The following is a 57671-nucleotide window of genomic DNA, read 5'->3' as shown; positions in this document are numbered from 1 at the left end:
TTTCATTATTGATACAGCCAAAAGGAAGTATCCGATCGAATTCCCCTATAAGCAACATATCCGCCAGGAGATCAGGCTCCAGGTCCCTGATGGTTTCAAGGTTCAGGCTTTGCCCCAGGCGCTATCTGTCGACCGTGAACAGTATGGTTATAAGCTTTCCTACGCCATGGAAGGAAAGGAGCTGGTATACAGGAAAGAGATCCTGTTCAAGCAAGCGAGGTTGAACAGGCCTGCATTCACACAATGGAATGAGGATAACAAGAAACTCAGTAATTATTACCTCGAACAAATCACCCTCGTTAAACAATAATCCTATATGCTTTCATTAAGAATTAATGGCCTGATGGCTATGGCATTCCTTTTTGCCTGCCAGTTGGTAAAAGGTCAGTCGACTACGGATAAGGAAGATTATCAGGTTCAGTTGGCAGCTGTTAAAAAGGAGGTCTGGGCCTGGAAGAATCCTGCCTTTGATGTAAGGAAAATTCCCGTTGAATACAATAAATATTCAACGGTGATCATTGCCCAGCATATAGAAATGGAATCCACTGCCAACAAAAGTTTGAAGTTATTCGGAGCTGGTGGCGGCTTGATTAAATCGACATACTTCGTAAGGACCGATCGTGCCTTGATCAAGATAAATGATAAGGCAGCCCTTGAGAACTATTCTGAGATCGGCTATGAGGAAATACTTAGGAGAAATTCCCCCAATCAGGTGTTCAAGAATTTCAGCAATACCTACCTTGGTGTAAGATTGATCAAGCCGGATGGAAGTATACAAGAGGTAAACAATGCTGAATCTGTATTGACTAAGGATGAGTATACAGTAAGGGAAGCAAAGCTTGCAGTCTCGGGTTTGGAAATTGGGGATATCATTGATTACTTCATCCGTACTGTAGAGGTTGCAGAGGGTGAAATTGAAAATAAGGAGATACTTTTCGATATGGCAGAAGAAAGCCCTATCCTTTCTTATTCCATGCATGGTTTGATCAGTAAAAAGTATGCACTGGAATACCGATCCATGAATGGTGCGCCTGAAATGAAGGTGACAGATACCGGTGACAATTTTGAATTGTCATTCAGTAAGAAGGATATTCCTGCCTATCCCATCGCATTATGGATGTCTCCAATGCGTCAAATACCTATTGTTCGTTTGAACATGGTTTTTGGTTATAAGGGAATGGACGCAAATAAATTGAACGCTCGTCGTCCCGGGGAGATCTATAAGAATATTCCACAGGAAGAGCTGGTGGAGGATGTAAAAGTCTTTGTCAATATGGTAAGAAGTGAGTATAAGGTAACACCATTTACTTTCCTTACGCAGCGCATTGATAAGAAACTGGCAGAATTAAAGAGAGCAAAAGTTGAGATGACACCTGAAGAAACTGCCTGTGTTATTTACTATTATTTAAGATGGTGGGCTTATTATGAAACAAGCGGTAAAAGTAATTTGCTTGTAGGTATTGAACGCAACAAAAAGAGGATGCGGGATGAGTATAGAATGAAATATATCTGTTATCTCTATGAACTATTTAAGGACTATGGAATAAAATCTGATTATGTTTTGGCTACCAGTAAATATGGTCCGGAGAATAGCAAGGCATTGCTAATGTCTGATTTTGAACTCCTGATTCGAACCTCTGAGGGTAAGCCTGTCTATTTTTCATTTGATGGTCGCTTTACGCCAGGTAATTATTTTCCATACTACCTTGAAGGTCAGCAAGCCCCAGCATTTTACCTTGCCAAAAGAAGTAGGAATAACGAGGATGTCTCCTACTTCATTCCATACAGTAATGCTGAATCCAACCAGCAAAAAGAACTACTGAATGTCAGGCTTGATAACTCCAATCCCCAGCGTTTGCTGATCGATCGTTCCACGACAGAAACCGGCTATATGAAAATTGGAGACCAATTGAATTTGCTGCTGTTCGAGGAGTATTATGAAGCGGAGCGGATTGAAATTGGTGAAAAGATGAGCCTGACAGAGAAGTTTGCCGATAAGAAACGGACCAAGTCCCTGGCAACTGAATATGACCAGGCATTCGCTGATGCAAGAAAAGAAAGGCTGAAAGAATTCGAATCCGCCATTAAGGAGCATTTTGATGTAAATCCACTAGAGTTAAAGGGCCAGAAGGTGAGTAAAATGGGAATCAGGCATAATAATCCTGATCTTGAATATAGTGCAAGTTTTGCCATTGATGGTTGGGTAAAAAAGGCAGGGAATAACTATATAATGGATATTGGTAAGCTTTTGGGTACACAACTAAAGCTCGAAGAGAAGTTTCGGAATCGCACGGAAGATATTTATATGCCTTATGCCCGTAGCTTTAACTGGGAGGTACGGTTCAAGATTCCTGATGGCTATACAGTAGAAGGGATAGATAAATTATCTGTGAATCTGGATAATGAAAGTGCCAGGTTGAATAGTAAAGCAAGTATTCAAGGTAGTGACCTGGTGTTCGTAGTAGAGAAAGCTTATAAAAAGGGGTATGAGCCGGCTTCAGCATGGCCAAGGCTGCTTGCCATGATCGATGCTGCCCAGGACCTCTACAATGTAAAGGTCTTGTTAAAGAAGAAGGCCTGATGGGTTTTCCCCTCTAAAAGCCCCTGTACGCCGCGTACAGGGGCTTTTGTTTGTTCATCATTTTTCTGTCCCTGATTTTATAATCCTGTTTACCTTCATGTTTTAATTGAATACAATGAGAAGTAATCACGAGATAGACTATCGTATTTACGGGGAAGAGATGCAATATGTGGAAGTGGAGCTCGACCCCAATGAAACAGCTGTGGCAGAAGCCGGCAGTTTCATGATGATGGATGACGGCGTTCAGATGGCCACTATTTTTGGCGACGGTTCGCAACAACAGCAATCCGGCCTCTTTGGCAAATTGTTGTCTGCAGGTAAGCGCATACTCACGGGTGAAAGCCTGTTCATGACCGCCTTTACCAATGTTGGGCAGGGAAAAAAGAAAGTAAGTTTCGCTTCCCCCTATCCTGGTAAGATCATCCCGCTTGACCTCATGCAAATGGGTGGAAGGATCATCTGCCAGAAGGATGCCTTCCTTTGTGCCGCGAAAGGGGTGAGTGTTGGCATTGCCTTGCAGCGCAAGCTGGGTACTGGTATTTTCGGTGGTGAAGGTTTTATCATGCAGAAACTGGAAGGTGACGGCATGGCCTTTGTACATGCCGGAGGCCATGTTTTTGAGCGGGAACTCCAGCCCGGTGAAATGTTGAAACTGGATACCGGTTGCGTGGTCGCCTATACCCAGACCATCGATTTCGATATCCAGTTTGTGGGAGGTGTCCGCAATACCATCTTCGGTGGTGAGGGCTTGTTCTTTGCTACCCTTCGCGGTCCTGGCAAGGTCTGGATCCAGACCCTCCCCATCAGCAGGCTGGCGAGTCGCATCATGCAGTATGGAACCACTACCCGTAAGGAAGAGGGCAGTATTTTGGGTGGCCTTGGCAATATGCTGGATGGTGACGGATGGTAGTAGTTTTCGGTCATACGTTTACAGTATAGTAACCAAATTTTATATCGGGAGTCCGGAATCGGCTCCCGATTTTCATTTAATCCAATACTTTTTGACCTTAACCTCTACAGGGTCTCCTGGAAGGGACCCTGATGAATAGTAGGAAGGCGTAAAAGAGATGTGGAAATGTGGGCACCCTCTCCGCAACGCTGCGAGGGTACATGTGGAAATGTGATATTCCACCAACCAGTGATTTCTAACCCCAGCAGGGTCTCCCGCAGGGGACCCTGATGAATAGTGGAAGAGAAATTCATCGGGAGTCGTTTGCGACAACGCCCGCTGGCTTGATGAGATGTACTATCCTCCGTCGCCCCCGTTGTGTCTTATGACCAACGGGTAGTTGGAAGATGAGCTTAGCTGGTGGATGGATAGATATTTCGCCTTTTATACATCGGGGTCCCCTGCGGGAGACCCCGCTGGGGATAAAGATGTGCGAATACGGTATTCTCTAACCCCATCAGGGTCTCCCGTAGGGGACCCTGATGAATAGTAGGATAAATGTTCATCGGGGTCTACTTCGACCGCGCCCGCTGAGGTACTTCTTAAGTAATAGGATGTGCGAATACATTATTCTCTTCGGGATACTTGCTGAGGTGAAAGGAGATCATCGGGATGGAAACCTCTGGCGCAGTCAAAACAATGTGGTATGTAAAAACTTTAAAAGCATACTCTCAACTCCCGCTCCCTTTTTTATTGATGGCTACCGATGGTAGAATCCTTCCTGGCCCGTTGTAATGCCATCGGGTTATATATATCATCAATCACCGACAATTTATCCCTGACGGTATTGAACGCATTGAAAGGGATGAAATGATTGCCTTCCTCAAGGAAAAGGGTATCGATGCGCTGGGAGTGGCTCAACTGCCGCATACCATAATCTACATTCGAAGGAGGTACCCAGGTATCCTTCCTGCCATGGATAAAATAGACCGGACAGGTGACCTTCGCATAATCACGCTCCATCAACCTCAGGTCCTTTTTCAAGTACCATAGTTCAACATTGGATGGTTTGAACGCACCGGGAACCAGGAGGTTCAACGGGGTGCTGTACAGGACCGGCCGCCATTTTTCCGGTTTCTCTGCATCGGGGTCGATGGATCCTGATATGATCACCAATCCCATTACATACTGAGGATTGTCCGCTGCCAGTTTCACGATCATTGGTCCGCCCAGTGAATGACCGACCAGGTATAATGGTTTCCCTCCGGACAACTTGCGCAACAAAGGACTGATCAGTTCCGATTGCCTTGCCAGGTTTTCTGCCTGCCCAAAATCACTATAGCCGAAGCCAGGCCTGTCGATACTGATCATATGGTAACGGGATAGCAGCACCGGATCCTTTAGGTAGTCGCCAAATGCAGACCAGGAGCCTGGTGTACCATGTACAAAGAAAAGAATGGGTTTTGCGGTATCTCCCGTTTCTACAAAATGGAGATTCCTTCCTTCGACCTTTGCGGTATAGGTCCTGAGTTCCACGCCATTCTTCCTGAACTGGTTCACGGCCTTGTCATCATCGATCCTGAAGGTCATGCAGCCGGGTGCGATGATCCCCCAGGTCAGGAGGAGCATCACCAGGCCGATGGCCGAACGCGATAGGATGAGCAGTGGAATAGGCAATGGATATAAGCTTTATCTAATTTAATGGATGTTTGTTTCCCGCGAAAGCTGTTGGGATAAGCGGGAAGGCTATTCTTTTTGCTATGCGGCAGTTGACTGCATTAAAGTCTTAAATTGTACAAATAATACGATCACTATGTTTAATCGGTTCGCTCTTTTAACAATGGTTGGGCTCTCGGTTATGGCAAATGGCCTTCAGGCCCAGAAAAAGAAATCCAATCCTGCTGTACAGGCTGCAAAAACCCAGGTCAGGCAGGACCTCGATAATGACCATGGCAAATACAAGGATATTGCCATGCAGATCTGGGAATATGCTGAACTGGGGTATAAGGAGCAGAAGAGTTCTGCCCTGCTCCAGCAGACATTGAAAGATAATGGCTTCCAGGTTGAATCTGGCGTGGCCGGTATCCCCACCGCATTTGTTGCCACCTATGGATCAGGTAGTCCTGTCATTGGTGTCCTCGCAGAATTTGATGCCTTGCCCGGGCTTTCACAGGAAGCGGTTGCGGAAAAGAAGCCGGCGGCAGGCAGGACTTCCGGTCATGGTTGCGGACACCATCTTTTCGGTACGGCTTCTGTAGCTGCCGGGATTGAATTGAAGAAGATGATCGATCAATACAAGTTTACAGGGACCATCAAAGTATATGGAACCCCTGCAGAAGAAGGTGGCTCCGGGAAAGTGTATATGGTAAGGGAAGGACTATTCAAAGGCGTTGACGTGGTGCTGCACTGGCATCCCGGTGATGAGAATGCCGTCACTTATGATGGAGCCCTCGCGAACAAATCTGCCAAATTCCGCTTCTATGGCGTTTCTGCCCATGCCTCTGCTTCTCCTGAAAGGGGTCGTTCTTCCCTCGATGGGGTAGAAGCCATGGATATGATGGTGAACATGATGCGTGAACATATTCCTTCCGATGCAAGGATCCATTATGTGATCACCAGCGGTGGTAAGGCGCCCAATGTGGTTCCTGATTTTGCCGAAGTATACTATTATGTAAGGCATCCGAATCGTGATGTGGTAAAGCAACTCTTCGATCGCATTGTATTGGCAGCACAGGGTGCCGCAACAGGTACGGAAACCAGGATGGATTATGAACCCATTGGTGGTACTTATGACCTTTTGTTGAATACAGAGTTGGCGAAGGCCATGCAGGTGAACCTTGACCAGGTGGGTGGTTTCAGTTATACAGAAGAGGAGAAAGCTTTTGCAAAGAAGATCCAGCAAAGCCTGGGTTTTGCCACACCTCCCATGGAGCGTGCCGGAACGGTGAAGCCACTCACCAGGGAACCGAATGCCCCAATGGGTTCTACGGATGTTGGTGATGTGAGTTGGAATGTTCCAACGGTAGGCTTATCGGCTGCAACCTGGGTACCTGGTACTCCTGCACATAGCTGGCAGGCTGTTGCCTGTGGTGGTACCGATATCGGGGCAAAGGGAATGACCGTTGCTGCGAAAACCATGGCCATGACAGGCATCGACCTGCTGACCGATCCTGCTATTCTGCAAAAGGCAAAAGCAGAGTTCGATGCGGCAAGAGGGGCTGATTTCAAATACTATCCCTTGTTGGGCGATAGGAAGCCGGCTTTGAACTACAGGGATTAATTCCACTGGATGATAAACAGAAATCCCCCCAGCAACCTGGGGGGATTTCTGTTTATCAGGAATCTTTCTTTGGTCCTTGCTGTTGGGGTGGCCTCGGCGGACGCGGTGGCCTGTTTTGTTGCTGGGGAGGAGGACCCTGCTTCTTCTGCTGTTGCTGTGGCTGCTGTCCTTTCTGTTGTTGCTGCTGTTGCGGTGGACGGTTGCCTCCTGCCGGTCTTGGCCCACGCTGTCCTTGTTGTCCCTGCTGTCCCTGCTGCTGGCCTTCTTTAGGGGCCTGGGGCTTTTGCTGGGATGGCTGCTGGGGCTTTTGGGCTTGCTGTGGTCCCTTACCTGGTTGTTGTTTCTGTTTCTGCTGCTGCTTCCTTCTCCTGTCATTCTTTTCAAGGCTGCGCAGGCTGATCTGTCCCACCACATCCACGAATTCAGGTTCTACCTCTTTGGGTTTGGTGCTGGTTACATCAACAGCTTCCAACTCATCTGGTACAATGCCCTGGGCATTCAATGACTGGATCTTCCTGACCCTTTCGATGGTCAGCGGGTATTGTTTGTTGCTCTCCGGCAACACATACCACATCAGGTTCTTGAAAATATCCTTTTTAATGAGATGGGCAGTGCCCCTTGCTACCTGTAAAGTATCGGCACGATCAGGGAATCCCTGCAGTGCATCTAAATAGGTGTCCAGCTCATAATTGAGGCAGCATTTTAACCTGCCGCACTGGCCGCTGAGCTTGGTTTGGTTGATACTGAGGTTCTGGTACCTCGCAGCAGTAGTATTCACGCTCTTGAAATCCGTCAGCCAGGTGCTGCAACAAAGTTCCCTTCCGCAGGAACCGATGCCTCCCACCTTGGCCGCTTCCTGGCGTGCCCCGATCTGGCGCATTTCTACCTTCACCTTGAATTCGGAAGCATAGATCTTGATCAGTTCTCTGAAATCCACGCGGTCATCGGCGATATAGAAAAAAGTAGCTTTCCTTCCATCTGCCTGGATCTCGACCTCACTCACTTTCATGTTCAGGTTCAACTGGCGGGCTATGGCCCTGGAACGGATGATGGCTTCTGCTTCCCTGGCCTTGTTAACTTTCAGCAATTCCAGGTCACGCTCATTGGACTTCCGCAGGATCTTCTTCATCTCAGGGTCAAATTCATTGACACCTTTTTTCTTGAGTTGAAGCCTGACCAGTTCACCGGTTAGGCTAACCTCACCTACATCAACGCCGCTTACACCTTCTACGGTTACCTTTTCCCCTTTCTCAAAATATTGCAGGGTATTGTTCCTGTAAAAATCCTTCCTGCTTCCCTTGTTAAAAGTGACCTCAACCACCTTGCAGGAAGATTCCGGGTCTGCGAATGGAAGGTTGCGTAACCAGTCAAAAGTATTCATCCGGTTACAGCCGCCGCTCGAGCAGCCTCCATTGCTTTTACAACCATTTGGTTTCCCTGTACCACAACTACTGCATCCCATATATTCAAATAGGTATTCTGGTGAAAAAATATATATTGAATAAGGGATTATTGATCCGGCCTGGATATTGAAGCGAAAGGAAGAGGAATGCCTATGCTGAGTTGGAAGTATTGGTTATCAACCTACCAAAGAAGTACCATGGACTTCTTTATGTTGATTCCTGCCGGGCAGGTATGTAGTTGATATGTCGAAAATATAGCAAGCATCCCCACACATTTCTATTCATTTATCCCACCTGTTCATGCACACAATAACCCTTATTTTACAAATATAGGGGAAAATGGACTGGAAGGGCAGTTGGGGGCTTACCAAACGCTAACCCTGGCCTTGTCCTTAATAATATGATGGAATTTGATGCTCAGCGCATTGAAGAGCATTTTGGCGTTGGCGTTCCGTTCTATATAATAGGCTGCCTGATCCAGTTCTTCGATCAGGGCTTCGTGTTGGGGCAATTCCACCATCTTATTGAGCCTCAGGGCAAAGTCCTTTTCAAGGGGAGGTAGGTTTTGGCTGAAAGCGCTTTCCTCGCCGAGGACCCTGAGCCGGATACTGGTTTCCAGGAGGTGGTTGAAATAGCGAAGAAACTGTTTCTGCTTCTCCCTGCCCAGTTTGGCCGCCTCTTCGCACCATTTCACCACCGCGATAGGGCCTCCCCTCAGGATGGCGTTCATCCATTCCCGGACCATATTCAGCCAGTCTTCGTCTGCATGATTCAGGTGGTTCAGGGCTTCCCTGTAATTGCCTTCGCTAATGGCAGCCAATTGCCTGGCCTGCCCTGAAGAAATATTTCCCCTGGCCACCAGGGCTTCTTCAATATCCCGGTCATTAAGCATGGGGATCTTCACCAACTGGGTCCGGGAAAGAATGGTTGGCAGGATCAGCGATTCGTTCTCGGCCACCAGGATGAACAGGGTACTGGCCGGCGGCTCCTCTATCAGTTTAAGTAGCTTGTTCCCTTCATTGCCCAGGTATTCGGGACTCCACATGATCAGGACCTTGTAACCGCTTTCAAAACTCTTGAGGTTGAGCTTACGGATGATATCGTTACACTCGCTGGCGGTGATATTACCCTGCTTGTTCTCCGCTTCAATGAACTGCAGCCAGTCGAATACATTGCCATAGGGGTATTGCTTCAGGAATTCCCTCCATTCTGTGATGTAATCGGTACTGATCGGGGGGGATCCTGCTTTTTTGGTGACCACCGGATAGGAAAAATGGATATCAGGGTGAATGAGTTGGGCCGCTTTCTGGCAGGATGCGCAGGTACCGCAGCTGTCGGTCATCGGGGCAGCAACCACAGGTTCAGGGTCCCCGAAAAGGGATGGGCCGGCTGTTTCAGGAGTGGCAATTCCCCTCACTTTTTCACAGACCAGGTACTGCGCAAAAGCAATGGCCAGTGGTAGCGCCCCGCTGCCTTCCTTGCCAAGGAACAATAGGGCATGGCTCAGCCGATTGTGCTGCACCATATCGGATAACTGCTGCTTGATGGGTTGCTGTCCAATGATGTTGGAGAATTGCATGGGGCAAAAATAGGTTTTCAAAGTAACTGTTCCGATGGTACCCGGGATATAGGGAAGTAAAAAGCAAAACAGGAACCTTGTTATGGTTCCTGTTTTTTATTACGACCGGCAATGCCGGTGCTTTGATGATTTTACTTAATTCAGGTACTTGGTGATCTCCTCGCTCATGGGCTTCACCTTGCTGGGGAATACTGCAACCAGTTTACCCTTTTCATCGACCAGGAATTTGGTGAAGTTCCACTTGATAGGATCGTTAACGCCCATCTTGGCAGCTTCTTCAGTCAGGTATTTGAAGAGCGGGTGGATATCATCACCTTTAACGGAAACCTTTTCTGCCATGGGGAAGTTCACCCCATAATTCTTCTTACAGAATTCCTTGATGTCGCTGTTGCTGCCAGGTTCCTGCTGACCAAAGTTATTGGCAGGGAAGCCGATCACCACCAACTTGTTCTTGTACTTGTCGTACAATTGCTGCAGGTCGGCATACTGCGGGGTATAGCCGCATTGTGAGGCAGTATTCACGATCAGGATCTTCTTTCCCTTATAGCTTGACAGGTCGATGGGTTTGCCATCGAGGCCGTTTACCTTGAAATCATAAATGCCCATAGATGCAAAGAGGATCATGGAAAGCAAAATGGTTTTAAGCATGACGAAAATGTTTATGTTAATAATACAATAATTGGCCCGTATTGTTTTGTAAGTAAATGTTATTGTCTTTCATAAGCCCCGGCATCCGGTGCCCCGGCATTCCTTGGTTTGCCTTCCAGGTCTGTACTGATGCTGGTAGCCAATCCTTTGTCAATGGCGGGTGATCCTTCCTTCAGTTTAAAAATATACCGTTGGTTCTCCCCTCCTGTTTCTTCAAAAAGTGGATCCGCTACGGTTGTGTTAACGGTACTGATGATGGAAGGGACCGTTGTCATTTTCCAGATCGAATGGGAGAAACTGACCTGGTAGGGAAGGTTGCCTTCCTGCTGGATGGCCACTTCATTTTCAATAGTGGATCCTCCCTCGCCCCAGACAATGGAGTTGAGGAAATTGACCTGTAATGGGGCCGTGACCAAAGTGTTGTCGATCTTCGCGGCATTGCTGATCAGTACAGCAGGGTCTTTGTGCAGGATATACCTGGTACTGTAGGCTGCAATGGTGCAATGGGTGAATCGGTAATTGCCACCATAGATGATCTGGATGTTCTTCCCCGAATTGCTGACCAGGCTGTTGTTGGCTTCAATGGATGAGTTGATGGCCAGCAGTGCTGCGTCATATATATTATCCAGGATACATTGATTGATCACCAGCTTGGGTAGTCCATTTTTGCCGGGCCCTTCTGCAATGATGCCCTGGTAACCATTCCTGATCTCGGTGTAGTTGATTTGGTTATTGTTGCTGTTGGAGCGGAAATAGATGCCAGGCCAGGATCCCGGGAAATTGCTGTAAGGTTCGTCGAGCCTGTCGCTGCTGAAAATGATATGGTCTTCTTCTGCCATTGCGCCATTCGCCCTGATACTACCATCAACTATGATGGGGGCATCTGCATGAAGGTAGACCTTTGTCCCCGGTTCAATGTTTAGGGTAGCGTTGGAGTCAATATAAAGACCACCTAGAATTACGTAGGGAAGATCCTTTGTCCAGGTTTGATTGCCACTGATCCTTCGGTTGCGGAGGAACCTGGCGTTCTTTCCCCATGTATCCAGTTGGACCCAGCGTTCATTGCCATTCCAGGCTACCCTGATGCTGTCGCGCACCACGAAAGGAAGTGCTTGCTGGTTTTCTGGCACCTGGGTATTCACAAAAATGTAGATACTGTCATTGGCTTCTATTTCAATATCGGTCACCGCAGGGCCGGGCTTCCCATTGATGTTGATCCTGAAAGCTGTATTGGTGCCGCCGGCCAACCTTACTTCACTGAGTTTGAGTTTCTGGTCGTTCGTGTTGAAGATCTTGAAGCTTTGGGTGATGGACCTGACTGTAGTGAATAGTGTATCGAAATGAACGGTATCCGCAGAGATAAAAATGCCGGCATCAGGACTGGTAATGATGCTTTCCTTCGTACAACTGAAAAGGAAAGGCAAAATGATTCCCAGGATAAGGGCAACCAGTGATGAATTGCGTTGCTGCATTGACCAAAAATAGCTGAATTGCCGAAATACAGTAGCCTGGTTGCATTAAAGTAAGGTTATCGGGCAAAAGATTCCTTCATTGCCAGGTTGAAGGCAGGAGGTAAACTTTTTATTCCGGGTTAAACAACTATGGATAGAAGATTCCCCGGTAGGGCTAGGGTAGGGTATAGGCAAAGCCCAGGACGCTGATCCTGCAGTTGACTTCCTTCCTTAATTGTGCTGCCAGTGCCTCGATGGTCGCGCCGGTAGTAATGACATCATCAACCAGCAGGATGGTTTTACCTTCCAATACCGTTGGTTCACTTAGTTCAAAAGCTGATTGCATATTCTCCCATCTTTCCCCCCGGTGCTGTTTGGTTTGTGTAATGGTAGCCTTATTCCTTTTAACCAGGTTATCTGCGAATGGAAGTCCTGTTATCTCATGTATGCCTTTACAGATAAGTGTTGCCTGGTTATAGCCCCTTTTCTGTTCCCGGCTGGAATGCAGGGGCATCGGGATCATCAGTTCGGTCGAATAGGCCAATGGACTTTCCATGATCTCCCTTCCCATCCATTTGCCGATATCCAGGGCAGCATCGGGGCGGTAGCGGTATTTCACCTGGTGCATGATCTCCTGTACAAGGCTTCCCTTGGTGAAGTAAGAGCATGCTGCTGCATGCAAAAGGGGAACCCTTCCCCAGAATATCCTCGCTACCGGGTTTTCATTCTGGGATAGGAATCCCGTTCGGGGTAGCTCATGTTTACAACGGTAACATATACCCGAATGTTTGTCGTCCAGTTCATTGCCACAACCTGCACAGGTGTGTGGGAAGAAGAGACCAGCTATGGGCCTTAACCAACTTTCCATCAGATGGGATAGCATGGCCAAACTTAGGTCTTCCTTTACTGTCGGTCATACCGTGAAATAACCCGGATCAGAATAGGATGCGGTAAACATCTTCCACTTTGGCAACGGGAATGATCTCGATATTGCTGGAGAGCTTAGCCAAGCCTTTCTGGTTGTAGCGCGAGATGATCATTTTTTCCAGTCCAAGTTTTTCAGCTTCAGCTATCCGTTGTTCAATGCGGTTGACCGACCTGATCTCACCGCTTAGTCCTACCTCACCGGCAAAGGCGATAGTGGGAGGAATGGGGGTGTCATCGTAGGAACTTAGCAGCGAACAAAGAATGGCGAGGTCAATGGCAGGGTCTTCTACCTTCAAACCCCCAGCAATATTCAGGAAGACATCCTTCATGCCAAACTGGAAACCGCCGCGTTTTTCCAATACGGCCAGTAGTAACTGGAGTCGCCTGAGGTCGAACCCGCTCACCGTACGTTGCGGGGTACCATAAACAGATTGTGTAACCAGGGCCTGTGCTTCTATGAGTAAAGGCCGCATGCCTTCCAGGGTGGCTGCAATAGCGGTGCCACTTAACCTTTCTTCATTATGGGAGAGCAGGATATCACTTGGGTTCAACACACCACGCATGCCGGACTCTGTCATTTCGTATATGCCCAGTTCTGCGGTGCTGCCAAACCTGTTCTTTAAGGTCCTCAGTATACGGAACGCATAATGCCTGTCACCCTCAAATTGCAGAACAGTATCCACCATATGTTCAAGGATCTTTGGTCCCGCAATGCTGCCGTCCTTGGTGATATGGCCGATCAATATCACTGGGGTGGAGGTTTCCTTTGCAAAGCGTTGCCATTCTGCAGTACATTCCCTGATCTGTGAAACACTACCGGGTGAGGATTCAATATGGGAAGTATGGAGCGTCTGGATGGAGTCGATGATCACCAACTGCGGTTTCAGTTTTTTTACTTCCTGGAAGATCCTTTGGGTATTGGTTTCTGTGAGCAGGTAAAAGTTATCACTCTTATAAGGAAGCCTGTCGGCCCTCATCTTGATCTGTTGCTCACTTTCTTCCCCACTAACATATAAGGTGAGCGTGTTCTGGAGTTGAAGGCCACATTGCAGGAACAGGGTTGATTTGCCAATGCCTGGTTCGCCGGCAACCAATATGATGCTGCCGGGAACAATTCCGCCACCCAACACCCTGTTCAATTCAACATCGGGGGTAAGTAATCTTGTTTCAGGTTTGCTGCTCAGGTCGGTTAACCTGGTAACACCAGTAGGACCATTATCATTATCCTGTTGCCAGGGTTGAAGGGGTCTTGATTTTTCTTTCTGTTGTATCTCTTCAACGAATGTATTCCATTGTTGGCATGCGGGACATTTACCTAACCATTTTGTGCTTTCATATCCACATTGCTGACAAAAAAAACTGGTTTTCGTTTTACTCATGTGCTAAAGGTAACATCATGCATCAAAAAGAATGGAAAACAACGACACGTGATAAAACCCGAATGGAAGAAAAAAAGGAAAAAAGAAATGGGGATAAATGTGGTAGATCCTAAAAAGTAAAAAGGCCAGCATTGCTGCTGACCTTTTACTTACTAACCCATTAAATTCTTGCACTAAATTACGAATATGGGGCACATTTCAAAATAATTTTTTAGGCCTGTGAATAACTTTTGAGGCGGTCCGGGCGAGGGTATAGGCCCCCTAAAATACTATTTAAATAAATGAAAATCAATAACATATAAAAAATCGGAAAAGTTCCCGGGGAGAGGCTATCAGGAAAAATTGACAGCATAAAACGGTGATGTTCAGGGGGAGTGACAAAAAGGCTGGTTGTAGTCCGGATTCAGGTAAATTTTGGGGAAATGATCCCTTTTGGTTTCAGGTTTGTTATATTGGTATACCTAATATAGTATTATAATTATGACACCTTCAATTATGTTCGTTTCCCTGGTTTTCGTGGGGATCAGTATGTTGGTTTCTTTCCTATTGAGGAGCAAGATCAAGCGTTACAGTGAAACCCCCATGCGCTCGGGTTTGTCGGGCAGGGAAGTGGCGGAGAAAATGCTCCGGGAATGTGGTATCTACGATGTACAAGTAGTTATGGCTCAAGGGTTTTTGTCTGACCATTACAATCCATTGACGAAAACGGTAAGCCTCAGCCAGGAGATCTACGAGGGCAGGAATGTGGCAGCGGCGGCCGTTGCGGCCCATGAATGCGGCCATGCGGTTCAGCATGCTACGGCCTACCCATGGCTGACCATGAGGAGCAAGCTGGTGCCGGCCGTTCAGGTTAGTTCCGGCCTGGTACAATGGGTTTTGCTGGCTGGGATATTGTTGATCAATACTTTCCCCAAGCTTCTATTGGTAGGTATCGTCCTGTTTGCAGTGACCACCTTATTCTCCCTTATTACCCTGCCGGTGGAATTCGACGCCAGCCGCAGGGCGCTGGTATGGTTGAACCAGGCAGGGATCACCACCCAGGAGGAGCACCCCAAGGCTAAAGACGCCTTGAAATGGGCGGCCATGACCTATGTAGTAGCGGCGGTAGCCTCTATCGTTACCCTGGTGCAGTACATCCTGATCTACCAGAACCGAAGCAGGGATTAAGAAAATAAATATATGTTGGATTTTATGCAGGCCGGCTTTCAAGCCGGCTTTTTTCGTCTCCCGAATGATGGTTAAACAGTGAGTCTATGGGAATTACAAAAAAGCTTAATAATCAACATTAAATAGAAATTAAAAAGGATGAATGGCAAATTCAAGGTTTCCTGGAATTTGTAAGAAAGTGCAGGTATGTGCTGTTTTAAAGGATTTTGCTTGCGGAATAATCACCATAAAATGTAGAAAATACCGCAAAAATTTTGAAAAATTCATGCAGCGAAAATTGTGTTAATGGATTCTTAATTATATTTGAAAGGTGCCAACTAGATAATTGGCATTAATTTTTTAACCAAAACACACGACGCTCATGAGAAGACTGCTCTTCCTTGGGGCCATGCTTTTGATGGTATTTCAGTTAGCGGTGGCTCAAACAGTGGAAGTAACCGGCCGAGTGGTGGATGACAAAGGCAATCCCATTCCCGGTGTTTCCGTAACAGAGAGGTCAACCAAAAAAGGTACCTCTACTGATGCAAATGGTAATTTCAAGATCAGCGTTCAGCAAGGCGCTGTTTTAAACTTTACCAGTATTGGTTTTGACAGCAAGTCAGTTACTGCTTCAGGCAGCATCCTGAATGTAGTACTGGGAACTTCCAACACTGCTTTAAGTGAAGTAGTGGTTACTGGTACCGGTGTTGGTACCACAAAGAAAAAATTGGCTATCGCGGTAGAATCCGTTACGGCCGATAAACTTCCCCAGACTGTTAACGCGGACGTAGGTAGTGCCCTGGTAGGTAAGATCGCCGGTGCACAGATCTCTTCTGTTAACGGTAGTCCCGGTGCTCCTGTAAACATCCTGTTGCGTGGTATCAACTCCATCAATGGTGGTACCCGCCCAATGATCCTGGTGGACGGTGTGGAAGTTAATGCTACCGGTCTTGAGTCGCTCGACCTTTCTGCTTATGAGAGGATCGAAGTGGTTCAGGGTCCTGCTGCTGCTTCTATCTATGGTGCCCAGGGTGCCAACGGTGTAATCCAGTTGTTTACCAAGAAGGGTCGTTCCGGAAAGGTGAACATTGACTTCAACAGTAGTGTTGCTGTAAACCAATTGCTGAACATTGGTGGTGTGCAGAAAGCCAAGAAGCACGCTTTCCGCGTTAACGCTAATGGTGAAGTGGTTGCCGGTAACGGTACTCCTCTTTCCTGGGATGAAGAAACCGGTTCTTACCTGACCAACCCTGTCTTCAACCTGATCAACAAGGATAGTAAGTATGAGAACTTCTACAACAAGAACCTCCTGTGGTATGACCACTATGATATGTTCTTTGTAGATGGAACAACTTACAACAACTCCCTTAGCATCAATGGGTCAAAGGATAGGTTCGACTTCAACATTATTGCTTCTGACAACCGCCAGAAGACTGTCTTCAAGGACAATGGTGATTTCAGCCGTACCAACCTGACTGTAAACCTGGGTGCTGAACTGGCCAAGGGTCTGCGTCTGCGTACCACAACCCAGTTGATCTACACCAACAGTACTTTGTTGGATCCAGATGGCCGTAACATGTTCTACGCTATTAACAACGCCCGTCCTTTCGCGGATTTCACCCGTAAGGATGCAGCTGGATTCTATTCTCCTTATTATGGTGATGCGGTGGGTGTTAACCACTACAACTTTAACTACATCAGGGAGAACGCTGATGTTCGTGACCAAACCATCGACATCGTACAGAGCTTCAACCTGAACTATAAGCTGCCTAAGTTTGTGGAACTGGATGCCAAGTATGGTATCAACCGCAGTGAACTGAACAGCCGTTACCAGATCTACGACCAGCAGCACAGTGTTGGTGCTGAATTCTATGGATACCAGGCTGAGTACTATTCTCCGAGGGTTAGCTACCATGATCCTGCTTACGCGAATGCTGCTTCTGGTGAGATCAACCAGGGCCAGTATATCACTACCTTCCAGAACCTGAACACCAGTGCTACCATCAGGTTCAATTTTGAGGACGATTTCAAGATGAACTTCCCGCTGATGTCCACTACCCAGGTAGGTTGGGACTATCGTAAGCGTGATTACAACCAATACATTACTTATGGCGGTGACGCTCCTGATTTCACTCCATACAGGGCTACCAACATGGGTGTGTACAAGACCGTTAGTGACTTCGTTCAGGAGTTTGCTACCTACGGTTATTATGTGAACCAGCGTTTTGACTGGTCTGATTGGGCTGGTGCCAGCGTTGGTTTCCGTTCTGACTATTCATCTGCCTTCGGTCGCGGTTCTAAGCCCCAGACCTTCCCTCGCGGGGATGCGTACGTAAGGCTTTCCGGCCTGAACTTCTGGTCCAACAGCAAGCTGGCCAATACCTGGACCGACTTCAAGATCCGCGCTGCTTATGGTGAAGCAGGTATCCAGCCTGGTGCATACGATCGTTTCCCTGTACTTTCTACAGGTGTAATGGGTACCCAGAGCTACCTGTCAACCCCAGTATCCAACGCTAACCCCGACCTGCGCGTTGAGGTGGCCAAGGAATTGGAGATCGGTGCTGACTTCGGTTTCCGTTTGGGTAAGGGTGACTGGTTCCGTAACCTGAACCTGGCTGTTACCTACTGGACTCGTCGTTCTGAAGACGTTATCGACAGGGTTGACGTGGCCCCCAGTACTGGTGCCGGTCGTATCCTGACCAACTCTATGGAGCTGAAGTCTGATGGTATCCAGGCCTCTTTGAACCTGGGTGTTTACAATACCAAGGACCTGAACTGGAACTTCACTGCCCTGTTCAGCAAGCAGAACTCCATTGTGGACAAGATCCTGGGCGATGCTGAGATCATCAAGACCTCTAACGCCGGTTCTACCCAATACGTGATCAAGGCTGGTGAGCAGATCGGCCAGATCTATGGTTTCCTCTTCCTGAATGATGTGAATGCACTGAAGCCAGACGGTACTCCCTGGATTCCAAAGGACCAGCAGGCTAACTACGAAGTGGCCAGCAATGGTTATGTAGTAGATAAGGCACGCCGCGTACCTTATGTTACCCCGACTACTATGCCTCTGGGTGACCCGAACCCCAAGTTCAACATGTCATTCATCAACGACTTCAACTTCAAAGGTTACCTGACATTCGGTATCCAGTTTGACTGGGTGTACAAGAGCTATCTCTACAACCAGACCAAGCAGTGGATGTACCGTGATGGTATCCATAAGGACTATGATAACGAGATCACTATTGATGGCCAGACAGCCGCTTGGTCAGCCTTCTATCGTGGTGCATACGCTGAGCGTCGTGCCAACGGTACCAAGAGCTACTTCATGGAAGATGCTACCTTCCTGCGCCTGCGTAACCTGAACATTGGCTTTGATTTCGCAAAGTTCTTCAAGATGAAGTCTTTCACCCGCCTGCAGCTGGTATTGACAGGACGTAACCTCTGGACCAAGACCAACTATACTGGTATGGATCCGGAAGTAAGTTCAGGTTCTATCAACTCTTCATGGGACCGTGCGGTGGATCACAATACCATTCCTAACCTGAAGACATACCAGGTTGGCCTGAATGTGGGTTTCTAATCTTAAACTAGAAGACAATGATGAAAAAAACATATTTAGCAATAGTTGCCGCAACTGTCCTGGGCGCAAGCAGTTGTAAAAAAGACCTGGCACTTCTTAACCCAAATAACCCGAGCCCGGAATCCGTGAATACTGAGTCCGGTATCGTTCAGTTCGCCCGTGGTGGTGTTTATATCAATGGTTTCCGTACAGCCAAGTACACCGATGGTGTATTCGGACCCTTCTGGGCCGGTGCTACCGGTTTCCATGAAATGATGGGTGATGTGGTTGGTTGTGATGCGGCCAACGCCTTCATGAACCAGATCGGCTGTCCTGAATCTGTAAAGCATGATGACGGCCAGGTAGTGGCCAACCCCAACTCCCCCAATACCCAGGTGGGTTTGATCAGGAGCATTAACGTAAACTCCCAGGCAGGAAACAATACCCTGTATTATGAGTGGGCTTATATGTATAACCTGATCGGTTCTGCCAACCTCCTGTTGCAGAAGGTAGATGAAGTGACCTTCTCCGGTGATGCAGCATCCAAGAAGGCTGCCGTTAAGGCCATTGCCCATTGGTGGAAGGGATTTGCTTATAGCCGTATCGGTTCTACTTATATCGCAGGTCTGCTGATCGATGAATACCTGGCAACCAATGGTAACTATGTTGCCAATACCAAAATGGTTGAAGAAGGTAACAAGGAGTTTGACCTGGCTATTGCCGCTGCCAAGTCTGCTCCCAATGCCGGTAACTTCACAGATTTTACCGCTCAATTGATCCCTGAATTCTTCCTCGGCGGAAGTGGAGGTCCTTTATCAGCTGAAATGTTGGAGCGTAACGTGAATACCATGAAGGCCCGTAACCTTATGGTGAACAAGCGCAGCAAGGATATGACCGCTGCTGACTGGAACGCAGTGCTGGCATTTGCCAATAACGGTCTGACCTCATCTGACAATATCTTCATCGGTACTGTTGACGAGCGTGGTGACGTATTCTCTGCCAGTTCATTCGTTGCCGGTAAGACATGGAGTTCAAACGCCGGTACCAACACCTATAAGCTGAGTGAGCGTTGGGCACAGGAGTTCAAGGATGGTGACAAGCGTAAGGAGAATAACCTTAAGCTGACCACTCCTTACCTGGGCCAGGCTGACCGTGGTAATGCCCACTTTACCCGTTGGGCATTGTTGAACGGCGGTAATGGTATGTCAGGTGTAGTGGTATTTGCTAATACTGCTCCTGGTGAATATGAAATGCACCTTGCCGGTGATTATGAAGAAAACGAACTGATGAAGGCCGAGGCTTTGATCAATACCGATAAGGTGGAAGATGGCCTCAAGATCATTGATGCCATCCGTACCCGTCAGGGAGCCGGTCTCGCTGCCGTTGCCGGTACTGGTTTGACCAAGGCGCAAGCCCAGGAAGAACTGCGTCGTGAACGTCGTATCGTGGTTGCCTTCCGTGGTCTGTCCTTCTACGATGCACGCCGCTGGGGTGTTATCGATAAGGGTGTTGGCCGTAGTGGAGCAGTTGCCGTTAAGAACACCGGTGTGGTAAGTACCAATGCCACGATCGAATACAACTATATGGATTATTGGGATGTTCCAGGAAACGAACTGACCTACAATCCTCCTGCAGCGGGTAGTGCCGATGTAGTAAACAAGAAGTATTAATGCACTGAACCTTAAACTAACAGTTTCCGGACCAGTAGGGTCCGGTCAATGATGCAGTGTTTTCTCAAATAGAGGATTACATTTCCTGTGTGATGACCCCGGTATTCTTACCGGGGTTTTTTCTTTTCGAACAGCATTTTGGGATTTTGTGTTGTCAAATATTTGTTAATGAGCGGTTGTCGGGTAAAATTTTGGGGATTTACGGTTGATGAAATATTGAAAAGTGTAAAAAATAATACATTTTCTTTTAATAATACCATTAATCGGAAATTAACATCATGTTAACCGACAATAACTTTGGCACACATTTATAAAAAATCTTTATGGCTGCATTGAAAAAACTAACGGGCTTAATGTGGAGTTTCCTGCTCCTCACCGTGATGACTGTTCAGGCCCAGACCCGGCAAATCACCGGTAAGGTCACAGATCAAAAGGATGGTGGACCTTTATCAGGCGCTACCATCACAGTGAAAGGAACCACTATTTCAACAATTACCCAGGCTGACGGTAGCTTCAGCCTGTCTGTACCTGAGAACGCTACCACCCTCGTTATCTCTTCGGTTGGCTATAAGCAGGTAGAAACGCCTGTGAATAGTGTTGTGAACGTGGTAATGCAGGTGGGAGATGCCTCCCTGTCAGAAGTGGTAGTGGTAGGTTATGGTACCAAGATCAAGCGCGACCTGACCGGTGTGGTTGCCCGCGTTAAAGGATCCGAAGTAGCCAACACCCCTGTTCCTAACTTCAACCAGGCCCTCCAGGGCCGTGCCGCCGGTGTATTTGTTGAATCTAACAGCGGTAAGGTGGGTGAAGGTGTTAAGGTGAGGATCCGTGGTACGGGTTCATTATCTGCTTCAAACGATCCCCTGTATGTTATCGATGGTATCCCTGTGAATAACAGTGCTTCATCAGGTAACCCTCTTTCAGATATCAACTTCAACGATATCGAGTCTTTCGAGATCCTGAAGGACGCTTCTTCTGCTGCGATCTATGGTGCCCGTGCCTCAAACGGTGTGGTACTGATCACTACCAAGCGTGGTAAGGCTGGAAAGACCAACCTGAATGTGAACATGCAGTATGGTGTGAATGATCCTACCAACTACCGTGGTTTCCTGAACGCGGAGCAATATGTTAACCTGCTTAGGGAAGCGGCTATCAATAGTGATAATATTGAAGGTGTGGATCCAACTGATCCAGCCCAATACCCAGGTTCATGGTTGCAGTTCGCTGAAAGAAGGTTGACCCGTTACTCTGGCTGGTCTGACTGGAGGAAGCTTGAAACCAATACCAACTGGGAAAAACTGGCTTTCAATGAAAAGTCTAACACCACCCTTATTGACCTTAACCTGAGCGGTGGTAATGAAAAGACCAAGTTCTATGTGAGCGGTGGTTACAACAAGCAGGATGGTATCCTCTTCGGTAACGACTTCGAGCGTATCTCCAGCCGCGTTAACCTGGAGCATGACGCTACCAACCGCCTGAAGATCGGCTTCAACCTGGGTCTGTCCCGTACTGTGGCCAACAGGGTTGCCGATGATAACCAGTTCTATACCCCGATGCAGATCGTGGCCCTTGCCCCTATCACCCCGGTGTATGACCTGAATGGTAACCTGTACGATCGTCCTGTTACCACTTACTATAACCCGCTGATCGAACTGGATGGTTCAAAGTATATCTCTACTACCTATCGTAACCTGGGAAGTGCTTTTGCCTCCTACAAACTGATGGAAGGACTGGTGTTCCGTACAGAGTTTGGCCTGGACCTGCTGACCCAGAACGATGACCGCTTCAATGGTTTCAAGACCATCATAGGTGGACCTACCAATGGTTATGCCCAGAACGACTGGTTCCGCACGACCAACTACAACACCAACAACTACTTCAACTACCGTAAGATGTTTGGTGAGAAGCATGACCTCGATGTAACTGTAGGTATGTCATTCCAGAAATACCGTACTGATTTTACCAGCGTATTTGGTGAAGACTTCCCTGTAGAAGACCTTCAGCGCCTGGCCAGTGCCGGTCGTATCACTGGTGGTACCAACACCGTTACCGAGTCTTCTTTCCTTTCTTATTTTGCCCGTGCCAACTACAAGTTCAACGATAAGTACTTGTTGACAGTGAGTGGCAGGTATGATGGTTCTTCCCGATTCGGTAAGAACAACCAATATGGTTTCTTCCCTGCAGTGTCTGTGGGTTGGATCCTGAGCGAAGAAAGCTTCCTTGCCAATTCTAACACGATCAGCTTCCTGAAGCTGCGTGCCAGCGTTGGTAATGCAGGTAACGCTGATGGTTTCGGAAACTTTGCGGCACTTGGTCTTTATGGTGCAAGCAAGTACAACAACCAGTCTTCTCTGGTTCCCATTCAGTTGCCAAACCCTGAACTGGGTTGGGAAAAGTCTCGCCAGTTTGATATTGGCCTGGACTTCGGTTTCCTGAACAACCGTATCAGTGGTGAGATCGATTACTACGATCGTTTGACCAATGACCTGATCTATGCTGTACCTGTTCCTGGTACATCAGGTTTCACTACCCAGGTAACCAACGTTGGTGCCATGTCAAACAAGGGTATCGAATTCGTTTTGAACACTACCAACATCTCCAAGAAGAATTTCACCTGGAATACCAGCTTCAACATCTCCAGGAACAAGAACCAGATCACCAGGTTGGATGGCGACCAGACCATCATCCCGGGTAATGATGGCCGCTACCTGAACTCACTGATCGTGGGACAGCCTATCGGTGTATTCTATGGTCCTAAGTTCGCCGGTGCTGATCCAAACAATGGTGATGCCTTGTATTACCTGGAAGATGGTAAGTCAACCACTAATGATTACAATGCTGCTGCTGACTTCGTAGTGGGTGATCCTAACCCGGATGTGATCGCTGGTTTGAATAACACCATCAACTTCAAGGGTATCGAACTGAACTTCCTGTTCCAGGGTGTGTTCGGCAACCAGGTACTGAATGGTGCGGGTGGTTTCATGTCTGCCAGCTTCGACTGGTTCGATAACCAGACACTGGATCAACTGAACCGTTGGCAGAAGCCTGGAGACCAGACCATGGTTCCCCAGCTGCGCCTTGGTTATGGTAACGGTATTGGTGCTTCCAGCCGTTATGTTCAGGATGCTGATTATATCCGCCTGAAGAATATTACCCTTGCCTATAACTTACCCGGTAATGTTGTTTCTAAACTGAAGATGCGTTCTGCAAGGTTCTATGTAACTGCTGTTAACCTCGCTACCTTCACCAGCTACGACGGATGGGATCCTGAAGTAAACACCGATTACAGGGCCGGTAACCGTAACCAGGGTTCAGACTTCTACGCTGCTCCGCAGATCAAGTCTATTACCGTTGGTCTTAACCTTGGCTTTTAATTGAAAAACTACCAAAATGAAAAAATACTTAGCAATATGTGGCGCAGCGGTGATGTTGATGACTTCCTGCGCTAAACAACTCGATATCCTGCCGGAGCAGGAACTGGAAGAAGGTGTTGCCTTAAGTTCAGATGCGAACGTGAAGAAGGTGCTGAACGGGGCTTATGACGCCATCAGTTCTGGTTCCCTCTATGGCGGTGACCTGATGCTTTATTCTGAATTACTGGGTGCAGGTGATGAGATCCGTTGGGAGGGTACCTTCAATGAGCCACGTGAGGCCATCGAAAAGCGTTTCCTGACCACTAACTCTGATGTTCGTGATATCTGGCTGAACGGTTACCGTACCATCAATATCGCCAACAATATCCTGAGCGCCATTAGTGTGGTAAATGCTGCTGATCAGAACAGGGTTCAGGGTGAAGCACTGTTCATTCGTGGTTCCGTTTACATGGAACTGGTAAAGCTGTTTGCAAAGCCTTATTCAGCCGGTAACACTGCAGCCAATCTCGGTTTGCCGATCTATACTGAGCCTACCCGCGAGATCAATGAAGGTAGTTTCAAGGCGAGGAATACCCTGGAAGAAACCTATACCCAGATCATCAACGACCTGACCCAGGCAGAAACCTTGCTGGCCAATGCCGGCAAGAACGCCCCCTATGCTAATAAGGGTGCAGCTGCAGGTCAACTGGCAAGGGCCTACCTTCTGATGGGACGTTACCAGGAAGCAAGGGATGCCGCAAACAGGGGTATCTCCTGGGCCGGAAGCAATGGCTTTGCCCAGACCAATAGCTATGATGCATTGTTCAACAACTCTGCACCTTCCACTGAAGACCTCTTCACCATTATTGTTAACCCACAGGATGGTGCCAACAACATGCACCTCTACTGGTCTATCCCCCAGTTTGGTGGTCGTGATGGTGACGTTTCAGTACAAGCTGCCCATCTTAGCCTGTATAGCGCCAATGACGAACGCAGAAAGCTTTTCTACCTGGATGCACAGAATGTATTCCGTAGTGGAAAATGGAAACTCCAGTACAAGAACTTGCCCATTCTCCGTCTGAGTGAGTTGTATCTCATAAGGGCTGAGGGTAATAGCAGGTTAGGTACTGCTGTAGGAGACTCTCCTGCCAACGACATCAAGAAGATCCGTGAGCGCGCTGGTGTTGCAGCTATTGCTGCCCCCACCCTCGATGATATCCTGCTGGAGCGCAGGCTCGAACTGGCACATGAAGGCCAGCGTATCCATGACATCAAGCGCCTGAAGCAGACCACTGATGGTTTCGCTTATGATGCTGATAAACTGGTGATGCCAATCCCGCAGCGTGAGATCAACGCCAATGGTGCATTGCAGCAAAACCCAGGTTACTGATCATAGTGATCAAATTCATATCAAAGCGCCACTTCATTGAAGTGGCGCTTTTGTTTTAGGAAGGCAACTTATATTTTTCATTGAACGGGATCATCTGGAAAAGCAAAGGCCACTGCTAGGAGTGGCCTTTGAAATAATCTTGGATGGTATAACCTTAGAGCTTGATCTCTTCCTCGTGGGCATCGAAGAAATGGAACTCTGTAAGGTGGTAATTGGTATTGGCAACCAATTTGATCTTTTGCTTGAATGCCCTTCTCCATTTCCAAAGCTTGCTGAAGATCCAGCCCTTGGTCAGGTAGGCATAAAGGATGGGATGCACAGCCACGGTAAGGTTGCTATGGCTATGGGTAATGAGGTAATTGAGGTTCTTTTCGATCTCATCTTCCAGGACAAGGGTAGAGGAGATCTTTCCCGTACCATGGCAACTGGGGCAAACCTCCATGGTATTGATGTTGATCTCGGGCTTCATGCGCTGGCGGGTGATCTGCATCAGGCCGAATTTTGAAATGGGCAGTACGGCATGCTTGGCCCTGTCGGGCTTCATGAACTGCTCCATGGCATCGGCCAGGCGCTTCTTGTTCTCCGGCAGCTTCATATCAATGAAATCCACCACGATGATACCACCAAGGTCCCTCAGCCTCAACTGCCTGGCGATCTCTTCTGCAGCCTCCAGGTTGGTCTCCAGGGCGTTCTGCTCCTGGTTATTGCTTACACTCTTATAGCCACTATTTACGTCGATCACATGAAGTGCTTCCGTATGCTCAATGATGAGGTAGGCGCCGCTGGGCAGGTTGACCGTTTTACCAAAGGCAGCCTTGACTTGCTTGGTTACCCCATACTGGTCAAAAATGGGCGAGCCATTGTGGTAATAGGAAACAATATCGGTTTTGTCCGGGGCGATCCGCTGGATATAACTCTTGGTATCGTTGTAGATATTCCTGTCGTTCACCACGATGCGGTTGAAATCCTCGTTCAGCAGGTCGCGGAGGATACTGGTGGTCTTGGTTTGTTCACTCAATATCTTGGCCGGGGCCTGTGAGCTTTTCAGGTTGCGTTGGATGGCTGCCCAGGTATCTACCAATGCCTTCAGGTCCTCGTGCAATTCAGCCGTATTCTTGCCTTCAGCGGCCGTACGGACAATTACACCGAAGTTCTTGGGCTTGATGGATTCGATGATGCGCTGGAGGCGTTTGCGCTCATCGGATGAATGGATCTTCCTGGAGACGGCCACCACATCATTGAAGGGGGTGATCACAACGAAACGGCCGGGCAGGGAGATCTCGCAACTCAGTCGCGGTCCCTTGGCAGCAATAGGCTCCTTAAGGATCTGTACGAGGATATTAGGTTTGCCCCCTAATACTTCATTGATCTTACCTGTCTTGATGATCTCGGGCTCTACCTCGAACTTTCCGAAGTCGAAACCTTCCGGGCTATTGTCGCTGATGGATTGCTGGGTGAACTTGAGGAGGGACTTGGCGTAAGGGCTAAGGTCGGTATAATGCAAAAAAGCATCCTTTTCGAATCCTACATCAACAAATGCAGCATTCAAACCGGGAATGAGCTTTCTAACCTTTCCTAGGTAGAGGTCTCCGACCGCAAAACTGGCATCTGCTTTTTCATTATGCAGTTCCACCAGCTTTTTGTCTTCCAGCAATGCAATCTCAACACCCTGTGGTGCCGAGTTAATAATTAATTCCTTGTTCAATCGATAATTCTTTTACAATCAGTCCAATCTCACCAAAAGGAAAAGCGCTGAAGAGGTCTGTACTTGTCCGGTATCCGGTTTTAGCAATAATCGGTGGATGTCCGGAAAATAATCGGTTCAGCAAATGGGAATAAAGCCGGAATAAATATACATATTCCGGCTTTATAAAAGAAGGTATGAAAGAAGGAAATTACTTCTTCTTCTTATGACGATTCTTTCTCAGTCTCTTTTTGCGTTTGTGCGTCGCAATCTTATGACGCTTTCTTTTTTTACCACAAGGCATCTTTCAACGATTTATAGTGTTAACAATTCAGTGTTACTTCAATTCCCTGATCCTCTTCTCCAGTTCTCCCTTCAGGGCAGGGTTGGAAATATGTTCTGCAGCGTGTTGGTACCATTCCACCGCCCTGGCCTTTTGGCCAAGCCTTTCATAGCCTTCACCCAGCATCAGCAGGACCTCCAGGTCGTGGGGATCCTTTGCTGCGACCTTTTCCAATCGCTCCACTGCTTTATCATACTGACCCGATACAATACCACCCACACCCAGCATTTTCTGGGCATAGATATTGGTGGAATCCTTACGGCTCACTTCCAGGATCTGCTGGATGCCCTTCATCACTTCCTGTGGGTTGTCGGCAGGTGCGCCAAAAATATAGGTGCTGCCCAGCCCAACCTTCAGGGAATCATTGTCGGGATTCAGTACTAAAGCCTTTTCAAAAAGCTCTTTTGATTGGCTGGCCAGCCAGGATTTGATCTCCGGTTGTTCAACGCCTCTCAGGTTGTCCAATAATAATTGGGCTGCAAAGGTGAGACTTTTTTCAGAATTTTCCAACTTGGCTGCTTCAGCAGTATAATAAGCAAAGGGCATGAAGGCCTGGGCCGAATCACTCCAGAAGGCCGCAAGCTGGCGGTAGGTCTTGATCTTTTGCTCGTTAACATCACCCCTTACCACCGATTGGCTGAGGCCGTTAACATAGGTTTGCTGGGATGCCGGCAATTGGGCAGTAGCCGCTTGGATAGCAGATTGAATATCAAAGGCTTTTCCCGCTGCCTGGGAGGCAGGGGTATCTTTTTTAGGCGGAACCGTCTTTCCGAAAAAATAAACCAGCAGCAGTATTCCAATACCGCTGCCAACCAGGATCATTTGTTGTTTTTTCACCTTTTCCGATTAAGGATGCAAAATTACATCTCTTCATCGGGGTTTGGTTGTCCTTCCTTGACTGTTTTGAGTTTTTTAACCTCCTGGATGAACTCCTTGGCAGGTTTAAAGGCAGGAATATAATGCTCGGGTATCTCAACCGCAACATTCTTCTTGATGTTACGACCAATCTTGGCTGCCCTTTTCTTGGTAATGAAGCTGCCAAATCCGCGGATGTAAATGTTCTCGCCCTGAGCCAATGTGTCCTTTACTTCCTTGAACATGGCTTCGAGGGCAACCAGAACATCCACCTTGGGGATTCCGGTTTTCTCTGCAATTTGATTGATGAGGTCGGCCTTTCTCATTGTTTCACCTGTTTATGTTGGTTATCAAGTGTCGGATGGAGCCGGATTCCCGGGTTCCAGAACAAACATGAATTTGTTTGTTAATATAAACTAATCTTCTTACCCGTGCAATACATATGCAATTTATTGATTTTGAACTTAAATGAAATAATTTTCCCCAAATACCTGAAAAAGTATTTTTTTTCGTTTGTTGTAATGGAAATATGACTGACTTTTCTAAAAACCTTATTCACTGGCATCATCACCTCAACCAGCGCCAAATGCCCTGGAAAGGTGAGCGCGATCCTTACCGGATCTGGCTTAGCGAGGTAATGCTGCAACAAACAAGGGTAGAGCAGGGGCTTGACTATTACAACCGGTTCACCAGCCGATTCCCCTCCATCACTGACCTGGCCCTGGCCCCCGATGAAGAGGTCTTCAAGCTCTGGGAAGGACTGGGGTATTACAGCAGGTGTAAGAACCTGCTGGCCACGGCAAGGCATATAGCCTTCGATCTGGGGGGTAAATTCCCGGATACCCATGAACAGATCCTTAAACTCAAAGGGGTAGGTCCCTATACCGCTGCGGCCATTGCCTCCTTCGCCTACAACCTTCCCCATGCAGTGATCGATGGCAATGTTTTCAGGGTGCTTTCCCGCTTTTTTGGCATCAACACCCCCATCGATAGCCCAGCCGGTAAAAAGCTTTACCAGCAGCTTGCAGATGCACTGCTCAATAAGGAAGAGCCTGCCATCTACAACCAGGCCATCATGGATTTCGGTGCCATCGTGTGTAAACCTCGACAGCCCCTATGTGAAACCTGTGTGCTGAAGGAAGAATGTGAGGCTTACAAGCTGGGACTGGTAGAAACCCTGCCGGTCAAATCCAAATCGATCCAGAAAAGGAACCGTTACCTGTATTATTTCATTCTCTTTTACGAGGGTAAGTATTATATCCGGAAACGTGAAGGGAAGGATATCTGGCAGAACCTGCATGAGTGGGTACTTTGGGAACCTGAAGAACCACAGGAGATCAATGAAGGCAAGGTGAAGAAAGTCCTGAGATCAGCTTTTGGCCTGAGCAAGGCAAGGGTACTATGGATCTCACCTGAGTCAAGACAGCAACTGACCCACCAGACCATCACCGGAAGGTTCATCCATGTTGAATTGCAGGGACCACTTTCCCCCAAATATGGCTACCAGGCAATCACGCCAGAGGAACTGCGTAAGCTGGCCTTCCCCCGCTTCATCTCAAGTTATCTTGAAAGGGCCGACCTGCTTGGTGTATAGGTTGTCAGGATGGTGGATAGCTTCCTGATAAAAAATGGAAAGGATAGTATAAAAAAAATTAATTTTAAGAGTAGTAAACGTGGTCAACAGGCGAATCATAACCTAAAAAGGAATTTTATGAGAGGCGTAAACAGGGTGATGCTGATAGGTAATCTGGGAAAGGACCCGGATGTTCAATACCTGGAAGGTAATATTGCAGTGGCAAAATTTTCCCTGGCAACAACAGAGACCTACAAGGACAGGGCAGGAAAATTGATCTCACAGACGGAATGGCACACTGTGGTTTTATGGAGGGGATTAGCTGAACTGGCACAGAAATACCTGCATAAAGGCAGCCTGGTCTATATTGAAGGCCGGCTCAGGACAAGGAGTTGGGAGGATAAGGAAGGCAATAAGAAATTTGCAACCGAGGTAGTAGGGGATAACCTGATCATGCTGGATAAGCGCACTGACCTGCATGGCCAGGGATTCAATGGTTTCCCCGGTGAGGGTATGGAAGGCATGAGTAGTGCCGACGCTCCACCAGAACCTAACCAGGACCTCCCTTTCTGATCCAATAAATTATGCAAATTTGCATTCCAGGCAGGCCATAAAGACCTGCCTTTGTATTGGTGCAAGGATTGATAACGAAAAACAACTGCTTTGGATTACGCATCGGTCGATTCATTATTATCTATGCTTTGGACTCCCTTATTGCTGGCAGCCAACCTGCAGGGCACTACATTTTTGGTGATCGTGATCCTGGTGCTGCTGATCATTTCCTATTTCCTCTCCGGTGCTGAAGTGGCATTCTTCAGCCTGTCGAACAAGGATATCAATATGCTGAAGACCAAGCAGGGCGCATCCTGGAAAAGGATCGTGAACCTGCTGGATGAACCCAAGCTATTATTGGGTTCCATGCGTATTGGCAATGCACTCGTGAACATCACCATCATCATCCTCTCTAACTTCCTGATCGACCAGTTACTGCCCATCAAGGCTAACTGGTGGTTTGTTGATTTCCTGATCAAGGTGCTGCTGGTGACTTTCTTCCTCGTTTTGTTTGGGGAAGTGTTGCCCAAGGTATATGCCTCTCAGAACAACCTGCGCTTTGCCCGTGATGCCTCTTTTCTGGTGGAGATCGTGCACCTGCTCTTCAAAAGGGTAAGCGGATGGATGGTCGATATGACCGATGGCATCGAGAAAAAACTTGGTGCGGATTATACCACCAGCCATTTCGAGGAATTGGAGGAAGATAGCAATGCATCAGAGGAGGAGAAGAATATCCTCCGGGGGATCGCGAAGTTTGGGAATATTACGGTGAAGCAGGTAATGCGTACCAGGCTTGATGTGAGTGGAGTGGACTACAATACCCGTTTTGTTGACCTTGTAAAACTGCTGGAAGAGTTCCATTATTCAAGGGTTCCCGTTTACAGGAATAGCCTGGATGATGTGATGGGGGTCTTGCATACCAAGGACATCCTGCCCTTCCTCAAGGAAGATGATGACTTCGACTGGCATACCCTGATGCGTCAACCCTATTTCGTGCATGAGCAGAAAATGATCGAAGACCTGCTGCAGGACTTCCGGGCCAGAAGGACCCACTTTGCCGTTGTGGTGGATGAGTTTGGTGGCACCAGTGGTATTGTCACCCTTGAAGACATTATGGAGGAGATCATCGGTGATATCCGCGATGAGTTTGATGAGGAAGATAGCGTTAACAAGAAACTGGACGATCGCAACTATATCTTTGAAGGCCGAACCATGATCCACGATGTTTGCCGGATGATGGGACTGCCTGTCAATACATTTGACCAGGTGAAAGGGGATAGTGATTCCCTCGCAGGCCTGGTGCTTGAGATAGCCGGAAAAATACCTGCACAGGATGAAATGGTTGAAGTGGGGGATTTCCAGTTCACGGTGGTGGAATTGGACCGTAACAGGATCCAGAAAGTAAAAGTGACCATAAAATCCTAGAACCTATTAATTGACATGAAGAAGGAATTCAAGCGAAATCTCGCTTTTTCAATAGCAGTTGTATTGCTGCTCATGGCCGCGGCTTGTAATAGCCCCTATACGCCCAAGCCCAGGGGATATTACACCATCCATTTCCCTGAACATCAATACCAGGTCTTCGAAAAGCCAGGCTATCCCTATACTTTTGAATACCCGGTCTATGCCAGGGTGATCCAGGATAGCACTTTTTTTGAAGAGCAGCCAGAGAACCCTTATTGGATCAACCTGGAGTTCCCCGATTTTGGCGGGAAGATTTACATCAGTTATAACCAGATAGGTGGCATCTCCCGCTATAAAGTGAAGAACACTAAAGGCGAATACGTTGATTCGGTCGGCAAGAATACTTTTGAAAGACTGCTGACAGGATCCTACCAGCTCTCCTTCAAGCATAGCTATAAAGCCACTTCCATTGACGATTCGGTATTCACTACCCCCAATGGTATCGATGGGATCTATTTCCGTATCGGCGGTAATACGGCAACAGCCAACCAGTTCCTCGTTAGTGACTCCACAAAGCATTTCCTTCGTGGGGCACTCTATTTCGATGCTACCCCTAATGAAGATTCATTGAGGCCAGTCAATGAGTTCCTGAAGAAGGACATGCAGCATATCATCAATACCCTGAGGTGGAAATGATGTTCCTGTTTAACCAGGGCAATAGCTATTAGCCTGCCCAAATTTGTGCAGGTGAGACAGGTTCTGGCTGCCTTCGGGTCATTTAGTCAACAACCTTCAGGATCTCCCTTTCAGAATGGGCCACATGGCTTTTGAATTTTTCGTACCAGTTTTTCCAGTCGCCCTGTCCCATACCTGCCGAAAGCGACTGTTCATATTCCGCCAGGGAAGAAAAGCCTTCTTCCATGATCAGTCTGTAGGAATGACCGGTGAAATCGCTGAGTACCCGAATGGCTTTGGCTTCCGGCATCAATTTGTTTGACCTGGCTTCGTCCATCAGCGCTTTGGCAGCTTTAAAATGGCCGAAGTGGAGGTAGAAAATGTCCCTGATGATATACATGGCTAACCTTTTTGAGGGTTAAAGAATACAACCATGTTTGGAAGGGTGGATAGAAGCCTAAAGGTACTGAAAATTATGCTTGACCGGGAACTGTTACCTTTGCAAAAAATCGGGTATGATCGTTATCGATAACACTTTGGTAAGCGATGAGGTTATTGAGGAAAAATTTGTGTGCGACCTTTCCCGGTGCAAGGGTGGATGTTGTGAAGACGGGGATACAGGAGCACCGCTGGAGACTGCTGAACTGGAAATAATCAATGACGTGTATGAAGTGATAAAGCCGTATCTCACCAGGGATGGTATCCGTGAGATAGAAAGAAGGGGGCGCTACCAATACGATAAGGAATACGGATGGGTAACCCCCGCCATAGATGGGGGCATGTGTGCCTATGGGTATAAGGATGAGGCGGGCATCATCAAATGCGCATTCGAACAAGCTTATTACGAGGGAAAGATCACCTGGAAGAAGCCCATCAGTTGTCATCTGTTCCCCATCCGCATCAAAGTAGGCAAAGAGTATGACCTCGTCAATTATGAACCCCGGGAAACCCTTTGTCAGCCCGCCTGTTCGCTGGGAAAGAAGTTGAAAGTACCGGTTTACCAGTTCCTGAAGGAGGCCATCATCAGGAAATACGGGGAGGAGTATTACGAAGCGCTGGATGCCTATTACCAGATGTACCAAAAGAAATGAGGTTCGCTCAATTCCTGAACCATTAATTTTGAATAACCTGTTGCCTGGTTAAATCGGCAACTATCTTCAGCAGATGTCAGACAACAAATCCACCTTTCTCGCCAAGAGTACCGTGAAGGCGGCAGACCTCGAACACCGCCGCAAGATCAATTTCAATATTGGTAAGTACAATGCTGTTGTACCCCAGGGTAAGCAGCAGTTCGATAATGTTCAACTGGCCAGGGAAAGGGCCAAGAATATCAAGTGGCGAGCATTGGAGACACTGGACCAACAGTTGGAGAATTTTGAGGCTGCTTTTACTGCAAGGGGTGGAAAAGTGATCTGGGCCGAAACGGCAGAAGAGGCACGCCAGGAGATCCTGAAGATCTGCAGGGAGAAAGATTGCAAGACCCTTGTGAAAAGCAAGAGCATGGCCACCGAGGAGATCAAACTGAACGATTTTTTGGAGGAGAACCATATTGAAAGTGTGGAAACAGACCTTGGCGAATATATCCAGCAATTGGACGGTGAAACACCTTACCATATCGTTACCCCTGCCATGCACAAGAGCAAGGAGGATGTTGCCAAACTGTTCGCGGAGAAATTGGGTACGGATCCCAAACTAAGCCCGACTGAACTGACTTTGGTGGCCCGCGAGAAATTAAGGGAGAAATACATCAGGGCTGAAGTGGGTGTTACCGGTGCCAATTTCATCATCAGTGATATCGGGGCGATCGCCTTAACGGAAAATGAGGGCAATGCCAGGCTAAGCTGTGCCTGGCCAAAGACCCATATCGTGATCGTGGGTATCGAGAAGGTGATACCTTCGATGACCGACCTGGGTCTGTTCTGGCCACTGCTGGCCACCTATGGAACAGGGCAGCAGGTAACTGTTTACAACAGCATTGTTTCGGGACCAAGGCAGGATGGCGAGACCGATGGACCCGAGGAAATGATCGTGATCCTGCTGGATAATGGCAGGACCAATATCCTCGCCAATCCCAGGATGAGGGAAAGCCTTTATTGTATCCGTTGTGGCGCCTGCCTCAATGCCTGCCCTGTATATAAGAATATTGGTGGCCATAGTTATGGCACCACCTATAGCGGACCGATAGGATCCGTTATCACGCCACACCTTCGCGGATTGGGAGAATGGCAACACCTCAGCCATGCCTCTTCCCTTTGCGGCAACTGCACGGAAGTCTGCGCAGTAAAGATCAACCTGCACGAACTCTTGCTGGAGAACAGGCATGAAGCAGTGGAAGAAGGGGAAGGAAGCTGGACAGAAAAGATGGCCTGGAAGGCCTGGAAGATGGCCAGCATGAACCGCAAATGGATGAATAAGGGGAAGGCCCCGCTGAAGAATTGGGCTGTCAATAAATTGTTCAAGGGCTGGACAGCACATCGGGGCGACCTGAGCTTCCCGGAAAAAAGCTTCAACCAGATCTGGCGGGAAAAAAACCAATTGCCCGGACAGTCCAGGTAAGCACTTTCTTTTCCTGCTATTGAGAATTTAATGTCTTTCCTGTAGTTTTAGTGCCCATGTTGTTGTACACCGAAACCAAGAGCCCCCGGCTGGCTTATATTATGGATTTGATCAGTAACGAGATACTGGTTGAACCATGTGCTATAACAACAGAGAAGGATGTCTTCCTGCATTATGACGGTGCCAGGATCAATTATAGTAAACAACAGTTTGATTGTCCTTCCCTCCAAATTGTCCCTTCCAGTCTTCTTTTTGAACAGGATATCCAACCAGCATCGCCCGAAGTAAAGTTCCTTGATGGACAAAAGGTGATGTTTGTTACGGAAGGCGGTGACCTTGGCTTTGACCTGCTGGCAGCAAGCTTTTACCTGGTTAGTCGTTACGAGGAATACACTTCGCTTAGTCGTGATAGTTATGGCAGGTATTCCCATACCGATTCCCTTGCCTGGAAAGAGAACTTCCTGCATGAGCCACTGGTGAATACCTGGATCCTTTACCTGCAGGAAAAGCTGTTGGAAATTTTCCCCGGCCAGTTGTTCAGGAGAAAGAGTTTCAGGTTCATTCCCACCTATGATATCGACATGATGTTCTCCTTTCTCCACAAAGGATTGATAAGGAATATTGGGGGCACTATCAGGTCGGTAATGAAAGGTAATTATCGACAGGCAAAGCAGCGGGTAAGGGTACTTCGTGGCAAGGAAAAGGATCCCTATGATGCGTATGAGTGGTTGGATGCATTGCATCTATATTGCAGGGTAAGGCCCGTTTATTTCTTCCTTGTAGCCCAAAAGCAACTGGGCTATGATAAGAACATACCTACTGAGGTCAAGTCGTTCCAGGAACTGATCAATTATTACGCAAGCGTATTTGAGGTAGGCATCCATCCATCATGGCAAAGCAGTACAAGCCCGGATGACAGGATACTGCGAGAGGAGAAGGAGTGGATGGAAGTTATTGCGGACAAGGAGATCACCAAGAGCCGTCAGCATTACATAAAGTTCACTTTACCGGAAGGTTACAGGAGACTGCTGGCTGCCGGAATAAAGGAGGATTTCTCCATGGGCTATGGGACCATCAATGGTTTCAGGGCTTCTTATAGTTCCCCTTTCCGGTGGTTCGACCTCGAGCGGAATGAGGCTACAGACCTGATGGTATATCCCTTCTGTTTCATGGATGCCAATTCCTTCTATGAACAGAAGCAGACGCCCCAACAGGCCTACAATGAATTGATGCGTTTGTATGCTGCAGTTAAAAAAGTGCGCGGCACTTTTATCACCGTATGGCACAATAGTTTCCTTGGCACCGACCTTGAATTCAAGGGTTGGCGCGAAGTGTATGAGGTCTTCATGAAAGAGGACGCTTATTGGGATGCGGGTTGATCCTTCTTCTTCCTGTATGCATCATTCACCAGGTATACCCCCACCAAAGCAACAAGACCGCCTACGGCAATATAGGCATTGAGTTTTTCATCAAATATCCAGGTGCCCATCAATACAGCCACGATCGGGTTGATATAGGCATAGATGGATACCTGTTCAGTTGGCAGGTGCTGCAGGGCATAGATATAAGCCATAAAGGTTACTACCGATCCAAGGACGGCCAGATAGGCAATGGCGAGCCATGCTGGTAAGGGAATCGTACTGATAGGGATATGGTCGCCCGTAAGCCTGGTCACACCGGTCAAAGCGATACCGGATATGATCATTTGCAGCCCTATACTGAAATAGGGATTGAATGCACTGACCTGTTTTTTGGTATACAATGTTCCCAGCGCCCAGGAAAGGGTGGCACCTACAGAGACTAATATGCCAAACCTGAAGTCTGCATTCAGGAAATCATGCAGGTGGTCGTAGAAGATGATGCAGATGCCGGTAAAGCCCAGGATAAAACCAATAGCAGATGCCGGCGTGAGTTTACTGTTCCCGCCGATCATGGCAAATAAGACTACCCATAGGGGCACGATGGCGCCGATGATGGCAGCCAGTCCGCTGGAAATATATTTCACTCCCCAGGTGGAAAGCCCATTGCTGAGGAAGAAGTTCAGGAAACTGAGGGTGATCACAGGCCACCATTGGTTCCCTTTGGGAAGGGACCTTCCTTTGATGGTGAAGTAAATGAAATACAAGAGGCCGCCTATGAACTGCCTGATCCCTGCCAATTGCAGGGCTGGCATGTATTGTACGCCGGCCTTGGATGCCAGCCAGGTGGTACCCCAAAGGAAGCTTACCACTGCAAGGGCCAGCAAGGCTTTTGCCCTGGTGCCCTGGCGTCGTATTTGAAATGGGTTAACTGAAGTGATTTGCTTGAACATGTTGATCGGTAGGATAAAGTTCTGAAAAAGGACAAAAAAACCGGGTGTTTCCACCCGGCTTCCGTTAATGTTTGAAGTGACGCATTCCTGTCATCACCATCGCCAGGTTATTTGTTTTACAATATTCGATCGAGTCATTATCACGGATGGATCCGCCGGGCTGGATATAAGCCTCAATGCCCACTTCATGGCCCATCTTCACGCAGTCGTTGAAGGGGAAGAAAGCATCGCTTGCCAATACCGCACCCTTCAGGTCGAAATTGAATTGCCTTGCCTTATCGATCGATTGACGCAAAGAGTCAATGCGGCTGGTTTGGCCGCAGCCCTTGCCGATGAGTTGCTTGTTCTTCACCAGGGCAATGGCATTGCTTTTCAGGTGCTTGCACACAAGGTTGGCAAATTCCAGGTCCTCACGTTCTGCAGCGCTGGTCTCACGGCCACCCACTTCTTCCCACTTGGTATAATTGCCTTCATCATTTTGCTGCATCAATACACCATTCAGCAGGGAGCGGAATTGTTGCGTGGTATTGAGTTGTTGCTTTTGTTTCAGCAGGATCCTGTTCTTCTTGGTCTTCAGCAAGGTCAGCGCTGCTTCTTCAAAAGAAGGGGCAATGAGTACTTCGAAGAAGATCTCATTGATCGCTTCTGCTGTTGCATAATCAACGGTACCATTCACCACCAGGACACCTCCGAAAGCACTTTCCGGGTCACCGGCAAGCGCAGCATCCCATGCTTCTTTTACAGTAGCGCGCTGGGCAATACCGCAGACATTGGTGTGCTTGATGATGGCAAAGGATTTCGCGGTGGTTTCATTTGAGAATTCCCTGATCAGTTGAACCGCAGCATCTACATCCACAAGGTTATTGTAAGAGAGTTCCTTTCCATTGAGTTGCTCGAACAATTCATTCAGTTCGCCATAATAAACGCCCTGCTGGTGGGGGTTCTCACCATAACGCATGATGCGTGGGTTGGGAACGGATGACAGGAAGTAGTTGTCAAATCCCGGTGTGAAGTACTGGGAGATGGCAACATCATAGTGGGCACAAACCTCAAAAGCCTTTGCTGCAAAATGGCGGCGCTGTTCGAGGGTGGTGGTACCGTTCTGCTCCCTGAGCATTTGTTCGAGGATGCTATAATCTGCCTTTGACGCGATCACCACTACATCACGATGGTTCTTGGCAGCACCACGGATCATGGACGGACCGCCGATATCGATCTTTTCAATGATAGCCTGCTCATCGGTGGTTGATTTAACCGTCTCTTCAAACGGGTAGAGGTCAACGATCACCAGGTCCAGTTCAGGGATCTCATATTGCTTCATCTCGCTGAGGTCCTGTTCATTGTTCCTGCGGCCGAGGATCCCGCCAAAAACCTTTGGGTGCAGGGTCTTTACCCTACCACCAAGGATAGAAGGATAAGAGGTCACGGATTCAACAGGTACACAGGCTATGCCCAGGTCTTCAATGAACTTCTGGGTGCCCCCGGTAGAATAAATGGTTACCCCTTGTTCCTGCAACAGGCGAACAAGTGGTTCCAGTCCGTCCTTATAAAAGACAGAGATCAATGCAGATTGGATCTTTTTGGTCATACGTTGGGGTTGACGAGTTAAATGATGAGGCAAGCCTGCTGAACAAAATAGCCTTGTTCAACGAAGGCGCAAAGCTACGTTTTACCGGGGAAATTCCGGGTGACTTTATGCACAAAGGCGGCAGGACTCCTCCATCGGTTTGGGTAAGGCATTACCGGTTATTGCGGTGCCAGGTCGCTTATAAGGGCCCCTTTCTTCCGGATATTGTAGTACCTGATGCCCTGTTGTTGTAGTATTGTTTCCAATTTTTTACCGGCTTTTTCGGGTAGGGAAGCATCCAGGATGACCAGGCATGTCGGGGCCAGTTTTCCAGACCATTCCGGCTTCCAGTATACTGGTTGGGTGAGGATGAGGTAATCGGGTTGCTGTTCCAGCATTCCGGGCAGGCTCGAATGATTCCAGGGGATGGCGATCTTATGATTCTTGTAGGTAATGAGCTGGCCAGGCAGGGGCTTTGTACGGTTCACCCGGTAAAAGCTATGGCAGGAGCGCTGGAGGTCTTGTGAATACCGGGTCTTGGGGTGGTAGAGCAGGTAGGAGGAAGTGCCTAGGATCAACTCGATCCCCGACCTGCCAGGGCGATGGTAGATGACCAGTAATTCCTGTTTGGATTGTAGGTAATGGTCCCGGAAGCCTTCCAGGCCGAACAGGAAAAGCAAGATCAAAGAAGCCATCAGGAATATCCTTCGGGTGGTGATAAAGCATAGTGTAACGGTAAGGATGAGGGTAAATGCCAGGATTACCTGCAGGAAGGTCCATTGGAGACCGTTGATGACTGATCCCGGTAGTTGGTCGAGGGAAGTGATGGAATGGTTCATCCATTGTATAAGGGTTCCCGTGACCCATCCAAAAAGGTCGGGGGCTTTGGGTATCCATTGCAAGAAGTAAGTGACCAGGCCGAGAACCAGGGCGATATTCGATAGCGGGACAGCAAGGATATTACCGAGCAGGAAATAGACCGGGGTCTGGCGGAACAGGCCAATTGAAATGGGGAGTGTGAGTATTTGCGCCGCGAGGCTAACAGCGGAGAGTTCCCACAAGGCTTGCAGGATTTTGTTTTGCGGCTGGAGTAAACTGGTAATGGCAGGCTGGTAGTATATGATGCCTGTCAGGGCAGCAAATGATAGCTGGAAACCGGCATCGAATAGCCATTCCGGTTCAAAGCAAAGCAGGCAGAAGGCAGAGCAGGATAACAACTGCGCCGGGTCAATGGATTTCCGGAGCAGGTTGGAGAGTTGTGTGAAGGAAAACATGAAAGCTGCCCTGATGACGGATGCCGATGCACCTGCTGTAAGGCTGAACACCCAGATACAGATGAGGACAAGTATGGATTTCAGCCATAATACTTTTCTTTTGGCAGTCAGGTTAAGCCTGGTGATCTTCTGCAGGAGAAGGAAGATGAGTCCAAGGTGCATACCCGAAACGGCAATGACATGCACTACCCCGGTATTGACATAGGCCTGCAGGAGTTCCTTATCCAGGTCATCCCGGTAACCGATCAGGAGGGCCAGAGCCAGCGCCCTGCTTGGTTTGGGTTGGATGAACCTGCTCACCATGTCATGGAAGCTTTTCTGGAGCTTTCCGATGATGGAATAGTAGGCATGGTGGCGCTGGCCGGCAGGAATGACCAGGTCCCCATCGTTGAGGTAGGCCGTATGATGGATATCCTGCCTTGCTGCGAATGCCTTAAAATCAAATGCACCCGGGTTATTGGTTTCTATTATTGGTTTGATCTTTCCGGAAGGAAACCAGACAGTTGATCCCTGGACAAGGGCAGTTTGGGTTGAGGGTGAAATATATGCTATGACAGATCCCCTAGTTGTCCGCAGCTTACCAGATGCTGTTATACCAGCGAATACCTTTAAAGTTACTTTACAATATTTCCCTTTGGTGACGGGGTGACTGGCGACTATGGATTTAAAATACGTGTAATCATGACAGTTAGTCCCAATCCAGTCATCCCGGTTTTCGATCCTTCCGCAATAATGCAGGAGGCAGCCTGTAAGGAGGAGGGCCAGGGTAATGGCTATTCCCGGGATCCAACGGTAACGATAAGGAATATCCAGCCACTTCACCTGGAGGACAAACAGGAGGGCGATGGATGCCAGTAGTGAAATAGCTATGCTGCTTACTGCAGGCTGGGAATGATCATTAAGCCAAATACCAATGGCCAGCGGTGCCAATAAGCGAATGAATGGTGCCCGTTTCCATTTTGCTGCCCTTCCCCACATAACCTGTTCTCCTGCTGAAAACTAGTGTTATCCGTGGTTACAGGCAAGGGTGAAATCACGGTATTGGGAACTCGTAATGGGATAATGACCGCAAAGCAGGTGGGACAATTGGGGAGTGGAGGGGTCAGGTGCTTTATCTGCAACCAAATGATTCAGGTAAGAAAAGCAATGCCCCTATACAAGGGGCATTGTTATAATAAATCAGGGCCTTAGGCAAGTTCGGTTTCATAATTGATCACGAATTCTTCTGCCGGCCTCCGCACTTTTGGTGCTTTGGCGAGATAGTCATTGGACTCATCCCGGTACCCCAGGGCAAGAATGGAAACGGCATGCAGGTTTTGTTCATCCAGGCCGAGGATATCATTTACCTGTTCTGGATTGAAGCCTTCCATTGGCGTACTGTCAACCTGTTCCATTGCCGCGGCCATGGTTGCGAATCCAAGACCGATATAGGCTTGTCTTGCAGCCCATTGGTGAAGTTGTTCATTACTCCTGCTATTGATGGTGCCCAGCATCATGTTCTTGAAATCGGCCAGCGATTCCGCCGGGATATTTCGGGTTTGGGCAATGTTCTGGATATAGGCTTCCACATCCAGTGGGGTAATGGTCTTCCAGGCTGCGAAGACCAGCAGGGCAGATCCTTCTGTTACCTGGGGCTGGTTGTAAATGGCCGGGGCCAGTTTCTTGCGCAGTCCTTCATCTTCGATTACCAGCAGGTTAAATGGCTGCAGGCCATAGGAAGTAGGCGCAAGCCTTACAGCTTCTACGATGTTCCTGATCTTTTCCGCAGGAACTTTCTCCCCGTTCATTCGCTTCGTGGCATAACGCCAGTTGAGGGCATCTAAATATTGCATAATTCTCTAATTGAAGGTTAGGTGATAGTTGATGGTTATTAACATATTTGTATGTACAATGTTCAAACATCATTCCAGAAATTTTGACACTAACTTTCCGGTAAAATTGGCAGTTGGGTAGCTAAGATGTTTAATTACAGGCAATTGTAATGTGGTTGGGTCGGAGCCAGGTCGGAGCCAGGTCGGAGACGGGTCGGAAACGGGTCGGAAACGGGTCGGAGCCGGGTCGGAGCCGGGTCGGAGACGGGTCGGAGACGGGTCGGAAAAATGGGAAAAAAAAGCCACCCGGGAGAGGTGGCTTTGGGAAGTTTTATTTGCTGAGGTACATGCTTCGGTCTTTGTAAAGCTGACGGAAGTAGGGGTCGCGGAGGTCCTTGATGAAGCGGATGGCTTCCCCGGTACTTTTCATTTCGGGTCCCAGTTCCTTGTTCACATTCGGGAACTTATTGAAGCTGAACACCGGTTCCTTGATCGCGAAGCCCTTCAGCTTCTTCTCGAATTTGAAGTCGGTCAGCTTGTTGGTACCCAGCATTACCTTGGTGGCAATGTTGAGGTAAGGGATCTGGTAGGCCTTCGCAATGAATGGTGTAGTACGGGAAGCGCGGGGGTTGGCTTCGATCACGTATACCTTACTGCCCTTAATGGCGAACTGGATATTGATCAGGCCCCTGATATCGAGGGCGCGGGCGATCTTCTCTGCGTAATACTCCATGGTGGTCACTTCCAGGGGCGAAAGGTTGAAGGCCGGGAGTACCGCATTGGAGTCACCGGAGTGGATACCGGCAGGCTCAATATGTTCCATCACACCCATCACGTGGAAGTTCTCGCCGTCGAAAATGGCATCCACTTCTGCTTCCTGGCAGCGATCCAGGAAGTGGTCGATGAGGATCTTGTTGCCAGGGATATGTTTCAACAGGCTCACTACTGCCTTTTCTACTTCTTCATCGTTGATCACGATCCTCATTCGCTGTCCACCTAATACGTAGGAAGGACGAACGAGAACGGGATAGCCCACTTTGTTGGCCACTTCAACCGCTTCATCAACGGTATAAGCGGTACCATAATCGGGGTAGGGGATGCCGAGGTCTTTCAGCATGTCACTGAAGCGGCCACGGTCTTCGGCGATATCCATGTTGTCGAAGGAGGTACCGATGATCCTGATGCCTTTCTTATGCAGGCGCTCGGCCAGTTTCAGGGCTGTTTGCCCACCCAGTTGAACGATCACGCCTTCGGGTTGTTCATGCTCGATGATCTCCCAAAGGTGTTCCCAGTAAACGGGTTCGAAGTAGAGCTTATCGGCGATATCGAAGTCGGTGGAAACCGTTTCAGGGTTACAGTTCACCATGATGGCCTCGTAACCGGATTCCTTGATGGCCAACAGTCCGTGAACGCAGCAATAGTCGAATTCAATACCCTGGCCGATGCGGTTGGGGCCTGAACCCAGTACGATCACTTTTTTCTTATCGGAACGCTTGCTTTCATTGGCGCCACCTTCTTCAAATGTTGAATAGAAGTAAGGGGTCTTGGCCTCAAATTCGGCGCTGCAGGTATCTACCATCTTGTATACCCTGCGGATACCGGCTGCCTTCCTCTTCTCATATAATTCTTCTTCGGTACCATCGCCCATGATGCGGCAGATCTGTTCGTCACTGAAACCAAGGCGCTTGGCTTCCTTCACCAGCTCCATGGGAATGGTAGCGATCTTATATTTAGCGATCTCTTTTTCGAGGGTACAGATCTTCTGGATCTCATAGATGAACCAGCGATCGATGCCATTGGTGGCTTTCACGATCGTGTTCACACTCACACCCAGCATCAGGGCGTCCTTGATGCGGAAAATGCGGTCCCATTTCGGGGTCTTGATGTATTCGATCAGTTCTTCGGCATGCATCTGGCTCTTGCCATAGTAGCCCAGACCAACTGCGTTGTTCTCCAGGCTCTGGCAGGCTTTCTGCACGGCTTCCGTGAAGCTGCGGCCGATGCCCATCACTTCACCCACACTCTTCATCTGCAATCCCAGGGTATCATCAGCGCCCTTGAACTTGTCGAAGTTCCAGCGGGGGATCTTCACAATCACGTAGTCCAGGGCGGGTTCGAAATAGGCGGAAGTGCTCTTGGTGATCTGGTTTTCCAGTTCATCCAATGTATAGCCAATGGCCAGTTTAGCGGCAATTTTTGCAATGGGGTAACCGGTGGCTTTGGAAGCCAGCGCGGAAGAACGGCTCACGCGAGGGTTGATCTCAATGGCGATGATCTCTTCCGTTGCGGGGTTCAGGGCGAACTGAACGTTACAACCACCGGCGAAGTTGCCGAGGTCGCGCATCATCATGATAGCGGTATTGCGCATCAACTGGAATGCCGTATCGCTGAGGGTCATGGCAGGCGCCACCGTAATGGAGTCACCGGTATGCACACCCATCGGGTCGAAGTTTTCCACGGTACAGATGATCACCACATTATCGTTGGCATCACGCAGGAGTTCCAATTCAAATTCCTTCCATCCCAAAACAGCCTGTTCCACCAATACTTCATGGATGGGGGAAGCCTGCAATCCGCGGTTGAGTGCCTCATCCAGGTCGTCTTTTCCGTGAACGAATCCTCCACCGGTTCCACCGAGGGTGAAAGAAGGACGGATCACCAGCGGGAAGCCAATCTCCTGGGCAAATTCCTTACCCTCCAGGAAGCTGTTGGCAGTCTTGGCCCTGGCAACCGGAACCCCCAATTGGATCATCCATTGGCGGAACTTTTCCCTGTCCTCAGCCTTATCGATAGCCTTGATATCCACACCGATCAGCCTTACCCCATATTTTTCCCAGATACCGAGGTCTTCGGCTTCCTTGGCCAGGTTAAGGGCTGTTTGCCCTCCCATGGTGGGTAGAACGGCGTCGATCTCGTTCTCTTCCAGGATCTGTTCAATACTTTCTACGGTCAGTGGCAACAGGTAAACCTTATCGGCCATCATGGGGTCGGTCATGATAGTGGCCGGATTGCTGTTGATGAGGATCACCTTGATACCCTCTTCCCTCAGGCTTCTGGCCGCCTGGGTACCAGAGTAATCGAATTCACAAGCTTGACCGATGATAATGGGGCCCGATCCAATGATCAGGACAGATTTGATGGAAGTATCTTTTGGCATGTTCGCGGAAAAATAAATTGCGCAAAACTACGACCCGGGGGGCAATTTTCCGGAATTAATTTCCTGTCCTGACAATCATGGGTATAAAAAAGGCCTTCCCGACAGGGGAAGGCCTGAATATAGTGAGCCAATGTACCGCTTAACTATTGTGGTAAGCCGCCATCTCGATATCGTCCAGGATCACCTTGCCCTGTTTGGCGTCGGAACGACGGACCGCACGGGCCTGGCGCTCATCATTCTTGCTAAGTATCCTGAACATCCATTTCTGTTTGGCTTCCTGTCCCTTAAATGCACCAATAACTGTACTGATCATTACTGCTGCAAGGATCACGGCTTTTTGCTTCATACTTTTCATACCCATCATTTTTCCTTGTTATGTAATAGCTGGTGCTTACTAACCAATTGCCTAATCTTAAGACAATATATAAACACCAAAAGCTGTTCCATGTTTACCAAAATGCATACCTAAAACAGGTAATTTTTTTAATTTAACAAGTTGTTTAAACAACTAGTTTTCCAGGCATGCCCATACAAGGGAATCCTGAGCATTAGCAGATGCATTTTGGCATGGCCGCCATCAACCGGGGCGTACCAGGTTTAAGGATTCTTTCCATTGTCAAGTAGTAGTTTTGCAGCATTACTAACCCAAATGTTTTGCTGATGAAGTGGAGGATCCTCCTGGCGTCCTTATTGTGTTCTGTTACCCTTGTAGCGCAATACAACGGACAGCCCGACTATCCCAAAGGTTATTTCAGGAACCCCCTGAACATTCCCATCGACCTGAGTGGGAATTTCGGGGAGTTACGCCCCAACCATTACCATATGGGACTTGACCTCAAGACCCAGAAAAGGGAGAACCTGCCTGTATTCGCTGCGGCAGACGGGTATATATCCAGGATCAAGATCGAGCCGGCGGGATTCGGCAGGGCTATCTATGTGGACCATCCCAATGGAATTACAACCGTTTACTGTCATTTGAATGATTTCTTCCCGGCCCTCGAGGATTGGGTGAAGGGAGAGCAATACCACCTGGAATCCTGGAAGGTGATGCTGGAATTGCCCCCGAACCGCTTTCCTGTAAAGAAGGGTGATTTCCTGGCCTATAGTGGCAATACGGGCGGTTCACAGGCGCCCCACCTGCATTTTGAGATCCGCAGGACCAAGGATGATGTGAACCTCAATCCCATGTTGTTTGGGTTCCCCCTACAGGACAATACCTCGCCCTCCATCCTGAGGTTGGCCATTTATGACCGGAACAAAAGTGTGTATGAGCAATCACCCCGGCTTTTAGCAACTGCAAGGAATGGCGATGGTTTCAGGGTTCCCCCTCAGGTAGTGGCTACCAATAAAGTGAGCCTGGCCATCACCGCCTATGATACCCATACCGGTTCTTCCAACCAGAATGGGGTTTACGAAGCCGTACTGTACGACAATGATAAGGCCGTGGTGGGATTCCGGATGGACCAGGTTGGCTACGATGCCACCCGTTACCTCAATGCCCATATTGACTACAAGACCAAGTCAACAGGAGGACCCTACCTGCAACACCTTAGTGAGCTGCCTGGCTACCTGCATTCGATCTACACCCGATTCAGTGGTGATGGTGTGATCGATCTTAGTGACGGCCAGGTACACGATATCAGGATCGTGGTGAAAGATGGCTATGGTAATAGTTCGACCCTCCAAACCAGCCTGCAGTATAACGGTGCCGCTTACACGATAAGTGCCCCTGCTGGAAGAAGGTTCTATCCCATGATGGTGGATGTGTATGAAACAGAAGATTGTGAATTTGTGATCGGGGAAAGAACTCTGTACGATTCTGTCACCATCCAGTACCACAGGACCGTCACCGCACACCCTGAAGTGGTTTCGGCTGTGCATTCCATAGGTGCACCTTACATACCCCTACAGGACTCAATGGTAGTAAGGATTCAACCCGTAGGTGATCTTTCACCTGCCGAAAAGGAAAGGACCGTGATGCAACGCTTTGCCGGTAACAAGAAGGATGTGCTGAAAGTGCAGTGGCAGCGCAACTGGGCCATGGCCCGTTTCAGGGATTTCGGCAGTTTCCAGTTGGTGTTGGATAATAAGCCACCTGAGATCCTGCCCATCGGTTTTTCGGATGGGGCGAACCTGGCGGGCATTCCACGTATCGTATTCACCGTAAAGGATAACCTCGAAAAGTGGAAAGTGCTGCGAACGGAACTGGACGGCAAATGGATCAGGTTTACGAACGATAAGGGCAAGAGTTTTGTTTACAGATTTGATGAGAAATGCCCGCCGGGTGAACACACCCTGCGCATCGTTGCCGAAGACGAGGCCGGGAACAGGACAGAGAAGCAGATCAGGTTCAAGCGTTAAGGAGAAAGATTACCCAAAAAGATAGTGAAACAGGAAAGCAGCTATGACACATTTGAAAGAAGGGGATAAAGCCCCTGCATTTAGTGGTAAGGACCAGGATGGCAGGAAGCTAAGCCTTGCCGATTTCAAGGGAAAAAAGGTGGTTTTATACTTTTATCCCAAGGATATGACCCCTACCTGTACAGTTCAGGCATGCAATTTGCGTGATAATCACACATTGCTCAAGCAACATGGATTTGAGATCATCGGGGTGAGCCCTGATGATGTGGAAAGCCACAAGAAATTCGAAACCCGCAACAGTATTCCGTTCCCCCTGATCGCAGACCCGGAATTGAAGATCATAGAAAAGTATGGAGTTTGGGGTGAGAAGCAATTGTATGGCCGCAAATACATGGGTTTGCATCGCACCACCTTTGTGATCGATGGGAATGGAAGGATCCTTAAGATCTTCCTGAAGCCGAAAAGCAAGGAACATGCTGCAGAGATACTGAAGCATTGTCCGTAATCCTCTGCTAGAAGGCTGTATGATTGGGTGGTCAGGTGCATTAACAATCTTTTGTGACGGATGTCACACTAAGGCTTGGCATTCAACGTTATTTTCAAAGAGCTAATATTCTGCTTATAGCCTACTTGTACCAGACCATTATTTGACCACCCAATCTCTAATTTATGCGCAAACAAATCCTGGCGTTGTCGGGGCTATGTTGCCTATTGCTGGTACTTTCCCAATGCAAGCATGAAGCTCCCCAAGGCCCTGATACCGGCGGTAATGAACCGCCCCCTTCTTCCAGCACCTGCAGTGCTGATACTGTTTATTTTTCCAACACCATTCTTCCCCTGATCGTTTCCAACTGCGCCATGAGCGGTTGTCATGATGCAGCATCTGCAAAGGAAGGCATCGTGCTTACTTCCTACCAGGGCATCATGAAAATTGTGAAAGCCGGTAACGCCAGGGATAGTAAACTGGTAGAAGTGATCAAGGATACCGGTGGTGACCGAATGCCGCCCGCGCCCAACGCGCCGCTCAGTTCAGCCCAGATCGCTTCCATCGAGAAGTGGATCAACCAGGGCGCAAAGAACAATTCCTGCACCGGCACCTGTGATACCTCAGGGGTGATCAGTTATTCAACAAGGGTACAGCCCATATTGAATAACAAGTGTACGGGATGCCATAACAATAACCTCGCAAGCGCCGGTATCAATCTCACCAATTATACAGGTGTCAGGACAGTTGCGCTGAATGGAAAATTGTATGGCTCTATTGCCCACCTGGCGGGCTATTCACCTATGCCGCAAGGATCCAAGCTTCCGGATTGTGAGATAGCCACTATTAAAAAATGGATCGATAACGGATCACCAAATAACTAGCCATGAAGAAGTCAATGTTAATGCTTGTTTTAAGCAGCCTGGTATTCGCCGGTTGTTATTATGACAAGGAGGAAATACTATATCCCAATTCCACGATCGATTGCAGTACGGTCAATGCTACCTATGCTACAGGTGTGGCACCCATCATCGCCGCAAAATGTGCCACCAGCGGCTGTCATAACAAACAGTCCGTTGCAGGGGGACTCATCCTGGAAAGCTATTCACAGGTGAGCGCAGCCTCTGCAAAGATCAGGCAGAGGGTGGTCGTGGAGAAAACAATGCCTACCTCGGGGCCACTGCCATCCAATGAAATGGCCATTGTTAAATGCTGGATCGATGCCGGCAGTCCAAATAATTGATCAGTATGAAACGAAAGTATATAATTGGAATAATGGCCCTGCTGCTGTTGTTCGGCGCATGGTATGGCTACCATGAATACAACCGGAAAATCGTCCCAACCAGCGACCTGAAAGCGGAACTATTTGTAAGCGCAGAGGAATTCATCCAATCTTTTGAGAAGGATGAAGCAGCCGCTAACCAAAAATTCCTGGGTAAGATCGTTGCAGTGAATGGTACCATAAAATCGATGGACAGTGCTGCCGGCAGGATCAGTGCGATCATCCTGGGTGACCCTTCTGCGATGTCCGCGGTGCGTTGCCTGCTGGATAGCAGTTCAAGTCAAAGAATTCCCCCGCTCGACAAGGGCAAGCCCACCCAATTAAAAGGCTATTGCATAGGTGCAACGATCGATCCCTTATTGGGAACTGATGTTGTCCTTGAACGATGCGTAATTGAACCACCACAATAAACTAGAAAAGCAACCAGCATGAAGAAGTTACTACTGGGCATTACCTGCCTGCTATCACTCACCGTAGTTTTTGCACAGACAAGGTATTTTACAAAGACGGGACATGTGTCGTTCTATTCAAAGACACCCATGGAGAATATCGAAGCCCAACACCGGAGTGCTACCTGTGTGGTTGATGTGGGTACCGGTGCTATCCAGATGGCCGTCCTGATGAAAGGTTTCAGTTTTGAAAAAGCCCTGATGCAGGAGCATTTCCATGAGAACTATGTAGAAAGCGATAAATATCCTAAATCAGAATTCAGGGGAGTGATTGAGAACATCAGTTCGGTCCAGTTTACGAAGGACGGTTCCTACCCGGTAACCGTGAAGGGTAAACTAACCCTTCATGGTGTAACAAAGGATATTGCCACCAATGGAGTGATGGTGGTGAAGAATGGCAAGCCATCCGCATCTGCTGAATTCAACATAGCCTTGTCGGATTATAATATCGCTATTCCTTCTGTTGTGAAGGAGAAGATCTCCAATACCATTGCCATCAAGGTTGATTGTGACCTCGAACCCCTTAAACAATGACCATCATGAAGCTGAAATCAGTAATCATTGCCAGCTCACTATTGGCCTGTTCGAGCCGTGCCTTCACGCAGGATGAAGACTTGTTGAAACTGGTAGGGGAAGAGAAGCCGAAGAAGGAAAAGGTCAGCAATGCTTTTAAATCGTCCAGGGTGATCAATGGGCATTCGGTTGAATTCATCGGTGTCGGGGTGATCGACCTCCGGTTCCTGCACCGCTTTGGATTGGTGAAGGATGGGTTCAATGATTTTTTTGGACTCGACCAGGCCACCATGCGTTTCGGGCTGGATTATGGCATTACCAAGGACCTCACCGTAGGTTTTGGCAGGAGCACCTATAAGAAGGAATGGGATGGCTTTATCAAATACAGGGTGGTGCAACAATCAAAAGGGGAAGCCGGCTTTCCTGTCTCGATCGTCGTGGTGAGTGGCATGACCATGAATACACTGGAATGGGCGGACCCGGACCGGAAGAATTATTTCTCTTCCCGGCTTGGGTTTTATAACCAGGTGTTGATCGGAAGGAAGTTTACGGAATCCTTCACCTTACAATTGGCGCCAACCTTTGTCCATACCAACCTCGTAGAAAAGGAAACGGACTCCAATGATGCATGGGCCCTGGGCATTGGCACCAGGTTGAAATTGTCGAAACGGGTGGCATTTGTGGTGGACTACCATTACGTGTTCAGCGGGATCGACAAGACGATCTATACTAATCCCTTGTCGGTGGGCGTGGATATTGAAACCGGGGGGCATGTCTTCCAGTTGCATTTTTCCAACTCGACCGGCATGAACGAGCGGGCTTTCATCACCGAAACAACTGGCAGGTGGGATAAGGGTGAGATCAGGTTTGGTTTTAACCTGTCGAGGGTCTTCAATACAGGAAGGGCGAGGCGGGCAAAATAATTTGCCTTTCGTAATTTCAGTAGGTGAAATATTCAGTTAGAGAGAATTCGGTCTTCGCCCGGTTCGCTGCCTATCGGCTGCGGTCAGAGAAAATGGCCATGGTATTGGGCAGGACCATTCATTTACACAATACCACCATTGAAGAGTTGCACCGGAACCGCAGGTGGCTGAGGCATGAGTTGGCCCATGTCCGCCAATTCAATGAACACGGTTTCGTTGGTTTTCTTTGGTCCTACCTGGTGGAATCCCTCCGGAAAGGCTATCACAATAATCGTTTCGAAGTGGAGGCGAGGGCTGCGGAACATGATGAAAGTCTAGACCTCTATGTTTTCGTGCCTTCCGGCGGGCAGGAGGGAAGGGTAGTATGACCCATTGCCGAATCAAACCCATTCCACTTCACCGAACTGGAATTGCCGGTCCATGGTATCCCGGGTCAGCAAAAGTCCTTCCATGTTCACACCCAGAATGGTGGTCTCGAAACTGGCATTTTCCTTTTTGAGTTTTACTGTCTCCCCTTTGCGGAACAGCGCATAGTTGTAGTCCTTCAGCAGTCCCGCCAGGTCACCGGAAGCCAGTTGTTGCCATCGGTTCTCCAATTGGCTGAATAAAGCCTTCAGGGCATCCATCAGGTCCACCTCCCTGCCGGTGATCTGGCGGAGGGATACCGGTCTTTTGGCCATGGGGTCAAAGTTGACCTGGTTGATATTGATGCCGATCCCGGCAATGGCAAACTGCCAATTATTGCCGGACCATTTGTTTTCGATGAGAATGCCCCCTGCCTTTCTGTCACGCCAGTAAAGGTCGTTCGGCCACTTCAGGCTGGCATCCTCTACCACTTCCTTCCCGAACCAATCCAGGCAGCCCAAGGCAATGGCCATACTCAGCGGAAAAGTCCTGTCAGGCTGGAACCGGCTGGTATTGAGGGCTATGCTGACCATGATGTTTTCACCGGGATTGGTGACCCATTGGCGGCCCCTTTGGCCCTTCCCGGCGGTCTGTTCGAGGGCAAACCAGGCTTCCCCATGGCTTGCCAGTCCCGCATGAACCTGGGCCATGGCATAGTTGTTGGAGCTGTCTATGCTTTCAAGGACGGTTAGCTTATGGCCAATATGTTGAACGGACATGGGGGAGACTAAAAGATTAGTACTTTTGAATGCGGCGAATGTAGGATTTTCCTTAATTTGATGGAAAGCCTGCCGATCGGCCGGCCTTGAATTATTGATCACTTAAAGTTTTGATTATTGGAACCCTTGCAAGCATTATCTACGCGTCAACGAAGCAGTGTGACCCGCATAACGAAGAACTCGAAGATTTTCAAAACCATTATCAAAGCCATCCAGGATAAGAAGGGAGAGAATATCATATCGCTTGACCTTCGGAAGATACCAGAAGCGGTGGCAGATTTTTTTGTGATCTGCCAGGCCACCACCAATACCCAGGTGAGGGCGATTGCCAATGCGGTGGAGGAAGAAGTGAAGAAGGAATTGGGGGAGACCCCTTACCGGCATGAAGGCCACCAGGCTGCCCAGTGGGTATTGATCGACTACGTAAATATTGTGGTGCATGTCATGCAGCCTGAAACCCGCAAGTTTTACCAGATCGAGGAAATGTGGAGCGATGCGCCCATGACCGAACACAATGGATAGGTTCTAACAAGCCTTTCTGAACAATTGTGGGCTAATCGCATTAGTATTAGGAAACGTTTATAGTTAAATACGAATATGTCACAGGAAGATTTGAAATCAAATGACAGGGGAGGATTCAACCGGATGAGGCCAAGGATGGATGGTAGCAATAACGATCCGCGTCGTGGACCCAGGTTCAACATATATTGGGTATGGGGTATTCTTGCCGCTATCCTGCTCGGTTTTAACCTGTTCAGCGGGTTAGCCCCGGATGCCCGGAGGATCTCCTTTGCCGAGTTCAACGAGCAGATGCTGGCCAAGGGTGATGTGGAGAAGATCGTGCTGATCAGCAACAAGAACCTCGTTAGGGTCTTTATCAAACCCGACAGCCTTAAAAAGGAATACTACCAGAATAAACTGAGCAAAGGCTTTAATGCGGCTACCGATAAAGGGCCGCAATTTGAGTTTACCATTGCCAAGCCGGAAATTTTTACGGATGACCTCCGTGATTTCTATGCCAAGCACCCGGGTGTTAAGGAAGTACCCCGTATCGATGATACGGAGGGTGACTGGATGGCGCCCATTATCCAGTTCGTACTGCCGATCCTGATGATCGTCCTCATCTGGATCCTGCTGATGCGGAAAATGGGTGGAGCCGGCGGCGGCGGTGCCGGTCCAGGAGGGATTTTCAATATCGGTAAATCAAAGGCCCAATTATTTGATAAGGGTACCAAGGTGAATATCACCTTCAACGATGTTGCCGGTTTGGATGAAGCCAAGGTGGAAGTGATGGAGATCGTTGATTTCCTGAAGAACCCCAAGAAATACACCAACCTGGGTGGTAAGATACCCAAGGGTGCTTTGCTGGTAGGTCCTCCCGGTACGGGTAAGACCCTCCTGGCCAAGGCCATGGCCGGTGAGGCACAGGTACCTTTCTTCAGCCTGAGTGGTAGTGATTTCGTGGAAATGTTTGTGGGCGTGGGTGCCAGCCGTGTACGTGACCTGTTCAAGCAGGCCCGCGAAAAAGCTCCCTGTATCATCTTCATTGATGAGATCGATGCTATTGGCCGTGCCCGTGGGAAGAACGCCATCATGAGCAATGATGAACGCGAAAGCACCCTCAACCAGTTGCTGGTGGAAATGGATGGTTTCAGTGGTGAAAGCGGCATCATTGTGCTGGCTGCTACCAACCGTCCGGATGTATTGGATAGCGCCCTGCTTCGTCCGGGTCGTTTCGATCGCCAGATCTCCATCGACAAGCCGGATGTGAAGGGAAGGGAAGCAATCTTCAAGGTACACCTCAAGCCCATCAAGGTTTCTGAGCAGGTGGACATCCATAAGCTGGCCGAACAGACCCCGGGATTTGCCGGTGCTGATATTGCCAATGTTTGTAACGAAGCAGCCCTGATCGCTGCGCGTAAAGGAAAGGAAGCCGTAGATATGACCGACTTCCAGGATGCGGTGGACAGGGTGATCGGTGGTTTGGAGAAGAAGAACAAGATCATTTCCCCCGACGAGAAGAAGATCATTGCGTATCATGAGGCAGGCCACGCCATTTGCGGCTGGTACCTGGAGCATGCTTATCCCTTGCTGAAGGTTACCATTGTGCCAAGGGGAACCGCAGCCCTGGGTTACGCACAGTATACCCCGAAAGAGCAATACCTCTATAACACAGACCAGCTGATCGACCAGATCTGTATGACATTGGGTGGCAGGGCCAGTGAAGAGATCTTCTTCGGCAAGATCTCCACCGGTGCCCAGAACGACCTGCAACAGATCACCCGCATGGCATATGCCATGGTGACCGTGTATGGTATGAATGATAAGGTGGGTAATGTTTCCTTCTATGATCCCCAGCAGGAAAATTCGTTCACCAAACCTTATTCTGAAGAGACTTCCAAACTGATCGACGAAGAGGTACGCAAATTGATCGATGCAGCCTATGACCGCACCCTCCAGTTACTCAGGGAAAAGAAGGAGCAGGTAGAAAAGCTGGCTGAAAAATTGCTGGATAAGGAAGTGCTGTTCCAGAGCGATGTAGAACAACTAATCGGAAAGCGACCCTTTGAAGAGAAGAAAACTCTGGATGTGGAAGAACCCGTGGTTTCCAATGAGACCGGCAGTTCAACCGCAGCAGTAGTAGATGCTAACAGTTAACTATAACCGATGAATATATCTTCATCAAAGGAAAATATTCTGAAGAAGATTAGGAAGGCGTTGAGTGAATCAACGCCTCTTCCTTTTCCTGCCAGTGAAGGCAATCAATCTGTTTTTGTCCCACAGGGTGATGAACTGGAAATGCTATTCGCGCAGGCATTTACGAAACTCCAGGGAAAATTTGCCTTTTGCCTGGATGAAGCGGAACTGCAGCGACAAATACAAGGCCTGGTGCAGCAACAGGGATGGACTAAGGTCTATTGCAGGGAAACTGGCCTTGCCAACCTTTTGTCCGGGGCCGGATGGACAGGGAATGCAGGCCTGGAATTGAAAGATGCTGATGTTTCTGTTACCACCTGTGAATGCCTGGTGGCCCGTACGGGTACCATTGTGATGAGCAGTGGCCAGGAGAGTGGAAGGACCACCAGTATATATGCCCCGGTGCATATCTGTATCGCTTATACCGACCAGTTGGTATATGATGTGAAGGATGGGCTAAAGATGGTGAAGGAAAAGTATGGACAGAAGCTGCCATCGCTTATCACCTTTGCCACCGGACCCAGCCGGACGGCCGATATTGAGAAGACCCTTGTGGTGGGCGTTCATGGCCCCAAGGAAGTTTACCTTTTCCTGGTAGACCGTCAATAAGGAATCAGGCATTACCACCAGTAAATCGAACCATAAACTTATTTCCACAAGTCGGGAATAATACCGCTCTTTGTATGGAGCATACCGATCCTCATTTGGATTTTGATGGATCGGCCCCTCGAAAATTGCGAACCATGGAACATTATCCTGATCAACAACTCTTCGTGTATGGATCCCTGAGGAAGGGCTTCCAGCACCCCGCATATGAATATATCCGCCAGTACTTTGATTTTGTAGCCGATGCCAGGGTGAATGGCCTGCTCTATGATATGGGCGAATACCCGGCAGCCATTCCCGCTGACACAGATAAGACGATCATCGGTGAACTCTATGTGATCCGCAATGCCGATGAATTCGATTGGGCCATTGCCCAGTTGGATGACTATGAAGGTGTAGACCCGGAAGAGGGAGATGAAAAATTGTACCGTCGCGAGCAGGCCGTTATCCTGCTGCCCGATGGCAGCCAGACCTGGGCATGGATCTATTGGTTCAATGGCGATGTGTCGGGTAAGCCCATTGTTGAATCCGGGGATGTCCTCCAATACCTTGCTGATAAGTTAGGTCGCCGCCCTTAACCCCTCAATCCTTCTGCCTATATTTGCTGCCATGCAATTGGAGCCTGGTAAAAAGATCTATTTTCTATCTGACTTTCATCTTGGTGCGCCCGACCACCGTCGCAGCCTGGAGAGGGAAAAGCGCATTGTGCGTTTCCTTGAAGCGGCAGAAAAGGATGCGGCAATGTTCTTCGTAGTAGGGGATATGTTTGATTTCTGGTATGAGTATAAATCGGTTGTCCCTAAAGGTTATGTAAGGCTCCTGGGCAAGCTGGCTTCCATCACTGATAAGGGCATTCCTGTCCATTTCTTTGTAGGTAACCACGACATGTGGATGCGTGGCTATTTTGAGCAGGAATTGAATATCCCGGTATTCTTTACTGAGGTTCCCTATGAAATCAATGGAAAGCAGTTCCTGGTAGGACATGGGGATGGATTAGGTCCCGGTGACCATGGCTATAAGTTCATTAAGAAGATCTTCCGTAACCCGGTTTGCCAGTGGTTATTCGGCATCCTGCACCCCACCATGGGGATCGGGCTGGCCAATTACCTTTCCCGCAAGAGCAGGGCTGCAACCGGCCAGGCAGATGAGGTTTTCCTTGGCGAGGATAATGAATGGCTCATCACCTACTGCAAGGATGTTTTGAAAAGCAAGCATTACGATTATTTTGTTTTTGGACACAGGCACCTGCCGATCGATTTTGACCTTCCCGGCAACAGCCGGTACATTAACCTGGGCGATTGGCTCAAGTATAATACCTATGCCGTGTTTGATGGCACTGACATGAAACTGGAAACATTTCATTCATGAGATATTACCTGCTGCTGATACTGATGGCTTGTACTGTCGGGCTGAAAGCCCAGACGGATAGCCTGCCATTGGCCAGGGTCATTGGCGGCAATATCACTGATTTCATCGTGGACAACCTGGGCAATGTATTGCTGGTGGGATCGGAAGGACAGCTCAAGAAGCTGAATGCCAAAGGTGATTCCGTTGCGGTATTCAATGATGTAAGGAGGTATGGGAAACTCTATTCCATGGATGTGTCCAACCCCTTGAAGGTATTGCTGTTCTATAAGGACTTCGGTACCATTGTGGTGCTCGACAGGTTCCTGAATATCCGTAATACCATTGATGTGCGCCAGCTGAACATCATGCAGGCCAAGGCCATCGGGCAATCCTTCGACAATGGTATCTGGATCTATGATGAGTTGGATGGTAAATTGAAACGGATCGATGATAACGGCAAGATCGTGAGTGAGTCAAATGATTTCAGGCGGGTCTTCGATGAGCCCCCTTCACCGGAGTTCATCATGGATGCAGACAGGCTGGTGTATCTGTATGATCCCAACAAAGGCTTGTTCGTAATGGACTATTACAGTAACCTCAGGAATAAGGTGGCATTACTGGAATGGACCGATGTGCAGGTGATCGGCAAGAGGGTGTTGGGTAGGAAGGGTACCACCCTTTACAGTTATGAACCCGGAACCCTGTCACTGCAGGAGCAATCGCTTCCCTCAACGTTGAAAACAGTGGTAAAGACCCATATTGAACGCGACCAGTTGTTCTGCCTGAAGAATGGCACACTATTTATATATTCCTTATCCAATCAATAGTGTTGTATGAAAGAGTTTTTGCAGTATCAGTTCCTGGATAA

49 protein-coding genes (2 of these 49 cut by a window edge) are annotated in these 57671 nt (G+C 48.5%); 31 read left to right on the top strand and 18 right to left on the bottom strand.

Going from position 1 to position 57671, the window contains the following annotated elements:
* The 3 genes from KJS94_RS10995 to KJS94_RS10985 all read left to right on the top strand — a co-directional run.
* Nucleotides 1-310, top strand: partial view of a transglutaminase-like domain-containing protein gene (locus KJS94_RS10995; RefSeq protein WP_214448717.1) — the end only. 1571 nt of this gene lie to the left of the window's left edge; 310 of the gene's 1881 nt are visible here — the last part of the coding sequence; its start codon lies beyond the left edge, outside the window; its stop codon occupies nt 308-310.
* A 6-nt stretch (nt 311-316) separates the two neighbouring features.
* Nucleotides 317-2581 (top strand): DUF3858 domain-containing protein, encoded by a 2265-nt coding sequence (locus tag KJS94_RS10990; protein ID WP_214448718.1) that lies wholly within the window; start codon nt 317-319, stop codon nt 2579-2581.
* 115 nt (nt 2582-2696) lie between these two features.
* Nucleotides 2697-3491: a TIGR00266 family protein gene (locus KJS94_RS10985; protein WP_214448719.1), complete on the top strand. Its 795-nt coding sequence runs from the start codon at nt 2697-2699 to the stop codon at nt 3489-3491.
* Between the two features lie 729 nt (nt 3492-4220).
* Here the strand turns inward: KJS94_RS10985 and KJS94_RS10980 are convergent.
* Nucleotides 4221-5147 (bottom strand): alpha/beta fold hydrolase, encoded by a 927-nt coding sequence (locus tag KJS94_RS10980; RefSeq protein WP_214448720.1) that lies wholly within the window; start codon nt 5145-5147, stop codon nt 4221-4223.
* Nucleotides 5148-5328: 181 nt separating this feature from the next.
* Here KJS94_RS10980 and KJS94_RS10975 point away from each other — a divergent pair, with 181 nt between their 5' ends.
* A complete protein-coding gene (locus tag KJS94_RS10975) occupies nt 5329-6750 on the top strand; it encodes an amidohydrolase (protein WP_214448721.1) in 1422 nt (473 codons plus the stop codon).
* Between the two features lie 55 nt (nt 6751-6805).
* Here KJS94_RS10975 and KJS94_RS10970 read toward each other — a convergent pair whose 3' ends face one another.
* The 6 genes from KJS94_RS10970 to radA all read right to left on the bottom strand — a co-directional run bounded on the left by KJS94_RS10970 (nt 6806) and on the right by radA (nt 14137).
* Nucleotides 6806-8131, bottom strand: a complete 1326-nt coding sequence (locus KJS94_RS10970; protein WP_239804138.1) for a PSP1 domain-containing protein — start codon at nt 8129-8131, stop codon at nt 6806-6808.
* Between the two features lie 386 nt (nt 8132-8517).
* Nucleotides 8518-9732 carry a DNA polymerase III subunit gene (locus tag KJS94_RS10965; RefSeq protein WP_214448723.1) on the bottom strand — a complete coding sequence of 405 codons (1215 nt, stop codon included), beginning with the start codon at nt 9730-9732 and terminating at the stop codon, nt 8518-8520.
* Nucleotides 9733-9867: 135 nt separating this feature from the next.
* On the bottom strand, nt 9868-10380 hold the full coding sequence (locus KJS94_RS10960; RefSeq protein ID WP_214448724.1) for a glutathione peroxidase: 513 nt from the start codon (nt 10378-10380) through the stop codon (nt 9868-9870).
* 59 nt (nt 10381-10439) lie between these two features.
* On the bottom strand, nt 10440-11852 hold the full coding sequence (locus tag KJS94_RS10955; RefSeq protein ID WP_214448725.1) for a choice-of-anchor Q domain-containing protein: 1413 nt from the start codon (nt 11850-11852) through the stop codon (nt 10440-10442).
* 154 nt (nt 11853-12006) lie between these two features.
* Complete coding sequence (locus KJS94_RS10950; protein WP_214448726.1) at nt 12007-12699, bottom strand: ComF family protein; 693 nt, start codon at nt 12697-12699, stop codon at nt 12007-12009.
* 67 nt (nt 12700-12766) lie between these two features.
* Nucleotides 12767-14137: a DNA repair protein RadA gene (radA, locus tag KJS94_RS10945; RefSeq protein ID WP_214448727.1), complete on the bottom strand. Its 1371-nt coding sequence runs from the start codon at nt 14135-14137 to the stop codon at nt 12767-12769.
* Nucleotides 14138-14617: 480 nt separating this feature from the next.
* Here radA and KJS94_RS10940 point away from each other — a divergent pair, with 480 nt between their 5' ends.
* The 5 genes from KJS94_RS10940 to KJS94_RS10920 all read left to right on the top strand — a co-directional run bounded on the left by KJS94_RS10940 (nt 14618) and on the right by KJS94_RS10920 (nt 25255).
* Entirely contained in the window at nt 14618-15304 is a 687-nt protein-coding gene (locus tag KJS94_RS10940; RefSeq protein ID WP_239804137.1) for a zinc metallopeptidase, read from the top strand.
* 361 nt (nt 15305-15665) lie between these two features.
* The gene (locus KJS94_RS10935) at nt 15666-18863 is read left to right on the top strand and encodes a SusC/RagA family TonB-linked outer membrane protein (protein ID WP_214448728.1); all 3198 of its coding nucleotides are present in this window, start codon (nt 15666-15668) and stop codon (nt 18861-18863) included.
* 17 nt (nt 18864-18880) lie between these two features.
* Nucleotides 18881-20512 carry a RagB/SusD family nutrient uptake outer membrane protein gene (locus tag KJS94_RS10930; protein ID WP_214448729.1) on the top strand — a complete coding sequence of 544 codons (1632 nt, stop codon included), beginning with the start codon at nt 18881-18883 and terminating at the stop codon, nt 20510-20512.
* Between the two features lie 323 nt (nt 20513-20835).
* Nucleotides 20836-23886: a SusC/RagA family TonB-linked outer membrane protein gene (locus KJS94_RS10925; RefSeq protein WP_239804136.1), complete on the top strand. Its 3051-nt coding sequence runs from the start codon at nt 20836-20838 to the stop codon at nt 23884-23886.
* A gap of 16 nt (nt 23887-23902) precedes the next feature.
* Complete coding sequence (locus KJS94_RS10920) at nt 23903-25255, top strand: RagB/SusD family nutrient uptake outer membrane protein (protein WP_214448730.1); 1353 nt, start codon at nt 23903-23905, stop codon at nt 25253-25255.
* Between the two features lie 154 nt (nt 25256-25409).
* Here KJS94_RS10920 and KJS94_RS10915 read toward each other — a convergent pair whose 3' ends face one another.
* From KJS94_RS10915 to KJS94_RS10900, 3 genes are all read right to left on the bottom strand, one after another.
* Nucleotides 25410-26960, bottom strand: coding sequence for an Rne/Rng family ribonuclease (locus KJS94_RS10915; RefSeq protein WP_214448731.1), 1551 nt, complete (start codon nt 26958-26960; stop codon nt 25410-25412).
* Nucleotides 26961-27276: 316 nt separating this feature from the next.
* The gene (locus KJS94_RS10905) at nt 27277-28119 is read right to left on the bottom strand and encodes a tetratricopeptide repeat protein (protein WP_214448732.1); all 843 of its coding nucleotides are present in this window, start codon (nt 28117-28119) and stop codon (nt 27277-27279) included.
* A gap of 23 nt (nt 28120-28142) precedes the next feature.
* Nucleotides 28143-28463 (bottom strand): HU family DNA-binding protein, encoded by a 321-nt coding sequence (locus tag KJS94_RS10900; RefSeq protein ID WP_214448733.1) that lies wholly within the window; start codon nt 28461-28463, stop codon nt 28143-28145.
* A 203-nt stretch (nt 28464-28666) separates the two neighbouring features.
* Here KJS94_RS10900 and mutY point away from each other — a divergent pair, with 203 nt between their 5' ends.
* From mutY to gldD, 4 genes are all read left to right on the top strand, one after another.
* The gene (gene mutY, locus KJS94_RS10895) at nt 28667-29731 is read left to right on the top strand and encodes an A/G-specific adenine glycosylase (RefSeq protein WP_214448734.1); all 1065 of its coding nucleotides are present in this window, start codon (nt 28667-28669) and stop codon (nt 29729-29731) included.
* Between the two features lie 117 nt (nt 29732-29848).
* On the top strand, nt 29849-30283 hold the full coding sequence (locus KJS94_RS10890; RefSeq protein WP_214448735.1) for a single-stranded DNA-binding protein: 435 nt from the start codon (nt 29849-29851) through the stop codon (nt 30281-30283).
* Nucleotides 30284-30406: 123 nt separating this feature from the next.
* The gene (gene gldE / locus KJS94_RS10885; RefSeq protein ID WP_214448811.1) at nt 30407-31687 is read left to right on the top strand and encodes a gliding motility-associated protein GldE; all 1281 of its coding nucleotides are present in this window, start codon (nt 30407-30409) and stop codon (nt 31685-31687) included.
* A 15-nt stretch (nt 31688-31702) separates the two neighbouring features.
* Nucleotides 31703-32362 (top strand): gliding motility lipoprotein GldD, encoded by a 660-nt coding sequence (gene gldD, locus KJS94_RS10880; RefSeq protein WP_239804134.1) that lies wholly within the window; start codon nt 31703-31705, stop codon nt 32360-32362.
* A gap of 82 nt (nt 32363-32444) precedes the next feature.
* Here gldD and KJS94_RS10875 read toward each other — a convergent pair whose 3' ends face one another.
* Nucleotides 32445-32741, bottom strand: coding sequence for a hypothetical protein (locus KJS94_RS10875; protein ID WP_214448736.1), 297 nt, complete (start codon nt 32739-32741; stop codon nt 32445-32447).
* A 115-nt stretch (nt 32742-32856) separates the two neighbouring features.
* On the opposite strand from KJS94_RS10875, the gene KJS94_RS10870 reads away from it, so the two are divergent.
* The 3 genes from KJS94_RS10870 to KJS94_RS10860 all read left to right on the top strand — a co-directional run bounded on the left by KJS94_RS10870 (nt 32857) and on the right by KJS94_RS10860 (nt 36276).
* Nucleotides 32857-33432 (top strand): DUF3109 family protein, encoded by a 576-nt coding sequence (locus tag KJS94_RS10870; protein WP_214448737.1) that lies wholly within the window; start codon nt 32857-32859, stop codon nt 33430-33432.
* Between the two features lie 73 nt (nt 33433-33505).
* Nucleotides 33506-34897, top strand: coding sequence for a LutB/LldF family L-lactate oxidation iron-sulfur protein (locus KJS94_RS10865; RefSeq protein WP_214448738.1), 1392 nt, complete (start codon nt 33506-33508; stop codon nt 34895-34897).
* A gap of 56 nt (nt 34898-34953) precedes the next feature.
* A complete protein-coding gene (locus tag KJS94_RS10860; RefSeq protein WP_501993653.1) occupies nt 34954-36276 on the top strand; it encodes a polysaccharide deacetylase family protein in 1323 nt (440 codons plus the stop codon).
* On the opposite strand, the gene KJS94_RS10855 is transcribed toward KJS94_RS10860, so the two are convergent.
* The 6 genes from KJS94_RS10855 to KJS94_RS10830 all read right to left on the bottom strand — a co-directional run bounded on the left by KJS94_RS10855 (nt 36258) and on the right by KJS94_RS10830 (nt 45372).
* The gene (locus KJS94_RS10855) at nt 36258-37208 is read right to left on the bottom strand and encodes a DMT family transporter (protein WP_214448740.1); all 951 of its coding nucleotides are present in this window, start codon (nt 37206-37208) and stop codon (nt 36258-36260) included. The two genes, KJS94_RS10860 and KJS94_RS10855, sit on opposite strands and share 19 nt — an antisense overlap.
* A gap of 64 nt (nt 37209-37272) precedes the next feature.
* Nucleotides 37273-38796, bottom strand: a complete 1524-nt coding sequence (gene purH, locus KJS94_RS10850) for a bifunctional phosphoribosylaminoimidazolecarboxamide formyltransferase/IMP cyclohydrolase (protein WP_214448741.1) — start codon at nt 38794-38796, stop codon at nt 37273-37275.
* 158 nt (nt 38797-38954) lie between these two features.
* Nucleotides 38955-41027, bottom strand: a complete 2073-nt coding sequence (locus KJS94_RS10845) for a ComEC/Rec2 family competence protein (RefSeq protein WP_214448742.1) — start codon at nt 41025-41027, stop codon at nt 38955-38957.
* 209 nt (nt 41028-41236) lie between these two features.
* Nucleotides 41237-41881 carry an NAD(P)H-dependent oxidoreductase gene (locus KJS94_RS10840; RefSeq protein WP_214448743.1) on the bottom strand — a complete coding sequence of 215 codons (645 nt, stop codon included), beginning with the start codon at nt 41879-41881 and terminating at the stop codon, nt 41237-41239.
* 310 nt (nt 41882-42191) lie between these two features.
* Nucleotides 42192-45017, bottom strand: a complete 2826-nt coding sequence (carB, locus tag KJS94_RS10835) for a carbamoyl-phosphate synthase large subunit (RefSeq protein WP_214448744.1) — start codon at nt 45015-45017, stop codon at nt 42192-42194.
* A 139-nt stretch (nt 45018-45156) separates the two neighbouring features.
* Complete coding sequence (locus KJS94_RS10830; protein ID WP_214448745.1) at nt 45157-45372, bottom strand: hypothetical protein; 216 nt, start codon at nt 45370-45372, stop codon at nt 45157-45159.
* Nucleotides 45373-45677: 305 nt separating this feature from the next.
* Here KJS94_RS10830 and KJS94_RS10825 point away from each other — a divergent pair, with 305 nt between their 5' ends.
* The 8 genes from KJS94_RS10825 (at nt 45678) to KJS94_RS10790 (ending at nt 51397) form a co-directional block, all read left to right on the top strand.
* Entirely contained in the window at nt 45678-47378 is a 1701-nt protein-coding gene (locus KJS94_RS10825) for a peptidoglycan DD-metalloendopeptidase family protein (protein WP_214448746.1), read from the top strand.
* A 43-nt stretch (nt 47379-47421) separates the two neighbouring features.
* On the top strand, nt 47422-47883 hold the full coding sequence (gene bcp / locus KJS94_RS10820) for a thioredoxin-dependent thiol peroxidase (RefSeq protein ID WP_214448747.1): 462 nt from the start codon (nt 47422-47424) through the stop codon (nt 47881-47883).
* A 164-nt stretch (nt 47884-48047) separates the two neighbouring features.
* Nucleotides 48048-48746 (top strand): c-type cytochrome domain-containing protein, encoded by a 699-nt coding sequence (locus KJS94_RS10815; RefSeq protein WP_214448748.1) that lies wholly within the window; start codon nt 48048-48050, stop codon nt 48744-48746.
* A gap of 2 nt (nt 48747-48748) precedes the next feature.
* Nucleotides 48749-49105: a hypothetical protein gene (locus KJS94_RS10810; RefSeq protein ID WP_214448749.1), complete on the top strand. Its 357-nt coding sequence runs from the start codon at nt 48749-48751 to the stop codon at nt 49103-49105.
* 5 nt (nt 49106-49110) lie between these two features.
* Entirely contained in the window at nt 49111-49554 is a 444-nt protein-coding gene (locus tag KJS94_RS10805) for an OB-fold protein (RefSeq protein ID WP_214448750.1), read from the top strand.
* Nucleotides 49555-49572: 18 nt separating this feature from the next.
* The gene (locus tag KJS94_RS10800) at nt 49573-50127 is read left to right on the top strand and encodes a YceI family protein (RefSeq protein WP_214448751.1); all 555 of its coding nucleotides are present in this window, start codon (nt 49573-49575) and stop codon (nt 50125-50127) included.
* A gap of 5 nt (nt 50128-50132) precedes the next feature.
* Nucleotides 50133-51029 carry a DUF5777 family beta-barrel protein gene (locus KJS94_RS10795; protein WP_239804133.1) on the top strand — a complete coding sequence of 299 codons (897 nt, stop codon included), beginning with the start codon at nt 50133-50135 and terminating at the stop codon, nt 51027-51029.
* Between the two features lie 23 nt (nt 51030-51052).
* Entirely contained in the window at nt 51053-51397 is a 345-nt protein-coding gene (locus KJS94_RS10790) for an eCIS core domain-containing protein (protein ID WP_239804132.1), read from the top strand.
* A 12-nt stretch (nt 51398-51409) separates the two neighbouring features.
* On the opposite strand, the gene KJS94_RS10785 is transcribed toward KJS94_RS10790, so the two are convergent.
* Nucleotides 51410-52153: a biotin--[acetyl-CoA-carboxylase] ligase gene (locus KJS94_RS10785; protein WP_214448752.1), complete on the bottom strand. Its 744-nt coding sequence runs from the start codon at nt 52151-52153 to the stop codon at nt 51410-51412.
* A 159-nt stretch (nt 52154-52312) separates the two neighbouring features.
* On the opposite strand from KJS94_RS10785, the gene rsfS reads away from it, so the two are divergent.
* From rsfS to KJS94_RS10750, 7 genes are all read left to right on the top strand, one after another.
* A complete protein-coding gene (gene rsfS, locus KJS94_RS10780) occupies nt 52313-52675 on the top strand; it encodes a ribosome silencing factor (protein WP_239804131.1) in 363 nt (120 codons plus the stop codon).
* Nucleotides 52676-52750: 75 nt separating this feature from the next.
* Nucleotides 52751-54811, top strand: coding sequence for an ATP-dependent zinc metalloprotease FtsH (ftsH, locus tag KJS94_RS10775; RefSeq protein WP_214448754.1), 2061 nt, complete (start codon nt 52751-52753; stop codon nt 54809-54811).
* 9 nt (nt 54812-54820) lie between these two features.
* Nucleotides 54821-55459: a LutC/YkgG family protein gene (locus tag KJS94_RS10770; protein WP_214448755.1), complete on the top strand. Its 639-nt coding sequence runs from the start codon at nt 54821-54823 to the stop codon at nt 55457-55459.
* A 134-nt stretch (nt 55460-55593) separates the two neighbouring features.
* On the top strand, nt 55594-56034 hold the full coding sequence (locus KJS94_RS10765) for a gamma-glutamylcyclotransferase family protein (RefSeq protein ID WP_214448756.1): 441 nt from the start codon (nt 55594-55596) through the stop codon (nt 56032-56034).
* A 31-nt stretch (nt 56035-56065) separates the two neighbouring features.
* A complete protein-coding gene (locus KJS94_RS10760; RefSeq protein WP_214448757.1) occupies nt 56066-56824 on the top strand; it encodes a UDP-2,3-diacylglucosamine diphosphatase in 759 nt (252 codons plus the stop codon).
* The gene (locus tag KJS94_RS10755; protein WP_214448758.1) at nt 56821-57630 is read left to right on the top strand and encodes a hypothetical protein; all 810 of its coding nucleotides are present in this window, start codon (nt 56821-56823) and stop codon (nt 57628-57630) included. The genes KJS94_RS10760 and KJS94_RS10755 overlap by 4 nt, the downstream gene beginning before the upstream one ends.
* 6 nt (nt 57631-57636) lie before the next feature.
* Nucleotides 57637-57671, top strand: the 5' end (the start) of a protein-coding gene (locus KJS94_RS10750; RefSeq protein WP_214448759.1) for a mechanosensitive ion channel family protein. 1054 nt of this gene lie beyond the right edge of the window; the window shows 35 of its 1089 coding nt (coding positions 1-35); its start codon is at nt 57637-57639; the stop codon falls past the right edge of the window.

It is taken from the genome of Flavihumibacter rivuli, from assembly GCF_018595685.2.
In the GTDB taxonomy this organism is placed as follows: Bacteria; Bacteroidota; Bacteroidia; order Chitinophagales; family Chitinophagaceae; genus Flavihumibacter; species Flavihumibacter rivuli.
The sequence above is the reverse complement of the archived record's forward strand: the minus strand, read 5'-3'. Positions and strand labels throughout refer to the sequence as shown.

Excerpts from the sequence above, each read along its gene's own strand:
- KJS94_RS10990 (WP_214448718.1), top strand. The coding sequence starts at position 317 with ATGCTTTCATTAAGAATTAATGGCCTGATGGCTATGGCATTCCTTTTT.
- KJS94_RS10985 (WP_214448719.1), top strand. The coding sequence starts at position 2,697 with ATGAGAAGTAATCACGAGATAGACTATCGTATTTACGGGGAAGAGATG.
- KJS94_RS10975 (WP_214448721.1), top strand. The coding sequence starts at position 5,329 with ATGGCAAATGGCCTTCAGGCCCAGAAAAAGAAATCCAATCCTGCTGTA.
- KJS94_RS10970 (WP_239804138.1), bottom strand. The coding sequence starts at position 8,131 with ATGAATACTTTTGACTGGTTACGCAACCTTCCATTCGCAGACCCGGAA.
- KJS94_RS10965 (WP_214448723.1), bottom strand. The coding sequence starts at position 9,732 with ATGCAATTCTCCAACATCATTGGACAGCAACCCATCAAGCAGCAGTTA.
- KJS94_RS10960 (WP_214448724.1), bottom strand. The coding sequence starts at position 10,380 with ATGCTTAAAACCATTTTGCTTTCCATGATCCTCTTTGCATCTATGGGC.
- KJS94_RS10955 (WP_214448725.1), bottom strand. The coding sequence starts at position 11,852 with ATGCAGCAACGCAATTCATCACTGGTTGCCCTTATCCTGGGAATCATT.
- KJS94_RS10950 (WP_214448726.1), bottom strand. The coding sequence starts at position 12,699 with ATGGAAAGTTGGTTAAGGCCCATAGCTGGTCTCTTCTTCCCACACACC.
- radA (WP_214448727.1), bottom strand. The coding sequence starts at position 14,137 with ATGAGTAAAACGAAAACCAGTTTTTTTTGTCAGCAATGTGGATATGAA.
- KJS94_RS10940 (WP_239804137.1), top strand. The coding sequence starts at position 14,618 with ATGACACCTTCAATTATGTTCGTTTCCCTGGTTTTCGTGGGGATCAGT.
- KJS94_RS10935 (WP_214448728.1), top strand. The coding sequence starts at position 15,666 with ATGAGAAGACTGCTCTTCCTTGGGGCCATGCTTTTGATGGTATTTCAG.
- KJS94_RS10930 (WP_214448729.1), top strand. The coding sequence starts at position 18,881 with ATGATGAAAAAAACATATTTAGCAATAGTTGCCGCAACTGTCCTGGGC.
- KJS94_RS10925 (WP_239804136.1), top strand. The coding sequence starts at position 20,836 with ATGGCTGCATTGAAAAAACTAACGGGCTTAATGTGGAGTTTCCTGCTC.
- KJS94_RS10920 (WP_214448730.1), top strand. The coding sequence starts at position 23,903 with ATGAAAAAATACTTAGCAATATGTGGCGCAGCGGTGATGTTGATGACT.
- KJS94_RS10900 (WP_214448733.1), bottom strand. The coding sequence starts at position 28,463 with ATGAGAAAGGCCGACCTCATCAATCAAATTGCAGAGAAAACCGGAATC.
- mutY (WP_214448734.1), top strand. The coding sequence starts at position 28,667 with ATGACTGACTTTTCTAAAAACCTTATTCACTGGCATCATCACCTCAAC.
- KJS94_RS10890 (WP_214448735.1), top strand. The coding sequence starts at position 29,849 with ATGAGAGGCGTAAACAGGGTGATGCTGATAGGTAATCTGGGAAAGGAC.
- gldE (WP_214448811.1), top strand. The coding sequence starts at position 30,407 with ATGCTTTGGACTCCCTTATTGCTGGCAGCCAACCTGCAGGGCACTACA.
- gldD (WP_239804134.1), top strand. The coding sequence starts at position 31,703 with ATGAAGAAGGAATTCAAGCGAAATCTCGCTTTTTCAATAGCAGTTGTA.
- KJS94_RS10875 (WP_214448736.1), bottom strand. The coding sequence starts at position 32,741 with ATGTATATCATCAGGGACATTTTCTACCTCCACTTCGGCCATTTTAAA.
- KJS94_RS10870 (WP_214448737.1), top strand. The coding sequence starts at position 32,857 with ATGATCGTTATCGATAACACTTTGGTAAGCGATGAGGTTATTGAGGAA.
- KJS94_RS10865 (WP_214448738.1), top strand. The coding sequence starts at position 33,506 with ATGTCAGACAACAAATCCACCTTTCTCGCCAAGAGTACCGTGAAGGCG.
- KJS94_RS10860 (WP_501993653.1), top strand. The coding sequence starts at position 34,954 with ATGTTGTTGTACACCGAAACCAAGAGCCCCCGGCTGGCTTATATTATG.
- KJS94_RS10855 (WP_214448740.1), bottom strand. The coding sequence starts at position 37,208 with ATGTTCAAGCAAATCACTTCAGTTAACCCATTTCAAATACGACGCCAG.
- purH (WP_214448741.1), bottom strand. The coding sequence starts at position 38,796 with ATGACCAAAAAGATCCAATCTGCATTGATCTCTGTCTTTTATAAGGAC.
- KJS94_RS10845 (WP_214448742.1), bottom strand. The coding sequence starts at position 41,027 with ATGTGGGGAAGGGCAGCAAAATGGAAACGGGCACCATTCATTCGCTTA.
- KJS94_RS10840 (WP_214448743.1), bottom strand. The coding sequence starts at position 41,881 with ATGCAATATTTAGATGCCCTCAACTGGCGTTATGCCACGAAGCGAATG.
- carB (WP_214448744.1), bottom strand. The coding sequence starts at position 45,017 with ATGCCAAAAGATACTTCCATCAAATCTGTCCTGATCATTGGATCGGGC.
- KJS94_RS10830 (WP_214448745.1), bottom strand. The coding sequence starts at position 45,372 with ATGAAAAGTATGAAGCAAAAAGCCGTGATCCTTGCAGCAGTAATGATC.
- KJS94_RS10825 (WP_214448746.1), top strand. The coding sequence starts at position 45,678 with ATGAAGTGGAGGATCCTCCTGGCGTCCTTATTGTGTTCTGTTACCCTT.
- bcp (WP_214448747.1), top strand. The coding sequence starts at position 47,422 with ATGACACATTTGAAAGAAGGGGATAAAGCCCCTGCATTTAGTGGTAAG.
- KJS94_RS10815 (WP_214448748.1), top strand. The coding sequence starts at position 48,048 with ATGCGCAAACAAATCCTGGCGTTGTCGGGGCTATGTTGCCTATTGCTG.
- KJS94_RS10810 (WP_214448749.1), top strand. The coding sequence starts at position 48,749 with ATGAAGAAGTCAATGTTAATGCTTGTTTTAAGCAGCCTGGTATTCGCC.
- KJS94_RS10805 (WP_214448750.1), top strand. The coding sequence starts at position 49,111 with ATGAAACGAAAGTATATAATTGGAATAATGGCCCTGCTGCTGTTGTTC.
- KJS94_RS10800 (WP_214448751.1), top strand. The coding sequence starts at position 49,573 with ATGAAGAAGTTACTACTGGGCATTACCTGCCTGCTATCACTCACCGTA.
- KJS94_RS10795 (WP_239804133.1), top strand. The coding sequence starts at position 50,133 with ATGAAGCTGAAATCAGTAATCATTGCCAGCTCACTATTGGCCTGTTCG.
- KJS94_RS10785 (WP_214448752.1), bottom strand. The coding sequence starts at position 52,153 with ATGTCCGTTCAACATATTGGCCATAAGCTAACCGTCCTTGAAAGCATA.
- ftsH (WP_214448754.1), top strand. The coding sequence starts at position 52,751 with ATGTCACAGGAAGATTTGAAATCAAATGACAGGGGAGGATTCAACCGG.
- KJS94_RS10770 (WP_214448755.1), top strand. The coding sequence starts at position 54,821 with ATGAATATATCTTCATCAAAGGAAAATATTCTGAAGAAGATTAGGAAG.
- KJS94_RS10765 (WP_214448756.1), top strand. The coding sequence starts at position 55,594 with ATGGAACATTATCCTGATCAACAACTCTTCGTGTATGGATCCCTGAGG.
- KJS94_RS10760 (WP_214448757.1), top strand. The coding sequence starts at position 56,066 with ATGCAATTGGAGCCTGGTAAAAAGATCTATTTTCTATCTGACTTTCAT.
- KJS94_RS10755 (WP_214448758.1), top strand. The coding sequence starts at position 56,821 with ATGAGATATTACCTGCTGCTGATACTGATGGCTTGTACTGTCGGGCTG.